The sequence below is a fragment of the Legionellales bacterium genome (assembly GCA_026125385.1).
GTDB lineage: Bacteria > Pseudomonadota > Gammaproteobacteria > JAHCLG01 > JAHCLG01 > JAHCLG01.
The window spans coordinates 1-44393 of the sequence record JAHCLG010000018.1 but is presented as its reverse complement, the minus strand read 5'-3'; the positions used below and the strand labels follow the sequence as shown (position 1 = coordinate 44393).

Below are 44393 nucleotides of genomic sequence, written 5' to 3'. Positions count from 1 at the left end.
ATTCAATTTAATAAATTCTTATTTAAATAAATTTTTTTTACTTATAGAGTTATTTTAATATTTTTTTTGGGGATCCTGGATCTCCGCTGCGCTACGTTCCAGGCTACACTCTGCGCTCGGTTCCAGGCTATAGCTACTTACTAGTGTCTAAGCAATAATACGCACATACCTACGACGGCAATTAAAAATAAAGCTAAGATGGCGAGTGTATAGGAGCTTTTCGAAAAATTTTCTTTGGTAAACCATTGGGGATTATTGCGAATAGTCATGAATAAAAAAATGGCTAATACCACCAAACCTAAAGCGTATAATATTTTTTCCCACAGTGGCATAGCACACTCCTAATGTATTATTCATAAAAATTCTAAGAGACTTTGAACAGGCTCAACGGCTATTTTAGCAAGTTAACTTAAACTTGCAACCGAGTGGATATGGCGGCAACTATTTTTCTAATAAGGAACTTGCTTTTGCTAAACGATGGGTGATAATGATGCAATTTCGAATGATTCAGGTTTTTTTATGTTAAATCGCGCGGTAATTATCGATAACAATTTTAAACGATTGGTTCAAGAAAAAAAATTTCCTTCAGCTCGTTCGCGTGTTCTGCCAAACGATGTTCACATGAGTCGAGAACTGGCGCTGCACATCGTTTCATCGCAAATCCTCTCAAGGCATTTAGATTTAAAAACCCGTGAACTCAAAGAACAAAATCTCACGTATTATACGATTGGTAGCTCTGGTCATGAAGGTAATGCCGCAATCGCGGCGGCTTTTCGGCGCGATGATATGGCATTTTTGCATTATCGCAGCGGAGCATTTTTCATTCAGCGCTTATCGCAATTTACCGAGATTGATGTTATCTACGATTTAATGCTGTCATTTTTAGCAGCAAAAACCGATCCTATTGCCGGCGGCCGCCATAAAGTATTAGGCAGTTTACCCGCTTTTATTCCTCCACAAACTTCAACCATCGCATCGCATTGCCCCAAAGCCGTAGGCGCTGCATTTTCATTAAGTTTAGCCAAAACACTGAAGTACACTGGAAAACTTGCACAAGACAGTGTGATACTCTGTAGCTTTGGCGATGCCAGTTTAAATCATTCCGTTACTCAAGGGGCGATAAATGCGGCGGAGTGGATTTGCCAAGCCAAAGCAGGATTGCCTTTAGTCTTTATATGTGAAGATAACGAGCGCGGAATTTCAGTACCCACGCCACACGATTGGGTGGAAAATAATCTGCGTGGGCGACGCTTTTGGCATTATCTTGCATGCGATGGCTTAAACTTTGTTGATACGTATTACAAGGCTAAAGAGGCCGCGCACATCGCGCGTAAATTGCGACGTCCGGTATTTTTGCATATGCGTTGCGTGCGTTTAATGGGACATGCGGGATCGGATGTCGAACAGCTTTATCGTCCACTCCATGCTATCGAAAAAACTGAAGCAGATGATCCTTTATTGCATTCAGCACGAATATTGCTTGAGCAAGGTTGGCTAACCGCCGACGACATCCTCAAACATTATGAAGACTTACGCCAGCGCGTGAATGAAGCCAGCCAACGCGCATTAAACGATAGTGAACCGTTAAGCTCAGCGGAAGAAATTATGGCTAGTATTATTCCGCCCCAGCACCACAGCAGTGTTGCTAAAACAATTCACTCGGATCAACGGCAAGCCATTTTTGCGGGAGAATTTGCAAAATTAAATCAACCGCGTAATTTAGCGCAATTAATTAATTATGCGATAACCGATGAAATGTTAAAGTACGATAATATCGTGTTATTTGGCGAAGATGTGGCGCACAAAGGCGGGGTGTATCACGTTACTGCCGATTTAGTTAAACGTTTTGGTAATGCTCGTGTATTCGATACCTTATTGGATGAAACCACGATTTTGGGTCAGGCAATCGGGTTAGCTCATAATGGATTTTTACCCATCCCCGAAATTCAATTTTTAGCCTATTATCACAATGCACAAGATCAAATTCGCGGTGAAGCCGCTACCTTATCTTTTTTTTTCTCAAGGGCAATTTACCAATCCGATGATCATTAGAATTGCAAGTCTTGCTTATCAAAAAGGATTCGGCGGACATTTTCATAATGATAATTCCATTGCCGCGTTGCGCGATGTGCCAGGCGTTATTATTGCGTGTCCTAGTCGCGGTGCGGATGCGGTAAAAATGTTTCGTCATTGTGTGCGTTTAGCCCAAGAGCAGCAACGTATCGTATTTTTTTTAGAGCCAATTGCTTTGTATATGACAAAAGATTTGCATGAAAAAAATGATAATTTATGGCTAGATATTTATCCCGATTTAACCGAAGAAATTGCATTAAATGAAATTAATATTCTTGGTAAAGATGAAGAGTTCGCTATTATTACTTATGGCAACGGTTGCTATTTATCGCTACAAGCACAAAAAATTTTACAGGAAAAATACGACATCAAAATTAAAATAATTGATTTACGTTGGCTTAATCCTTTACCACTACCAGCGCTTTTATCAGCCGTAAGTCAGTGTAAACATATTTTAATTGTGGATGAATGTCGGGCTACTGGTTCACTGAGCGAAGCGATTGTCACCGCTTTAGTGGAGAACCTAGTACAGCTACCCCGCATTAAACGGCTTTGCGCTAAAGATTGTTTTATTCCATTAGGCACGGCTTGGCAATATGTGCTACCTTCTTGTAATGATATCGTAGAAAATGTCAAAGCAATGTTGGGAGCAGATCCCGTTCTATAATTTTTTCGAGGAGAACCATCGTGGAAGACTTTTTATTATTAGACGAACAATATACCGATGAAGAAAAAATGATCCGCGACAATGTTCGCCGTTTTGTTGATAATGAAGTATTACCCGTCATTGAAAAATCCTACGAAAAAGCCTATTTCCCGCAAGAATTTATTGCTGGAGCTGCAGAGCTTGGCTTATTAGGCATGACGCTACCCGAAGAATTTGGCGGCGCTGGGGCAAGTTATGTGGCCTATGGTTTAGTGTGTCAAGAATTGGAGCGGGGCGATAGTGGATTACGTAGCTTTGTCTCGGTGCAAAGTTCATTATGCATGTATCCAATTTTTCGCTATGGCAGCGATGAGCAACGTCAAAAATATTTACCTAAAATGGCGGAAGGAAAATTAATCGGCTGTTTTGGTTTAACCGAACCCGATCACGGTTCTAACCCAGCCGGCATGCGCACTTATGCTAAAAAAGTTGACGGTGGTTGGTTGTTAAATGGTGCTAAAATGTGGATCACCAATGCCTCAGTTGCCGATTTAGCGATTGTATGGGCCAATACCGATGAAGGCATTCGCGGATTTATTGTCGAAAAATCGTTTAACGGTTTTAAGCAAAAAGAAATTCATCACAAATTATCGTTGCGTGCATCGGTCACGGGTGAATTAATTTTTGAAGATTGTTTTGTTCCCGATACTCAATTTTTACCTGGCTCTACCAAAGGCTTAGGTGCGCCTTTAAGTTGTTTAACACAAGCCCGTTTTGGCATTGCCTGGGGCGCAATGGGTGCGGCACAAGCCTGCTTTGAAATGGCAGCACAATATAGCAAAGAACGTCGTCAATTTGATAAACCGATTGGCGCCTTTCAATTAATCCAATACGATTTAGCGGAAATGTTTACGGAAATTTGCAAAGCACAAGCGTTAAATTTTCAAATTGGACGTTTAAAAGATAAGAATAAAGCCACACCCGAAATGGTGTGCATGGCAAAGATGAATGCATGCCAAGAAGCTTTAAAAATCGCCCGTAAGGCTCGCAATTTATTAGGTGCTAATGGCATTAGTTTGGAATATCACATCATTCGACACATGACGAATTTAGAATCGGTCTATACCTATGAAGGTACCAATAATGTTCATCATTTAGTGCTGGGTAAACATATTACTGGATTTAATGCATTCAATTAACGGAAATTAAATGACGATGCCCAGTTTTTTTAGTCCACCCAAAAAGCAACAACTCACGCTAGCAAGCGCGTGGGAGAATATTATTTTAGGGCATCTGCAAATACAGTCACCCCGCGAGTTATTTATCCATCGACTCGCGGCATTTAGTCATTTAGGGGATGAGAATAAAACTAATTCTGATAAAGCTAAACAGTTTATTCTAAGCACCATGCAGCAAACAGAAGCTGAGTATAATTTGCCTGAAAAAATTAAATTTATCCAATCCGTCCGGCACTGGAGTGAACCGAAAATTATTGCTGATGATGCGCTAAACAACACCGTTGAATATCAAATAGTCTGTCAGCTAATTAATAAATCGTCATGTATTTTGCACGAAAAATCATATTTTAAATTCACGCAAGATGGCGCGTGGAGATATGTATACAAAGAATCTTATCCTTCACCGCAATTGCGCGCTAAATTATAATTGGGAACGCTAGACCTAAGCCTTAAAAATTATTTTTTAATATTTTCGTTTTTTACCGGATCAAATTTCATTCGCGGCCTCGTTTTCTTGATTTATCTTCTAAAAGCTCATCAAGCGATGAGGGTAGCGCGTCTTTCCCTTGGCTAAAGAGGTGCTCGAATGTATCCATTTCACCCAGTACCAGGGCAATTTTAAGTAATGACTCCAATGATATTTGTCCTTTTTGTTCAAACTTTTTCAAGGTGCCATAACTGACCCCAGATTTCTCAGACAGCGTTTGCTGGCTTAAATTAAGCTGCAAACGCTTATGTTGAGCTTTTTTGGCAATTTCCCTAGCCATCTCAAAGGGTGATTTTATTGATATCATAGTATCTTTTATAGGCTATTAAATCATATAATAGATATTATAGTATCTATTATATAAAAAAACTACTTTTTATCGCTCTTTACTTTTATTTCAATTGATTTATACAGGTGTCTCTTTACACCTAGGCAATTCTTATGTCCTTTACCCACACAAACTGTGGATAAGGTTGTGAGAAAGAGTTGGGCAGATGGAAACATGCCTTGATGAGTCTAGGGGAGAGTATTAATGGTCAAAAAGTGACCAGTTATGATGGGTCGTTTAGAATAGGGTGGTTGAAACGTCAAAATTTTAATGAATGGATATTAAAACAATGCCAAAGTTCGCAACAAATGTCAATAAATTATTGTTTCGCAACTTTTTTTAGTTTACAATAGTTGCGATCCATGAGGAGAAAACAACATGCAATGGGCTTCATTAGGCTTTAGTGGAAATCCTTTTAATACCGATCCCATTACACAATCAACCTTGGCACTTTATGCCGGTCAAGATAAATCGATCCAACTCGGTAAAAATTTATTGCATGAAGAAAATTTACTGATTGTCATTGAAGGTGCTCGAGGCGTAGGTACTACTTCCTTTGCCAATTTCTTGCGATTTTCAGCTCAAGAGAAAAAGTTATATTTTACACCCAATAATGAAATTCGTGTGGGCCCATCATGGTCATTGGAAACACTATTAGGTTCCATCATAGCGAATATCATAAGAGAAATGGAATTAGCATTACCTAATAGTGTGTTAAACGAAAAAGCATTTCAAGATGCCAAGGCCTTAACAATCCGTATTGCCGAAACTTATCGATCTTTTGGAATTGATGCCTTGGGTTTTGGTATTAATTACGGTAAATCGGCGGGGATCACATCACAACCTGTATTAATCCCCTCAGCAGTATTAGGACATCATCTAGAAGATTTGGCGAAACTCATACAATCGGCTGGCTATAAGAATGGGGTATTGCTCCAACTGAATAATTTAGATCTTGGTGAAATTCAAGATGAAAAACATCTTAAATATCTCTTTAATGAGTTGAGAGATTATATTCAAACAAAATTAGTCAGTTGGTTTCTTGTCGGTGATATTGGCTTGAGAAAATTTATCGCCCAACAAGTTGATAGGCTAGATGATATTGTGAGTTTTGAATTTGATATTGAACCGCTTAATAAAAGTGAATATGAGAAACTTATTAAAAAACGAGTCGATTTTTATAAGATCAATGAAAAATCCATTTTACCTATAGATGACGAAGTATTTTTCTATTTATTTGATTTAACTAAAGGTAGATTGCGATATGTATTTGGCTTAATTAAACGACTGACCAGCAAGCTACTTTCAGGTGAATTAGTTGACAAGCTATCTCTCGATATTGTGAAACCTGCCGTCATTAAATTGGCAAAGGAACGGTTAGAAAAAAATGCCCTTACTAGCTCAGATCAAGAAATACTGTCTAGATTAGTGAAAGATGGCACAACCAATGCGACCACGTTGGCGAAAACAATGGGAAAAACCCGCCAGTATATTTCAAAAAAGTTGGTTCATTTACATGAAATGAGTTTATTAGAGGTCAAGCAGAAAGGAACTAAACGAATTTATTCCCCCGTGCTTGACGTCACGATCGCCTATACAGACTAAAAATGTGAGTCAAAATGTTAACTCGGAGGCACACTTCAATTTAACCATCATTCTCTACTGCAAAAAGTGTTTGTGCTTTTACAGCAGGCTTGGTTACACTATGCCCCTTTAGGAACACAATGATTGAGTACGGAATTCAATGCGTCTTAAACATATAAAACTGGTTGGATTTAAATCGTTTGTCGATCCGACGACGGTAAAATTGCCTAGTAATCTGGTGGGTATCGTTGGGCCGAATGGTTGCGGTAAATCGAATATCATCGATGCCGTGCGTTGGGTGATGGGTGAGGGATCGGCTAAAAACTTGCGTGGCGAATCGATGGCGGATGTCATTTTTAATGGTTCCACCGCACGCCAACCCGTGGGCCAAGCTTCAATCGAACTCTGTTTTGATAATCACGATGGTAGCTTGGGTGGCGAATATGCCAAATACAGTGAAATTGTGATTAAACGTTTAGTCGGACGTGATGGCTTATCCAGCTACTATTTAAATGGCGTGCGCTGTCGCCGTCGCGATATTTTAGACGTATTTATGGGCACAGGTCTTGGCCCACGCAGCTATGCCATCATCGAACAAGGTACGATTTCCCGGGTGATTGAAGCACGTCCGGAAGAAATGCGTATTCATCTCGAAGAAGTTGCTGGTATTTCTAAATATAAAGAACGTCGTCGCGAAACGGAAATGCGCATGCGTCACACTCGCGAAAACTTAGAACGTTTAACCGATATTCGCGAAGAGCTCGATAAACAATTAGCGCATTTACAACGCCAAGCCAGTAGTGCGGAAAAATTTAAATTATACAAAGAAGAACAGCGTTTATATACCGCGCAATATCAAACCTTGGAATGGCAACATTTAGAAAATTCTATTACGACGCAAGAACGCACGATTAAAGAACAAGAAAATGCTTTAGAAGCTGAGATTGCCAACATTCGTAGTCTCGATGCCAAAAATGAAACAGAGCGCGATCTATTACTCACCAAGACTGACGAATTTAATGAAATTCAAGCGCAATATTATCGCTTAGGTGCAGAAATTGCGCGCTTAGAGCAAACCATCAAAACTCATCAAGAGCGTGACGAACAACTCACTCGTGATTTACAAGAAAATCAGCAACAGGTCAGCGAAATCACTTTGCAATTGCAGCATGATGAGCACGATGTTCAAACCTATTCGCAACAACTAGATACTATCACACCAGAATTAACCTCAGCACAAACCGCACTCGATCAGGCTTTAGAAGCCTTAAGTTTTGCTGAAGAGCATCGTCAAGAATGGCAAGATCAATGGGATGAGTTTAATACGCAAGCGGCGCAACAAACACAACAAGCAGAAGTCGAACAAACGCGTATTCATCATTTAGAAGAACAATTACAACAAGCCAATAAACGTAGTCAACAATTGCAAAACGAAATTAATGCGATTCATTGCCAGCAAGTCGAAAACGAAATAACGGCTGCTGCTCAGACCTTGGCTCAACAGCAAGAAAAATATCAATGCGCGGAAGAAACGGTGAATGAAATTCAAGATAGCTTACAACACGCTCGTGAATTACAACAACACCTCAGCCAACAGCTCGACCAAGAGCGTCGCGAACTTCATCAATTACAAGGTGAAGAAACGTCGCTGCAAGCTCTGCAACAAGCCGCACTGGGTGCTAAAGATACTATCCGCAATCAATGGCTAGAACAACACGGACTCGCGCAACAACCTCGTTTAGCGCAATTAATTAAAGTAGAAAATGGTTGGGAAAAAGCCGTTGAAACTATTTTAGAAGAACACTTGCAAGCAATTTGTGTCGATGAGTTGCAATTACAAGAATCGCAGTTAGCTGCTTGTGGTATTTTATTATGGGAAAAAAATGCTGGCGAAGCACAAGCTTCGAATGTTAATCAGGATTCCTTATTAGCGAAAATCACGGCCGATTTTGTGTTGCCCCACGCGTTAAAACAGATTTATTTAAGCGATACCTTCAGCGAAGCCTGGCAACGTCGTTCGCAATTAACCTTGGAAGAATCCATCATTACTCGTGATGGAATTTGGGTTGGCAAACATTGGTTGCGTATGCCAAAAGCTCAAGGTGAAATGGGAGGAGTTTTAATTCGTGAACAAGAATTAAAACAGCTCGCCGAAAAAATTACCGCATTACAAACGCAAATTGATACTACTGAAAATAATATTCGTCACCAACGTCATCAAGTCGAACAATTTGAAGCACAGCGCGAAGCTGCGCAAAGAGAATTAACGGCGCTAAAACTGGCGATGGGCGAAACGTTAAATCATCAACGTAATTTAGAAAGACAATTAAATCAATATCAGCAACGCCTACAAAAATTAAAAGAAGATCACAATGAAATTCGTGCTAAATATCAAGACGACGAGCTTATGCTCAATCAAGCACGACAACGTTGGGAACAAGCGCTGAGTGCTATCGAGCACGATAGCGAACGGCGTGAACAATTATTGCAACAGCGCGATAATACCAAAGCCAAGTTAGATCAAGCGCGCGAAATCGTGCAGGATTATCGTGATCGCCAACATGAATTAGCCATGAAGCATCAACAATTGCAAACCCAAATAAGCTCACTTAAACAAAGTTGTGAACGTTTGCAAAAACAACTCATCACTCATCAGCAACGGCACACTCATTTGCAAGATCAGTTGCAGCATAATAATCAACCGCGTGAATCATTCACTCAGGAGCTGCAAGATTATTTAACTCAACGTGTCAGCGTCGAGCAGGCGTTGCATCAAGCGCGCGATAGTGTGGAAACCTTAGAACAATCCTTGCGAAGTATTTCTAAAGATCGCCATCTTTTCGAAGAAAAAACGCAAACGTTGCGCAATGATTTAGAAAAATATCGCATGAGTTGGCAAACAATGGTAGTGCAACGTGATTCCTTCCGCGGACAAATTGACCAAAGCGGATATTCTCTGGAAACTCTGATCCAAGAAATGCCCGCTGAGGCCGATCGTCAACAATGGCAAGAACATATTGAACAATTGGAACGTCGTATTCAACGTTTAGGTCCAATCAATTTAGCCGCCATCGAAGAATGTGAATTGCAAACAGAGCGCAAACGTTATCTCGATGCGCAAAATGCCGATTTAGTCTCGGCCTTAGAAACTTTAGAAAATGCTATTCGCAAAATTGATCGCGAAACACGTCATTTATTACGCGACACCTTTGAAACCGTGAATCGTAATTTTCAAACTTTATTTCCCAAAGTGTTTGGCGGCGGCAGTGCGACCCTAGAATTAACCGGCGAAGATTTATTAGATGCCGGCATCACGGTAATGGCAAGACCGCCCGGCAAACGTAACAGTACCATTCATTTATTATCGGGTGGAGAAAAAGCATTAACGGCAGTCGCCTTAGTGTTTGCCATGTTCCAATTAAATCCAGCACCTTTTTGTTTACTCGATGAAGTGGATGCACCCCTTGATGATGTGAACGTGGGACGTTTTTGTCAATTAGTGAAAGAAATGTCGCAGCAAGTCCAATTTTTAGTGATTACTCACAATAAAGTTACCATGGAAATGGCTGATCAACTCACCGGTGTAACTATGAGTGAACCTGGGGTTTCGCGAATTGTCGCGGTGGATTTACAAGAAGCAGTTTCATTAGCAAATGCATAAGGAATTTTATCCATGCTGACTCGTGGCGTGTTAATTATGGTGTGTATAATATTAATTATCGTTGTTGCGTATTTAATGATGACTTATCGGCGTAAAATGCGTCAGCGCGAAACCGAATTAAACGAAGCAATGTTTGCAGAAATGATGCGAATCAAACACACTACTCATGACAATCCTCCGAGTTCTGCCTCACAACAAACCTCGTTATTATCCGATCCTACCTTGGCAGAATTAGGCTTTGGCGATGTTAAACCCACCTTGAGTGCGGATGAATTTATCCAAGAAGAGGTGATTGACGTTAATCCTCCCAAAATACGCGATACTTCCCTCGATCACATTATTGTTTTAAATCTGTTGCCTCGCGATCAGCAAACGTTTAGCGGTTATGATTTATTGCAAACTCTGCTCGCGCAAAATCTACGATTTGGTGCCATGAATATTTTTCATTTGCACGAACAACCCAAAGGAAAAGGACGAGAAATTTTTAGTTTAGCTCAATCGCATGAACCAGGCAGTTTTGATTTAAATCGCATGGGTGATTTAGCATCGCGTGGATTGACCGCCTTTTTTGATTTACAGAAAAGCCCCGATCCATTAAATGATTTTGAAATTATGTTAGATAAAGTCATTAATTTAGCAGAAGAATTAGATGCAGAAATTACCACTTTTGATCATGAACTCTTATCAGACGATCAAATCATGTTATATCAACAGCGGATTATTAATTTTCAGCGCGAACAATTAGAATCGTAAATTAGAACATATTATACACTCAAAATGCTTGCAATTATTTCATAGGTTGAAAAATGCAAAATAAACACGAGATTGAGCGCATCCAAACATTACGCAATGAAATTAACGAGCACAATTATCGCTATTATGTTTTAGACGATCCCACAATCACAGATAGCGCCTACGATCGCTTAATGCAAGAATTAACTGCACTGGAAACGCAATATCCAGAATTTATTACCCCAGATTCACCGACTCAGCGCGTGGGGGCAACACCTGCTAAACAGTTTCGTGAAATCAGCCATCAAGAACCTATGTTATCGCTCGGCAATGTCTTTAACGATGAAGAATTGCAAGCATTTGCTAAACGTCTTGGCGATCGATTAAAAAATCAAGCTGCAATTAATTATGTCTGCGAACCTAAATTAGATGGTTTAGCTGTGAGTTTAATTTATGAAAATGGCAAATTAATTGCAGGAGCGACACGCGGAGATGGCTATACTGGCGAAGAAATTACTCAAAATTTAAAAACGATTCGCGCCATTCCCCTGCAATTACGTGGTTCACACATTCCTACTCGCGTTGAAATACGTGGTGAAGTTTTTATGACTAAAAGAGGTTTTTCAGAATTAAATCAACGCGCACGTTGGCGTGAAGAAAAAATATTTGCTAATCCTCGTAATGCGGCGGCAGGCAGTTTGCGTCAATTAGATCCTAACGTTACGGCGACTCGTCCTTTATCAATCTATTGTTATTCTTTAGGTGCTTGTGAAAATTTTCCCATGCCGGCGACGCAATTTTTATTATTACAACAATTAAAATCTTGGGGATTGCCAGTGTGCCCTGAAATTAATATGGCTCATTCATTAACAGACTGTTTTAAATACTATGATTATTTATTGAATAAACGTGATTCCTTGCCTTATGAAATCGATGGCATTGTGTATAAAGTGGATGATATTCATTTGCAAAAAATATTAGGCACAGTTTCGCGAGCACCGCGCTGGGCGATTGCCTATAAATTTCCAGCACATGAAGAAATTACATGCGTTGAAGATATTGAGTTTCAAGTGGGACGTACTGGCGTATTAACCCCCGTTGCGCGTTTAAAGCCGGTATTTGTGGGGGGCGCTACCATTAGTAATGCGACACTTCACAATATGGATGAATTACATCGAAAAGATGTGCGAATTGGCGATACCGTGATTGTGCGACGCGCTGGTGATGTGATCCCTGAAGTGGTGAGTGTGATATTAGAAAAACGTCCAGCAAATAGCACTATCTTAGTATTACCCTCACGCTGCCCAGTATGCGCTTCTACGATTGAACGAATTGAAGGTGAAGCACATGCTCGTTGCACAGGAGGATTATTGTGTCGCGCGCAAGTGGTCGAACGCATTAAACATTTTGCTTCGCGCAAGGCACTAAACATTGACGGTTTGGGCGATAAATTAATTGAGCAGTTATTCGATGAAAAATTAATTCACAGTGTAGTAGATTTATATCATTTAAATGTTTTTCAATTAGCCAATCTCGAACGGATGGGGGAAAAATCGGCTCATAATATTGTCCAAGCCATTGAAAAAAGTAAACACACCACCCTGCCAAAATTTATATACGCTCTTGGAATCCGCGAAGTGGGCGAGGCCACCGCCCTTGCACTTGCGAATCATTTTACTGAACTTGAGCCAATCATGAAGGCAAATTCTGAATTGTTGCAAGCAGTACCCGATATCGGTCCGATTGTTGCTCAGCACATTGTTTATTTTTTTCAAGAAAAAAATAACCAGCACTTAATTCAAGCTTTATTAACTGCAGGGATCACCTGGCCAAAAATAGAAAAATTAACTGCGTCTCAACCGCTTAAAAATAAAGTATTTGTATTAACGGGAACATTAAACACTCTCGATCGCAATCAAGCCAAAGAAGCGTTGCAACGTTTAGGGGCCAATGTTACGGGATCAGTTTCTAAAAAAACCGATTATGTGGTGGTGGGAGAAAATGCCGGCTCCAAATTTGTTAAAGCGGAAACCTTAGGGATTACGTTACTGTCAGAACAAGAACTGTTAACGATGCTTAAGACAAGTAGTTGATTTTATGATTTGAGTGTTTACTTTTGCTCTGCTTTACGTTAGGATGCGCAAAAAATGAACAATAACAATCTGTAAATTACTATGAAAACCATCATTATAGCAGCTTTGCACCAATCTAAAGCCATTCCGTTAACTCAAATAAAACGAAATTTATCTAAAAGTAATATTGATTTGGATGAGCAGTTAATTTCTCTGGAAAGTCTTGAGATGTGCGCAAAAGAAATATCAGAATCTTCGCTTAAAAAAAACAATAATTTGTTAAATGAATGCGATGATAGTGAAAGTTACTCAGAAATCCTCGGTAAAAAACGCGCTGAATTAAACGCAACGCGAAATTCTATAAGCCGCTCCATTTCTGAGCCGGTAAATTTATCAATAAATGCAGTTGCTGTGGAATTATTAACTTTAGATCCCGAAAAATTAAAAACAAGTGGAAAAGAAGCTATTGATTATTTAGTTGCTGTAATTACTCAAAAATACCGTGAATATGGAGCACTTAAAATATTATTGGTCATGGATTTTAATTTAGGTTATTCAGGATACAATGTAGAAAGTGCGTCTTTAATTTACCCCAAAGTATTAGGAAGCTTAGCGAAATTGGGTATTTGGCCGGCAAAAATTAATATCGGTTACATACTTGTGGGTGGTGGCGGATTACAACATCCAAATTACCCTCAGTGTAATTATGAGAAACAATTTAAAATACTTAGCGCTAATAACGTTAATACCTTTCGATTTTTTACTCCTGCTGCGGCTAAATTTGTTGGCGTGACATCATCCTTGGCACACACTGTTTCCGCCCCAAATACTCCTGCAAATTTAGTATTGAGTCCCTCAGGCGATAGCGCAGAAAAATCGTTACTCAAATTTAGCTTTACAAAACTACAAAAAAAATATTTTTTATAGAGTCAAAATTAGGTTTTATTATCAAACAGTTAATATTCACCGAGAATTGCTGCCAAGCAAGAGATAGGATTGCAAATTCAAGTGTCTAAATGATAACGCAATACAATATCTAAACTCTACATTGCGTAATTTTATAAATCTGTTATACTGACTTTCATGAAAAAATTAACCATTGCAAAAAATCAATTATACAAAACTTCAGCTTCTGAAAAAGTTTTCATTTCGTGTTTTTATTATTCCTTCTTTTCATTTAATTTTGCCCCGCAGGGGCAATAATACTTAATTTTTCTACAATTTATCGATACTTTTCACGCTTGAATGATAGGCTGTATTGCTAAGCTAAAGTAGCAGAGGTATGAGTTAACACTACATTCCTTTGCACTTTAACTCCGCGATTCGCTTAAAATTCAATTATTGTGAATAGGTATTAACTAAATTTTTAAATCTACAGAGACAATAAAAATGATTAAAACTTTATTTCGTGGAGAATAATATCATGAAAAAATTAACAGCTACTATAGTACTCGTGTTAACGATTAACGCGGCTCAAGCGGCATTTCCTCCCATTTATACTTATGAATGCGATATTCACAATCAAACACAGAAAACGCTTTCTTATCATTCTGCTGTAAAATCAGGCACGGTTCAGCCTAATTCAACAGCGGTATTGAAATGGGCAAGTGTTAATTCAAGTAAAGGGATGAGCATGAACGTTGAAGGTTGTAATATCAGGTATGAAATAAATGGAACTGCATCAGGTGATGGAGTCGTTTGTACTGTTCAAGGCGATAATATCATCGTTAATCCAACGTTATAATTAACCAGTGATCCTGGATTGAGCTTTGCTTAATCTAGGTAATTATTTTAAAATCTGCTTGATCCTGGATCTCCGCTGCGCGGCGTTCCAGGATACGCTTGGGATCTATTATAGGCGAGTTTCCTAATAATCATTAGAGCTGAGTAATAATACATGAAAAAATACGTTAGAATAAATTTCATAATAATTTTGCTATCATTAATGACTGGTTGTCAAACACTCGATCAGGTTGACCAAAGAATACAAGATTATAATGCTAAGGGCCAAGCAGAGTTATTAGACCGCTATGGCTTACCTGAAAATGCACAAAGCTATTCAGCTAATTATAATGCGCAAAAGGCAGCCGCAGAAGCAAAATCACATGAGAAGAACGGAAGAGCAGATTAAGCAATATTCAATTTTATTTTAACTTATATAGGTGACCTATGAAAATTGATAAAGAAGTATATGAACGTGGTTTGGCATTATTAAATGAGTTGCATGGTGGCCACTCAGGAAAAGCAATTGTAGATGCGTTAGCGGATATTTGTCCTGATTATGCAACAGCTACGATTCAATTTGGCTTTGGCGAAATATTCAGTCGCCCTGGATTGGACTTAAAAACCCGAGAGCTTGCTATTATTGCTTCTTGTGTCACGTTAGGTCATGCCATGCCTCAGTTAAAAGCTCATATTGAAGCCGCCCTAAATTGTGGTGCTACTCAGCAAGAAATTGTGGAAGTGATTTTTCAAATTGCATTATATGCGGGATTTGCTGCTGCAACGAATGCGATGTTTGCCGCTAAAGAAGTTTTCGCCGAGTATAAAAAGCAACACTCATAAGTTCTAAATTCTGTTCATGGGTAGACACACGCGCATAAGCAATTAACATCGTCGTCCTCTACTTCAATATCCATTGGCCATGATGTTTAATTTCATCATGCATGGTATCAGGTGCAAGATCAATTTCGCCTGGCCAGGTGACGGCACCATACTCAAGATAAACTTGATTGAAAATATCGATATCTCTCAGCCTGGCAAAAACGCCTGCATTCTGACTCATCACTTTCTGTTCCATTTCAACAATCCCTTTAGCGCCATCAATAAATTCAACGGCAAGTTTATAATGCTCAAGTGGCTTCACTTTAGCTAACCGCCAGGGAGCCGAACAAACTATTGCAGGGGTGATATTTTTTTGGGTGATTGATTCATTTCGCATAATTTCCAATCCTCTAGTAATTCTGTTCTGTGATCAGATGCCCATTCCAGTATCAACGCTAAGGCTCTCTTTGGCATAGATCCTTGCATCACTTCAAGCGGTTTAATATCAATAAGCACTTCATATTCAGCATATCAGGCATGAAAATGGGTGGCGCATGATCACCCCAAAACATTTGAATAAGTATTCCATAAAAAGCGCTGATTATTGGCATTTACAAAGTCTTCTTTTCTTCTCTTCTCGAAACTCATGTTAAGTTTAGTAGGCTGAGAAAACAATATCAAGAGAGGTTTTTGAGAAAGAGAAAGGTGGGTAAATCAGTTATTCTCGCGTGAGCCTATCTGGTTCTTGCAAACGATCGTTAATTATCCTGGTGGTATCCTGTATTTTAAGGTGGTTTTGTGGATTAATATTTTTGCAAGATGTTGGAACTCACGTTCAGCCAACATCCAACCGACAACATAACGGCTAAAAATATCGAGAATGACGTACAAATGATAGTATTACAGGAAGATTTTAAAATAATTGTTTAGATTAAACAGAGCTTCAGGCTTATAGCGTATCGAAATGCACAGCCTGGATCTTCGCTGCGCTGCGTTCCAGGCTGTGAGACGCTTACCTATTCATTTATGTATTGTTTCGTGCTTATTCATAGTATAAACCCTAGCATGAAATGCTTTTTTGCATTTATAAATAGTTTAAAGTATCATCCGCAATGCCTTAGCGTTATCTCAATTAAAAAGCGCACGAGAGCGTGAATGTTATAAGGACCAACCATGTTGCAAAAATCAAAATTTATTCTCATCGTCATTGTCGTTTTACTACTCATCCTAGTATTTCACTATTGGCATAAAAAAAATAACGCGCAAGATGTTCAAAAAGGCAGTGTTGTTTCCACCATGACGGTAAAAAATCAATCATGGCAAGCATCGTTAAAAGCGTTAGGAAATGTGAAAGCATCACAAAGCGTGCAATTAAGTACAGAGATCGGAGGCATTGTCAGTCAAGTGAATTTTGTCTCTGGGCAAGCGGTTAAAGCAGGAGAAGTATTAGTTAAATTGCGTGCGGATGATATCGAAGCGGCCGTTGAAAAAGATACGGTTATCGTTGCAGCCGATGAAAAAAATTACCAACGGTTAAAATCATTATACGCCTCAAAAGCATTGGCTTTTCAAGATATGGATAATTCGTTAGAAAAATTACAAGAAGCTAAAGCAGAGCTCAAACAACAACAAGCGATTTTGGCTCATCATACTATCACGGCGCCATTTTCGGGAATTGTTGGCATAAGACGAGTGGATAACGGGCAGTATTTAGCGCCAGGACAAGTGATTGTGAATATAGAATCGTACGATCCTGCTTATGTGGATTTCGCGATCCCTGAACGTTTGATTAATCAGATTAACATTGGCGGCATAATAAAAATCACTTCGCCTAATAGGCCACAAGATCAATTAACCGGCGAAATTATTGCCACCAGTCATGCTGTGGATATCAATAATCGTAGTTTATTAGTAAGAGGAAGAGTCGCCAATCCACAAGAACAATTATTAACAGGCATGTCCGTTGAGGTGCTGGTGCAAGGCGATGCGCAACAGCGTATTGTCATCCCACAAACGGCATTATGTTACACCCCTGACGGCGTGGGTGTTTATGTGGTGGGCAAAAACCAACACGTTCATTGGCGGGCGGTGACGTTAGGTGAACGTGAAGAAGATAGCGTAGTGATCCATTCAGGACTAAAAAATGGCGACGTGATTGTTACAGTGGGTCAAAATAAATTAGCAGAAAATACTTTGATTACAAGCAATAACGCCGATCCCTTAAATTAAAAAACTAACAAGTGAAAGCAGCATGAATAAATTAATTGAAGCTTTTGTTCGACGCCCAGTACTCACTAGCGCACTGAGTATTTTTATTTTATTGCTAGGAAGTTTTGGTTTAATAAAAATGCCATTGCGTTTTTTGCCGAAGATCGATCAAGCCTTAATTGAAATTTTAACGGTTTATCCTGGTGCGAATAGTACCGTCGTGAAAAATTTTGTTACCTCTAAAATTCAAAACAGTATTGTGGGCGTCGAAGGAATTGATTATGTCACCTCAAGCAGTACAACAGGATACAGTGATATTAAAGCCTATTTATCGCCAGGGATAAATGCCGATAAGGCGTTAATGGTGATTATGGGTAAAGTCTCGAGTGTGACGAACGAATTACCCAGTAGCGTGCAAACGCCAATGGTGATAAAAAATAATGTTGATAGTCGTCCGACCATTATTTTTGCGTTTGCAAGTACTGGCATTCCGCGCGCTGAAATTTCAGACTATTTAACCAGAGTAATAGCGCCGCAACTTGAAACGGTGGATGGTGTGGCACAGGCGAATGTATGGAGTTCTCCATATAGCATGCAAATTTGGTTAAATCCGGATGCGCTTGCTGCGTATCATTTATCGCCGCAAGATGTGGTGGCGGCATTAAAAACACAAAACGTATTAGCTGCACCTGGAAAAACACAAGGCAAATATGTTGATTACACATTAAATACCACAACGGCCTTGCACACGCCTGAACAGTTTAATCATCTGGTGATTAAAGTCGTTAATCATGTTCCTATTTATTTACAAGATATCGGCGTTGCCAAAATGGGTGCCGAACAAGATACCTATATGGTTTATTACCAAGGTATTCCTTGCACCATGATTGGCGTGAGTTTATTGCCAACAGCAAATCCGTTAGTGGTGGTTGATGCCTTAAAGAAAAAAATGGATGTGATTAAACACCATTTACCCTCGGGATTAACGGCAAATTTAGTCTATGATCAAACTACGTTTATTCGTGCCTCACTCCATGAAGTGATTAAAACATTAATTGAATCCATCGTTATTGTTATTCTGGTGATCTTATTATTTTTGGGTAATGTGCGTGCTGCCCTCATCCCAGCAATTACTATTCCTGTTTCATTGTTAGGTGTTTGCTTTTTTATGCAAATGCTCGGCTATTCAATTAATACGATTACCTTATTAGCGATGGTATTAGCGGTGGGTTTAGTGGTAGATGATGCCATCGTGGTGGTTGAAAATAGTGTTCGTCATTTAAGTGATAAACTTTCTACATTAACGACGACAATTCATGCGGCGCAAGAATTAGCATTACCCGTGATTGCCATGACGATTACTCTTGCTGCTGTCTATGTGCCAATTGGTTTTAGTGGTGGCTTGGTCGGTGAATTATTTACAGAATTTGCATTTACGTTAGCAGGCAGTGTGATTATTTCTGGGGTTATCGCTTTGACACTTTCTCCAATGATGAGTGCACGGTTTTTAACCTTACAACAACAGCATCAACCGCTGGCCATTTTTGCTGAAAAAATAATGCAGCGTTTACAACAAAAGTATAAAACCATTTTAGTGTTTTTAATGAATTATAAAATGTGGTTAGTGATAGCGTGGTTATCCATTATGATTTTGTCTGTTTTATTATATAAAATGATACCCAGCGAATTAGCACCCACAGAAAATCATGGTTATATTATGGTCGCGGGCGACGCGCCTGCGAATGTTAATCGCAATTATTTAATGCACTATGCTTTAGCAACTCATAAAATTTATTCTCATTTACAGAATGTTGATCATTTCGCGACAGTCGTTTCGCCGGACGATGGGTATTTCGCTTATTTAATCGGAGATCAAAAACCCGGAGAGAAAACATCCTTGCTGGGATCGATCCAAACCATTCAACAACAACTCAATCAGGTGCCAGGAATTGATTTCCATGTTCTAGCCCCATCCACACTGCCAGGCAGCGGTGCTGGCGTACAATTTGTTTTGCAAAGCAGTAAAGATTACAAAACTCTTTATCATGCGGCAAAAATGTTAGAACAAAAGGCGATGCAATCGGGTCTGTTTTTATTTTTATACGATGATTTAAATTATAATAATCCACAAGCAACAATTGATATTAATCCCCTTGCTGCAGCCAGTGCCAATGTTTCAATGAGCAATATTGCAGAGGCTTTATCATCTTTATTAAGCAATCAAGAAGTTCAGCCCGTGAGTGTTCATGATCAAAGTTATAATGTTGTTATTAAAACCTTACCAAGCTATCAATTAAATCCAGAAGATTTACAAAACATTGCGATTCCCACGGGAAATAACACAACCGTACCCTTATCGACAGTCGCTACTTTACATTATAGCGTGGTGCCACAGGCATTAAATCAATTTCAGAAAATGAATAGTGTCACTATTATGGGTGGAATAAAACCTGGCTACACTTTATCGCAAGGTTTAAACGTGTTAAACAATGTGGCCGCAGCGAAATTATCCAATGATGTTACCGTGGATTATTCCGGCACGTCACGAGAATTTAAACAAGAAGGTAATCGCATGATATTTATTTTTGTTTTAGCGATTGTGGTTATTTTCTTAGTGCTCAGCATGCAATTTGAAAGTTATCGTGACTCGTTAATTATTTTATTAGGCAGTGTGCCAATGGGATTATTTGCGGCGTTACTTTCTTTAAAAATAGGTCAGGGCACCATTAATATTTATACGCAAATTGGTTTGCTAACTTTAGTGGGATTAATTAGCAAACATGGCATTTTAATCACGCGTTTTGCCAATGAATTAAAACTTGAAAAAAATTTAACAAAACAAGAAGCTGTGATTGAAGCCGCATTATTACGTTTTCGTCCTATCTTAATGACCACTGCCGCGATTTTATTTGGTGCTCTGCCTTTAATTCATGCGGTGGGGAGTGGCGCAGAAAGTCGCCATGCCATTGGCTTAGTCGTTGCGGTTGGCATCGGTTTAGGAACATTATTAACATTATTACTACTACCTATTGTTTATTGGGTATTTTCAAAAGAGATGAAATCGAACACAAATGCTGAAGAAATCAATTAGAGTATTTCTCGTACTTTTTTTGCTATGACCTTGCCTATTTTTTCGCATGCCATTTCATCAAGATGCACTCCATCAATTCGACTGGATTGAATAGAGGATCCCGCATCGATGAATTCACAACTTTCCTCAATCGCCAATGTTTGATAAAGCGGGGCCAATTGTTGGGATTTTTCAATAGAACTATCATCAAGTTGTGGATGTAAGTTAGTTATTTTGATAATAGGTTGTGGGGCAATAAGTAAAATTTTTGGAGCCTTGGCATTTGATCCTTTGTTGGATGCTTTCACCAGTTGAATTAGCTGACGCATATTTTCTTTAATGGCTTCTGCCGCACAGTTAAATTGAATTTTAGTATCGTTCGTGCCAACCCAAAAAATAATGAGATCAATTGGGTAATGTATTTCTAAAGATATGGGTAGCTGTTTTAAGGCATTTTTATAAGGTCTTCCTGGGATAATTTCATCAAATGTAGTTGTTCGTGCATTTATACCTTCGACAACCACATCGTAATTATCTCCGAGTTCATTCTGCAATACCCCAGTCCAACGCTTATGTTTCGGATATCTGCCAGCTAATCCTGTTTCTGGATTAAAGATACCGGGGATACCGCCCCAAACGTTAGAATCTCCAAAACAAAAAATTGTTTGCACTTTACGATCCATTATTAAAATGTATTTTTGTTAAATTAGCTTAGGTAATTCCTCCGGTTTTGTAAACCCCCATTTATAACACTCGTTGAAACGAGTATTTTCTAATTTATCTCCGAAAGTTTTCAGGCGGTAATCTTCAAATCGACTTGGCGAAAGAAATATATCAGCTTAGCAAAAAGTGCTGTTTTAAGCAGTTTTAGTAATTTCTACATGAAAAACATACTCCATTTAATAAAAAAAGATTGCGAGATTGTTTATTCATTTATCTTGCAAAGTGGCATTACAAATGCCAAAATGAGTCTCAAATTGGCATTTGTGATGCCATATTGCAGATGCTATGTCATTAATAATCAAACGTTTACTGAATGAATCTGATCAAAGTTTTTTTCTGTTCGGTCCTCGTGGTACAGGCAAATCCACGCTATTAAAAGCACAATACCAAGATGCTTTATGGATAGACTTATTAATGCCAGATGTTTTTCGGCAATATTTTTCTTATCCTGAGCGTCTTTTAGCGGTGATAGAAGCAACACCAAATCTATCAACAGTCGTCATCGATGAAATTCAAAAAGTACCGGCTTTATTAACAGTCGTTCATAGCTTAATTGAAGAAAAGCGTGGTATTAAATTTATTTTAACAGGTTCAAGTGCACGGAAACTCAAACAGACGGGAGCTGATCTTCTTGGTGGTCGTGCAGCGTGGCGGACATTGCATCCATTTATGGCAAGTGAACTAGGCACACATTTTTCTTTGTCGGCAGCATTAAAAAATGGATTGTTGCCATTAGGGCGTGTTGACAATTCGCTATGCTGAGACGTAGCTTGTTGATTTTTGAGCACTAGCGCGCAGTTTACACGAAGTAAATGAGCAGCGGAGCACAAAAAATCAACGAGATACGGCCAGCAGAGTAGAATTGTCAACACGCCCTAGTATTTCAAGCGAAAAATCCTATTGATACCTTGCAAGGCTATATCCATCTTTATTTACGCGAGGAAATTCAAGCCGAAGGATTGGTGCGTAATTTAGAAAGCTTTTCACGATTTTTAGAAGCAATAAGTTTCTCTCATGGCTCACTATTAAATGTGACCAATATTGCGCGTGAGTGCGAAGTAAAACGCAAAACAGTAGAAAATTATATTAATATTTTAGAAGAACTTTTACTGGCATTTCAAATATCTGTTTTTTCCAAACGTGCGCAGCGTGCGTTAAGTGCTCATCCCAAATTCTATTTATTCGATAGTGGAGTTTTTCAAACGTTAAGGCCGAGAGGGCCATTTGATAAAGTCGATGAAGTTGAGGGTATGGCGCTAGAAGGACTGGTTGCGCAACATTTACGTGCATGGAATGACTATAGCAGCGAAAAACACACTATTTATTTTTGGCGAACACGCTCTGGTGTTGAAGTTGACTTTGTGGTTTATGGCCCAAAAGGGTTATGGGCAATTGAAGTAAAGAATTCACAACGAGTTCACCCGGCAGATACTAATTCTTTAGAAATATTTTTGACTGATTACCCAGAAGCCAAAGCAGTATTATTGTATCGAGGTAATGAATATATTCAGCAAAAAAATGTGCTTTGCATGCCTTGTGAAAAGTTTCTTAATCAGCTTCGACCGAATGAAGTATTAATTAATACTTAAATGGTTTGCGTGGAACTGCTAGATCGTCTCAGCAGACACCGATGTCTAATTCGTTTTTTGCCTTGAATTTACGGCAATACGTGTTGTATAAAACATTAAACCCAAAAAGTACTAGTGATAATCAATCAATTGATTGTGGCAAGGCAGTGAGCGATTATAGAAAATATCGTCATGGATTTCCGCCATTATTTTTTTCTCAATCACAGGATTATGGTGTTAGTTTGCCAGGTCAAAAATTATTTGATATCGCAACAGTTACATCTTCCAAGATCAATTTTCCCTTTCATCAAATTTTCTCTAAACAAAATCGCTTAAAACGATAATGTCCGAAAATGGCTATCACGCCGAGTCTTTTCTGTTACACTAGCGCTCATGAACGCACAGCAATTTGATAGTTATTACCAGGCTTTTTTGACGCGCGATCCCAAATTTGATGGGAAATTTTTCATGGGTGTCAAAACCACTGGCATTTATTGTCGCCCGATATGCCCGGCCAAACCTAAGCGTGAAAATATTGTATTTTTTGCTTCAGCCTTGCAGGCCGAAAAAGCAGGCTTTCGCCCTTGTCTGCGTTGTCGACCTGAATGTGCGCCAGATTCGCCGCTATGGCATGGTACTTCTTCCGTGGTTAAACGAGCGATCCGTGCCCTTAATGACGGGTCAATGATGAATTTCAATGAAGATCAATTTGCCGAAAAGTTTGGTTTGACCGCGCGTCATTTAAGACGCTTATTTCAGCAAGAAACGGGTAAAACATTCAAACAAATTGCGCAAACACAACGTTTGAATTTGGCGCGGAAATTAATTGTTGAAACTCATCTTCCTATTACTGATATTGCTTTGAGTAGTGGTTTTAATTCCATTCGCCGTTTTAATGATGCTTTCAAACAACGTTTCTCGCGTACGCCCAGTGAATTACGTAAACACAGAAGCTCCCCATCTCATCAGGAAGACATTGAATTGAGGATAGCGTATCGTCCACCGTTGGATTGGGAAGGTTGCCTTCATTACTATGAAAAACATCGCATCGGTGAGTTAGAGCAATTTGACCACGACACCTATACCCGAATTTTTTTCTTGAATGAAAAATTTGGCAGAGTATCCGTCACTAATAAAGCTCAATCTCATCAATTAATTCTTCGAATAAAAACGGAGGATATGAATGCAATTGATGTCGTTTTAAGTCGTATCAAAGAAATGTTTGATGTATCGTTAGATCCAGTTCATGTCAGCAATGCTTTTCAAACCCATGGGGATGTGAAGAAAATTTATCGTAATGGGCATGGCACACGCTTGGTGCGCTGTTGGGATCGGTTTGAACTCGCTATCACCGCTATTTTGGGACAATTGATTTCTATCAAACAAGCCACACGACTCACGCAAACCTTAATTGAATCATACGGTGACCGTAAGTTGAATCCATTGACTCAAACTGAAATTCATTTGTTTCCCACAGCGGAAATTCTTGCCAAAGCATCACTAACGGCATTGAAAATTCCAGCGATTAAGAAAGAAGCGATAAGAGAATTATCCCAGCAAGTGCTATCAGGTGACATTCATTTTTCTAATTATCAAGATCCTCAACTATTCAAAGAAAAATTAATGAAGATTCGCGGCATCGGTAAATGGACCGCCGAATACGTAGCACTGCGCGCAATCGGTGATACCGATGCCTTTCCTGAAGGCGATGTTTACTTAAATAAGATTATTCAAACGAGTGCGACAAAAATAATTTCTCCTTGGCGAGGTTATCTTGCCAGTTACCTTTATAAATACGGAGTGAAATCATGACGACAACCCATACCAACAAAATCATTATAGATTCACCCTTAGGAAAACTAGAAATAAAAGAAGCAGCAGGAAAATTAATTTATTGCGACTGGACTACGCAACAAGTGGATCATGACAATGCTTCACCGATATTACAAAAAGCTAAGAAACAATTAATAGAATATTTTCAAGGAAAACGAATGATTTTTCAATTACCACTTGCCCCAATAGGCACAGCCTTTCAAGAAAAAGTCTGGCAAGCGTTGCTGACAATTCCTTATGGTGAAACACGCAGCTATCAACAACTTGCTCAATTCATTAAGCAACCACAAGCGTGTCGCGCTGTCGGTTCAGCCAATGGTAAAAATCCTATTAGCATTATTATTCCTTGCCATCGTGTGATCCGAGCTTCGGGAGACTTAGGCGGTTATGCGGGTACGCCTCAGCGTAAGAAGAAATTATTGGAATTAGAAATGAGGGAGGGTTAATTGCGACAAGCTATTTAAATGCCCACTATAAAATGCGCCTTAGCGCTGAAAAATTCCCATCTTCAAAACAAGCAGAAGCAACGATTGCGGCTATTGAATTGTGGCACAGGTTGAAAAAAGGACAGCATGTTAATGCAAAAAACTCTGCTTTTTTGAACTGTTTTACGTTTTGGTAGCAGAGCTTTGTCCAGGGTAAATCCGTTCGCAGGATTTTTTAGCAAAATTTAATGTTTGCGACAGAACCATAATTTGAATGTTTCGTTTGTGTTATACTTAAAATCGATTTATTAGGTTCTCATAATTACACTATTTGTAATTTTATAATCATGATAATCATATCAATCTATAATCTTACATCAAACAGCTCAGAAAATACGGGACGAGACTTCACTTACTGTAGAGATTTAGTAGATTTATATAACGATCGGCATATCAAAGAAACTTTGGTTTTTCGTGGCTGTGTAGCACTTAATAAATTAATTTATGATCCAGCTTGTATTCTATGCCAGCAAAAAATAAACTACGAACACTTAGCTCATCACCATTTAACTATCTGCGGAGAAACCATGATTCAAGAAATCGATGTTAACGAATTAAAATGCATGATGGAAAATAACGATAAATTTACGTTACTAGACGTGCGCCAACCCGAAGAAAATGTAGCGGGGAATATTGGTGGTTTGTTAATTCCATTAGGTGAATTGGAATCGCGTTTAGATGAATTGAACAAAGACGATAAAATTGTGGTGTATTGTAAAGTAGGTGGTCGTAGCATGATGGCAGCGCGGATCTTGCAACAGCATGGGTTTGAGCATGTGATTAATTTGCAGGGTGGGTATTTATCTTGGGTAAATTAACCATAAAAAAAGTGTGAACGCTTGTATATGGTAGGCCAATGGCCTACAATAAGTGATGAGAATCCTATATATCAAAACTACGCCTGCTTTTGATAAATTAGCTCAAAAATCAATAACTCATGATGCAAGAGAAAAGTTATTTGATTTTCTGTTGGCTAACCCGAAAGCAGGAGATTTAATCCCAGGAACTGGTGGAGTTCGGAAGCTACGGTGGAAAACTGGCTGTTCTGGTAAAGGTAAACGTGGTGGATCAAGGATCCTTTATCTCTATGAAAGAGAAATTATTATTATTTTAATAACCTTATATCTCAAAGGTGATCAAGAAAACATTTCTGCTGCTGAAAAAAATAAATTGAAAAAATTAATACCGCAATTAGTAGAAAAATATTTAGAGGAGTTAGACGATGAGTAAAGCTAGTTTAGGAATACAAATTATTGATGCTATTGAAGATGCTTTAGCCAGTAAAGAAAATGGCACGCTAGTACGTGGCGCTATTGATATCTCTAAACTTCGAAAAAATCTAAATCTTACTCAAAAACAATTTTCCGAACAATTCCACATTAATTTAGAAACACTACGTAACTGGGAAAGAAAAAAACGATTACCTGATACAACAAGTCTTGCCTATTTAACGTGTATTGCGAAGAAACCGAATATGATCAAAAAATTATTAAATGCAGAATAATAATAGGTTACGTCAGGGTTTTAATAGCATGATGGCGCGCAGATCTTGCAACAGCATGGGTTTGGGAATGTAATTAATCTGCTGGACGGATAATTGGCTCGATCAGATCTTTAATTTAAGTTTGGGGGAGATTATGACGGAATTATATATGAAAGAGTTATTAGAAATAACTAATAAACATTTGCCGGATCACATTAAACCTCCAATTACCCTTTATCAATATACTGATTATAGTGCTTTAAAAGGAATTATTGAAAGCAAAAAAATTTGGATGACTGAATTTTGCCAAATGAATGATCCGGCTGAATATAAATACGCAATTGATAAGTTTTTTTCATTTGTAAAAGAAACGGATAATGATTGCAATTTTTTAAAATATACTAACAAGGTTCAAGAAATTATAGAAGAAAATGCCTTAAAAAGCGAAATTAAAGATAAATTTAATGTGTTTTTAGCATGCTTTATGGCGGATGGTGAATTTCTACCAGCTTGGAGAGAGTATGGTCGACAAGGAAAGGGGTTTTCCATAGGGTTTAAATTTTCGCTACCAACAAATTCACGAGAAATTTCAGATAAACTTAGCTTCCAGCTAAAAGAAGTTATATATGATGATAAAAAGGTTGAGAAATATCACCGCAAACTTTATCACAAGGTCAAATCATTTTTTGATACAATGCATATTGAAGAGGAATTACAAATTCTAGCCAACTCTCTGATAACTCAATTAGTGATTTCATCTCAATTTATTAAATATCGATTCTATTCATTTGAAAAAGAATGGAGATTTTCTGTATTGACAATGGATAAATCGCCATTAAATAAAAATATCTCTGTGCTGACCAGGTGCAAAGATCCACAAAATCCTTACTGTGACATAATCCGTTACATTGAAACCTCTAAATTTGAAACTTCAAATTTTATTAGTGAAATAATTGTGGGTTGTAAAAATGACTTTAATGTTGCAAAAAGTGAAATAGTTAAGCTATTAAAAGACAATGATTACGATACAGATAAAATAAAAATAAAAAAATCTGAGGTTTTAATAAGATGATAATTATTTATATAATTGATTATTTAATTTGCTTTAGGTTGCGCCTGAATTTTCACGATTAACTGATCCTGAATATCCATAATCTCTTGATAGAACATCAACGGGCGTTTTTGATAGTGTATCGAAATACTTTGCTCCCTTGTTGAAATGAACGTTGGCGAATTTTAACCGTGCGATCGCCTAATTGCTCACTCATAAACACCGCGTCATTTTTATCACTTTAAATGACCCCATTGTCTAGACCACGATCAAAAAATATTTAGAAATATAACCTTCTCATCAATAAAAAGATATACCGCTCGCCATCTTTTTATCCCGTATCTTTATTGGCGAGCGGTATATAACCATGCTTAGGATAACTTCTCCTCTATTTTGAATACTCGACCAAGCTCGACTAAATATTATCATTACACTAAATATTGTCACTCGACTAATTTTGGTGTAGTGTAGTCGAGCGTTATTAAACGAGGAAAATAGCATGAAATGGGAGTCATTAGGCTTTAAGGAAAATCCCTTTAGCACCGAGCCTATCCATCAGAAGAACCTGGACCTTTATGTCGGGCATGCCGAGGAATTGGCATTATGCTCGGACGCGCTTCAAGAAAAAAATGTGTTGATCGTGATTGAAGGTGCTCGAGGTGTAGGCACAACTTCATTCGCTAACTATTTACGCTTTACCTCGCAAAGTAACAAAGAATATTTTACGCCCCAAGAAGAGATCCGCGTGGATGCCGCCTGGTCACTGGAAACGTTATTGGCGGTGATCATCGCGAACATCGTTAGAGAAATTGAATTATTCCATCCCGAAAAAATTACCCAAGATCCACGTTTTAAGAAAGCGAAAGCGCTATCGTCACGGATCTCCGAAGCAAATCGTTCATTCGGTATTTCGGCTTTTGGGGTTGGTGGCAGTTATGGCAAATCACAAGGAACGACACAACCGACGCTGGTGCCTTCCGGGGTGCTTGGTCATCATTTGCAAGATTTGGCCTCTTTGGTTTTAACATTAGGCTATCGTTATGGCATTCTCATTCAATTAAACAATCTTGATGTGGGTACTATTCACGACGAAGATCATCTGCGTTATTTGTTTAATGCGTTGCGTGATTATATTCAAACAGATTGTGTGAGTTGGCTGTTAGTCGGCGATGTTGGATTGCGTCGTTTTATTGCGCAAGCAGTCGATCGTTTAGATGATATCGTGAGTCATGAAGCGGAAATCGCGCCGCTCACTAAAAAGGAATTTGGTGCGCTGATTAACAAACGCGTTGAACATTTTCGAGAGAACGAAAATATCCCAACACCAATCGACATGGCCGTTTTTAATTATTTATACGATATTACTGAGGGGCGATTACGTTATATCTTTGGATTATTAAGACGATTGATATCGAGATTACATTTAGGTGATTTGACTGATAGACTAACGCTTGATATTGCGAAACCGATGGTAAAAAAGCTAGCGCAAGCAAGGCTTTCTAAATATCAATTAACCGCCGCAGAAGAGCAAGTGCTGATTACGTTAGTTAATGAAAAAAATGCGACGGTTACACAACTCGCGCAAGCCATGAATAAAACGGCTAATTATATTTCGAAAGTATTAGTCAAACTCAGTCAAGATAAGTTAGTTACCTCGCAAAAAGCTGGTAAAAATAAACACTATCAACCTGAGCTTGATGCGATGATTGCTTATAGTGAATATTAATGATGGTTAATTCATTACAAAGGTGGTGTTCCAGGCTTTGGATTAACAACTCTTGCTGTAACTTCATGCGTTAAATAATGACCATAGTAAATTTCGATTTCAGGAATATATTCTTGGAGCGCTTGTAAATAATATTTTTGTCTTAGCCGCGAATCGTTATTATTTTCTCGACTAGAAATAGTCGCTGTATAATATTTTATTTTGGTGATGGTGTTGAGTGCGGGATCTAACAGTTTCTCAAAAAGACCTTTCAAATCTAACCATTTAAATGATGTTTTTCTTAAGCAGCCATAATACAAATTGAAGCCATCGACGTAAATAATGGTAAGTTTTAATATGTTTTCCAAACCCCCAAAAAGCAAGGGCCTCCGAAGATGCCCTGCGTCCTACGGGAATAGTCGTAGGGGAAGTAGTAAATTAAGTATATGCTAATCAAATTAACAAGTTTAACCTGTATCAGCATTGGCCGTTAATGCAGCTTTTTTACACCTGAAATGAAGGTAACGCAAGTAACGTTATAAAAAATTAATATTATACGCTGAATAAAGCATTGTATTTATAAAAATAAATTAACTTTTTGATTATATGGCATTTTCTTGGTGCCGAAGAGAGGAATCGAACCTCCGACCTACTGATTACGAATCAGTTGCTCTACCGACTGAGCTACTTCGGCGTTGGTCGTAAAAGACCGAAAGTCTATCTTATTTTCCCCTAAAACTGCAAGATAATGATTGAAAATATCAGGAGGGTCTTATTAAAATGCTGGCAACGCTTAGCAGACAGGAAGTCATTAATGTTCAAATCAATCGTGGGGTGTATAGTCGTCTTACTCTTATCACCTTTAGCTTTTTCTCAATCAACTCAACTTCTAATTCTGACCCGGCAAATCCAAGACATCGTTAATAAAAATCAACAGTTGTATTCACTCCCTGCGTTATCAATCAGTTTAAGCGTGCCGCGAGAAAAATTAAATATTAATTGCGTGAGTGGTTATTATACGTTGAGTCAACAGAAAAAAATTTCTACTCGCACTTTATTTCAAATTGGTAGTATCACCAAAACTTTTACCGCAACTATTGTTTTTCAATTAATCGAAAAACATCAACTGCAGTTAAATGACACTTTAGAAAAATGGTTGCCACACTATCCACGGTGGAAAAAAATTACGGTTCTCGATTTATTGCGTCACACCAGTGGCATCGCAAATTATACTCATGGAACAGCATTTGATGCAGAGTTAAGAAAGTATCCTCATCAAATTTGGACATTGCAAAAAATTGCGGATCTTGCCTATTCTTTACCGTCTATTTCAGCACCTGGAAAAAGTTATCACTATACCAATACCGATTATATTTTATTAGGATTAATTATTGAAAAAATCACAGGAAACTCGCTTCAAACTATTTTTGATGAATATTTAAAACAGTATTCTCTCACCCAAATTATTTATACCCCTATCACTTACCCACCCGCGGTTAAAAAGTTTATTGCGCACGGATATAATCGCGATGGTACTTTTCCGTATAATACGGATGTGACAGCGGTGAGTATGTCTTATAATCAATCCGCAGGTGCTCTGATTGCAACGCCACGAGCATTGAATCAGTGGTTACAATTACTCTTTAATAAAAAAATCATTAATTCACAGTCATTATCGATGATGACACAAGTGATTTCCGAGGTTACTGCAAAACCCATTGATCCTAAAATATTAACGACAACCCCTGCATTAGCGAACACACAAGTTTTTGTTGAATTAGGCGCCGGTGCTGGCATGGGATTAGTTTACTTTAAACAGGTAGGTTACACCTGGGTGCATGCTGGTGGCACACCGGGATATGAATCATTTTTTGCCTATAACCCTAGTCATAATATTTATCTTACCTTGGCGTATAGTGTAAAACCTAAACAACAATTGATATTTACGAAAATTGCCGCAGATATCTTTCGCGTTCTGGACAATCCTGTAAATAAATAAAAATCTCCTAGAACTTTGTTGTTTTTTTTCTTATACTTGGTGCCTGCCATAAGGCGGGGTGTTTAGCATTATTTTATGGGGGAAATCATGCTACAAGAATTTTGGCCAATATTACTCTTTATTGGCGTAGCAACAGCAATTGGCATTGTGCCAATCATTGCGGGCAGCATTTTAGGCCCGAAAAAACCCTACGCAGAAAAACTAGCCCCCTACGAATGCGGGTTTAGTGCCTTCAACGATGCACGTATTCCTTTTGATGTGCGTTTTTATTTGGTTGCTATCTTATTTATTTTGTTCGATTTAGAAACTGCTTTTTTTGTTCCCTGGGCGGTGGTTATGCGTAAAATTGGCTGGCCAGGACTTATTGCCATGGGATTTTTTCTTTTTTTATTATTACTCGGCTTTATCTATGAATGGAAAAAAGGGGCGTTGGAATGGGAGTAGCAGAGCAAACCACATCGCAAGGCTTTGTCACCACATCGCTGAATAAACTCATTAATTGGGCACGCACGGGTTCGATGTGGCCAATGACTTTTGGTTTAGCTTGTTGTGCGGTGGAAATGATGCATGCTGGCGCTTCGCGCTATGATTTGGATCGTTTTGGCATTATGTTTCGTCCCAGTCCCAGACAGTCCGATGTCATGATCGTTGCGGGAACATTATGTAATAAAATGGCACCCGCGTTACGCCAAGTTTACGATCAAATGCCAGAACCGCGTTGGGTCATTTCCATGGGATCATGTGCTAACGGTGGTGGCTATTATCATTATTCGTATTCGGTAGTGCGTGGTTGCGATCGCATTGTGCCGGTCGATATTTATGTTCCAGGTTGCCCGCCGACGGCAGAAGCATTGCTATACGGCATTATCCAATTACAAAATAAAATTCGGCGTACTAATAATTTTATTCGTGAAGGGAAAAAATAGCATGGCCGATATTCACAGATTATTATCTGCACTGCAAAATCAGTTTGCCCATAAATTGCAATCATTAGAATACCAGCATCAAGAAATTACTATTGAAGTCGCGAAAGAAAATAGTCATAGCCTTTTTCTACAATTGCGCGATCAGCCAGAATTTGATTTTGCACAATTAATCGATGTGTGCGGCGTGGATTATGCTCATTACGGCTTAGCACATTGGCAAACCGATAGAGCCACGGCCACAGGATTTGATCGCGGGGTAGAACAAATACCTGCAGAGCGCATTCATGAATGGAGCAAACCCCGATTTGCCGTGGTATATCATCTGTTATCACTCACTCATAATTGGCGATTACGCGTACGCGTATTTATCGATGAGTCGGAAATGAGTGTGCCATCGGTGGTGGATATCTGGGCGGCGGCTAATTGGTTCGAACGCGAAGCATTCGATTTGTACGGTATTTATTTTATCGATCACCCCGATTTGCGACGCATTTTGACGGATTACGGGTTTATTGGTCATCCATTTCGCAAAGATTTTCCCTTAAGCGGTCACGTGGAAGTGCGCTATGATGCCCACGAAGGTCGAGTGATTTATGAAAAAGTCGATATTGAACCGCGAGTCTTAGTACCCAAAGTGATTCGCGATGATAACCGCTATTTAAAAACTGAAGCAGAGCGTAAACAGGAAAAAGCGCATGGCTGACATACGAAATTACACCTTAAATTTTGGGCCTCAACATCCCTCCGCGCACGGTGTTTTGCGCTTAGTGTTAGAACTGGATGGCGAAACGGTGCAACGTGCCGATCCACACATTGGTCTTTTGCATCGTGCTACAGAAAAATTAGCGGAAAGTAAACCCTTTAATCAAAGTATTGGTTACATGGATAGACTCGATTACGTCTCCATGATGTGCAATGAACACGCTTATGTATTAGCCATCGAAAAATTATTAGGCATTGAAGTGCCCATCCGTGCACAATACATCAGAGTGATGTTCGATGAAATCACCCGTATTTTAAATCACTTATTATGGCTCGGAGCGCATGGTTTAGATATTGGCGCAATGACCGTATTCTTATATGCGTTTCGTGAACGCGAAGATTTACTCGACTGTTACGAAGCCGTAAGTGGCGCACGCATGCATGCCACCTATTATCGTCCTGGTGGTGTTTATCGCGATTTACCTGATAGCATGCCCCAATATCAAGCATCACCCTGGCGCAATGAAAAAGATGTAAAAAAATTAAATGAAAATCGTGGAGGCTCATTACTGGATTTTATTTGGGACTTCACTGAACGTTTTCCCAACTGTGTCGATGAATATGAAACGTTGCTAACCGATAATCGTATTTGGAAACAACGCACCGTGGGTATTGGTGTGGTTTCCCCTGAACGTGCCATAGCACTGGGATTCACAGGTCCTATGTTGCGGGGTAGTGGAGTAGAGTGGGATTTACGCAAAAAACAGCCCTATGAAATTTATGATCGTTTGGATTTTGCCATCCCGGTTGGCGTAAATGGCGATTGCTACGATCGTTACTTAGTTCGCATTGAAGAGTTGCGTCAATCTAATCAGATTATTCGTCAATGTGTCGAATGGCTACGCGCTAATCCTGGCCCTGTGATTTTAAGCGAACATAAAATTATTCCTCCCCATCGCGTCGACATGAAAAACGATATGGAATCGCAAATTCATCATTTTAAATTATTTACAGAAGGTTATTGTGTGCCTTTGGGCGAAGCCTATGCCGCGGTCGAACATCCTAAAGGTGAATTCGGTATTTATTTAATTTCCGATGGCGCGAATAAACCGTATCGTCTCAAAATTCGTGCGCCAGGATTTCCGCATTTAAGTGGTCTTGATGAAATGTCGCGCGGTCACATGCTCGCCGATGTGGTAGCAATTTTATCTAGCCAAGATATCGTCTTTGGCGAAATTGATCGGTAATTTAGGAGATACCATGTCAGAAAAACAATTAACCCAGTTGATTAGTGCCGAGCGTATTGCGGAAATTGATCATTGGATTGCAAAATTTCCTCCCGATCAAAAACAATCAGCTTCTTTGCAAGCCTTGCGAATTGTCCAAGATGAAAAACAATGGCTTTCCGAAGAATTAATTTGTGCGGTAGCCGATTATTTAGACATGCCAAAAATTGCAGCATTTGAAGTGGCCACTTTTTATAGTATGTATGATTTAAAACCGGTTGGAAAATATAAAATTAATATTTGTAATAGTATTTCTTGTCAGTTAAATGGCAGTGAAAAATTAATCGAACACGTCGAACAAACCTTAAATATTAAAGTCGGTGAAACCACGCAAGATGGCAAATTCACTTTAAAAAAAGTGGAATGTTTAGGTGCGTGTGTTAATGCGCCAGCTTGTTATATTGGGCGTGATTATTACGAACATTTAAGCAATGAAAAACTCGATCAAATTCTCAAAGAATTGGGGTAAAGAATGGCTAACGAAGTTTGCTTTCGCACAATACATTTAGAACGTCCGTGGGACATCGCCACCTATGAAAGTGCTGGTGGATATAAAATGATCCGCAAAATTTTAAGCGAGCAAACATCGCGCGATGATATAATTCAAGAATTAAAAACCGCCAATTTGCGGGGTCGAGGTGGCGCTGGATTTCCCACCGGATTAAAATGGAGCTTCATGTCACCAAAAACGCCAGGACAAAAATATTTAGTGGTTAACTCCGATGAAGGTGAACCAGGCACTTGCAAAGATCGTGATATTTTACGCTATAATCCTCATCAATTGCTCGAAGGCATTATGATCGCGTGTTATTGTATTGGTGCAGATGTCTGTTTTAATTATATTCGTGGAGAATACTGGGAACCTTTTACGCGAGTAGAGCAAGCTTTGCAACAAGCCCGTGATGCCGGATTAATTGGAAAAAATATTTTAAATTCTGGGTTTAATTTAGAAATTCATAATTTATTAGGTGCTGGTGCGTATATTTGTGGTGAAGAAACTTCTTTGATGAATTCCATCGAAGGGCGCAAAGGATATCCGCGATTTAAACCGCCGTTCCCCGCTAATTATGGGGTTTATGGCAAACCCACCACCATCAACAACACCGAAAGTATTGCCTCTGTTCCAGTGATTTTAGAAAAAGGCGCGAAATGGTTTTTAGAACTGGGTCGTCCAGATGGCGGCGGCAGTCGTTTATTCAGTGTCACGGGACATGTTAATCGTCCAGGAAATTATGAAGTGCCATTGGGCACACCTTTTCGTGAACTCTTAGAAATGGCTGGTGGCGTGCGTAATGGTAATCAATTAAAAGCGGTCATTCCAGGTGGAACCTCTATGCCAGTATTGCCCGGTAATGTCATGCTCAATCTTAATATGGACTACGATAGCGTCAGCAAAGCCGGATCAAACCTAGGATCGGGCGCTGTTATTATTATGGATGAAACCACATGTATGGTAAAAGCTCTTTGCTCAATTTCTGAATTTTATTCTAATGAATCGTGTGGGCAATGCACCCCTTGTCGCGAAGGGACTGGCTGGATTGAGCGCATGGTTCATCGTATCGAACATGGCTTAGGTCAACCCGACGATTTAGAGCGCTTACGCACTGTTGCCAAAAATATTGAAGGTCGCACGATTTGTGCGTTAGGCGAAGCGGCAGCATGGCCTGTCGGTGGTATGTTAAAACATTTTTACGACGAATTTGAATATCACATCACCCATAAAAAATGCATGGTAGGCAATCATGCACATTAATGGGGTTTATATAGGGTAAAAGGATTCAACAATGATCAATATCGAAATTGATGGCAAAAAAATTGAAGTCGAAGAAGGTTCGATGATCATCGAAGCCGCTGATGATGCGGGAATTCATATTCCGCGTTTTTGTTATCATAAAAAATTATCGATTGCGGCTAATTGTCGCATGTGTTTAGTCGAAGTGGAAAAAGCGCCGAAAGCCTTGCCCGCATGCGCGACACCTGTTACGCCCGATATGAAAGTTTATACGCACTCCGATCGCGCACTAGAAGCACAAAAAGCGGTGATGGAATTTTTACTGATTAATCATCCTCTCGATTGCCCGATTTGCGATCAAGGCGGACAATGCGAATTGCAAGACGTTGCTCTCGGCTATGGAAAATCCGTATCTCGTTATAATGAAGGTAAACGTTCTTTCGACGATGAAGATTTAGGATCATTAATCGCTACCGAAATGACTCGTTGCATTCATTGCACCCGTTGCGTGCGTTTTGGCGAAGAAGTGGCAGGTATTCGCGAATTAGGGGCCACTGGTCGCGGTGAATATACTCAAATTGGCACGTATATTAAACACAGTTTAACGTCAGAAATTTCTGGCAATATTATCGATGTGTGTCCAGTGGGTGCCTTAACCTCAAAACCTTTTCGCTTTCGTGCACGCGCCTGGGAATTACAACAATTCGATGGAATTGCACCTCACGATTGTTTAGGCTCACACCTCCATATTCACGCCAGACGCGGTGAAGTGATGCGAGTGGTGCCCAAAGAACATGAAGCGATTAACGAAGTATGGTTATCCGATCGCGATCGATTTAGTTATGAAGGTTTAAATAGCGATGAACGCTTATTAAAACCGATGATCAAACGCGATGGGCAATGGCAAGAAGTAGAGTGGGTAGAAGCCTTAAAATTTACAGCAGAGCGTTTAGGGAAAATTTCTGCGCATCATAGTGCTTCTCAAATCGGTGGCATTATTTCTCCGAGTGCAACTACCGAAGAATTATTTTTATTTCAAAAATTATTACGCGGTTTAGGAAGTTATCACATCGATCATCGTTTACGTCAAAGTGATTTTCGCGATCAAGATCGCACGCCATTATTTCCAGGCTTAACATTTGCGATCGCTGATCTAGAAAACATTGAAAGCGCGTTATTAATTGGCTCAGACATTCAGCGCGAACAACCTGTGGCTAATATTAAATTGCGTAAAGCAGCGCTAAACGACGCGAAAATTGCGAGTATTAATCCACTCGATTTTAGCTTTAATTTCCCTCAAACGCAGCGCTTAATTGTTCATCCAGATTTAATGGTAGCAAATTTAGCGGCGATATTGCGTGTTTTGTTAGAAAAGGCCGGTGTCAATAGTGATTCGCATTTTAGCGATCAATTACGCGGGATTGATATCACCGACGCACATCGAGAGATAGCGGAAGCATTACGCGATCACTCTCAAAGTGTAATTGTCTTAGGCGCCTTAGCTTACATGCATCCACAGATGGCGGATATTTATGCATTAGCACAACACATTGCGGCTTTAACCGACAGTAAAATAGGTTGGTTAACCCAAGGTGCAAACACAGCAGGTGCATGGATCGCCGGATGTGTGCCTCATCGTGGAGCGGTAGCAACACCGTTAGCCAAACAAGGTTTAACCCTACGCGATATGTTTTTACAACAATTAAAAGCCTATATTTTATTTAATGTCGAACCAGAATTAGATTGTGTGAATCCGCAAGCCGCTACCAGCGCATTAAAAGCGGCAGATTTAGTGATTGCTTTAACACCTTTTAAAGGTGGTGTGGTGAATGCGCATGCTGATGTGCTATTACCTATTGCCTCATTTACAGAAACTTCTGGCACATTTATTAATGCTGAAGGAATATGGCAAAGCTTTAATGGTGCGGTTTCTCCGAAAGGTGATGCGCGACCTGGCTGGAAAGTATTACGTGTCTTAGGAAATTTATGCGAAATTGCCGGATTTGATTATAACGATTCCACGGAAATTCGCGATGAATTGCAAAAACTTTATCAACACTATCAACCTCAGCATCACGATATTTTTCCGGTAGAAAAAATTACGCATACCGTTAAAAATAATGAACTCACTCGTATTACTCAATGGCCAATGTATCGCGTGGACAGTTTAGTTCGTCGTGCCAGCGCGCTGCAAGATTGCGCTGCCAATGAAATGGTGGGAGTGTATATGAACCAAGCTAGCATCAATCAATATCACTTAACGCCAGGTCAAAAGGTACAAGTGAAACAACAGCAACACAGTGTGGAACTTTTATTATATCTCGATGAACGTGTGCCGAATCATTGCGCGTATATTGCAGGCGGTTTTAATCAAACTGCGAAGTTGGGCGATGCATTTGCAACCGTGGAAATTAAAACAGTAGGCGAATAATCATATGTGGGAACCAATATTAGGATTTATTTGGATTATTTTAAAAATTTTAGCGATTATTTTGCCATTACTCGGCGTGGTGGCGTATTATACGTTATTAGAACGTAAAGTTATTGGTTATATCCAAATTCGTTTGGGGCCAAACCGTGTGGGTTTTCGTGGTTTATTACAACCCATTGCCGATGCCGTAAAACTTATTTTTAAAGAAGTTGTTATTCCAGCTAAATCCAATCGCTATCTATTTATTATTGCGCCAGTTCTCAGTATTGTGCCAGCGTTGGCTGCTTGGGCAGTGATTCCATTTTCAGAGTGCTTAGTCTTATCCAATATTAATGCTGGTGTTTTGTATGTGTTTGCCATTGCATCGATTGGAGTTTACGGTATTTTAATTGCGGGCTGGGCATCGAATTCTCGCTATGCTTTATTAGGTTCATTGCGTGCAGCCGCACAAACGGTTTCTTATGAAATTGCAATGGGTTTTGCGTTAGTCGGGGTGTTAATGGCAGCTGGCAGTACTAACTTAAGCGATATCGTGCGTGCGCAAAGCGGTGGAATTGCGCATTGGTATTTTATTCCACTGTTTCCCTTATTTTTAGTCTATTGGATTTCTGGGGTTGCCGAAACGAATCGCGCACCCTTCGATGTGGCTGAAGGGGAGTCAGAAATTGTGGCGGGATTTCATGTGGAATATTCCGGCATGACCTTCGCTATTTTCTTTTTAGCGGAATACGCTAATATGATTTTGATTTCTACTTTAATCAGTTTATTTTTCTTAGGTGGTTGGTTATCACCTTTGCAAGGTATTGCTAGTTTAAAGTTGATTGATCACTATATTCCAGGAATAATCTGGCTCTTTATTAAAACCGGATTTTTTATGTATGCGCTTTTATGGTTTCGTGCGACGTTTCCGCGCTATCGTTACGATCAAATCATGCGTTTAGGTTGGAAAGTATTAATCCCCGTTACCATCGTGTGGATTATTGTCTTAGCCTTATTTATTCAATTTAAATTACCGCCTTGGTTTGGCTGAGGGATGGCATCATGAAATTCATTAGACGTTTTTTTAATACATTTTTATTATGGGAATTAGTGAAAGGATTGCGTTTAACTGGACGTTACTTTTGGGCGCGCAAAATTACTATTCAATTTCCCGAAGAAAAAACACCAGCGTCTCCGCGTTTTCGTGGACTGCATGCGTTGCGTCGCTATCCTAATGGTGAAGAGCGCTGTATCGCTTGTAAATTATGCGAAGCCGTGTGTCCTGCATTAGCAATTACCATTGAATCTGAGCCACGTGCCGATGGTTCGCGTCGTACCACGCGTTACGATATCGATTTATTTAAATGTATTTTTTGTGGATTTTGTGAAGAATCGTGCCCGGTAGATTCAATTGTTGAAACCAGTCTTTCGCATTATCACATCGAACATCGCGGGCAAAATATTATGACTAAAACCCAATTGCTAGCAATGGGCGATCGTTATGAAAAATTAATTGCTAAAGATAGAACCGAAGACAGCAGGTATCGTTAACATGGACATGAATTTTCTCATTCAACACATCGTATTTTTTGTATTTGCTACTATTGCCATTATTTCGAGTTTATTGGTGGTCACCTCACGAAATCCCGTGCGTGGTGTATTGTGTTTAGTATTAACGTTTGTGGCATCTGCCGTCCTATGGATTTTATTACATGCTGCCTTTTTAGGCTTAATTTTAGTCTTGGTTTACGTCGGCGCAGTCATGACCTTATTTTTATTTGTGGTTATGATGTTGGATATTGATATTGTTCCTCAACAGCAAGGTTTTGTCCGATACTTACCCTTAGGAATTTTAATCATGTCAATTTTAGTTGGCGTGATGATTTGGGCATTATCCCCCCAACATTTTCATTTCATTCAAACTTCGCAAATCGCTACAGTGGACGACAATAACGTTGCCGCCGTGGGTAATTTATTATTCACCGATTATCTTTATGCATTTGAATTAGCCGGTGTATTATTGTTGGTCGCTATGATTTCTGCGATTAGTTTGGCGTTTCGCGGACGTCGTCCCAATAGCAAAGGTCAACGGGTGCATGAGCAAGTTAAAATTCGCCGCGCTGATCGCGTGCGTTTAGTGAATATCGTAAGCGAACCCAAATCACCAAAATCAGACAATGAATAACAGGAGCCATTGGATATGATACCGCTAACGTATTATTTAATTGTTGCTGCGATTATCTTTGGCATTAGCATGGCAGGGATTGCGATTAATCGTAAAAATGTCATCACGTTACTGATGTGTATTGAATTAAATTTATTAGCCGTGAATTTAAATTTTGTCGCCTTTTCGCATTTTTTGCATAACACGGCGGGTGAAGTATTTGTATTTTTTATTTTAACTGTTGCCGCAGCGGAAGCAGCCATTGGTCTTGCGATTTTAATGCTGATTTTCCGTAATCGTGGTTCAATTGATGTTGAAATGCTGGATCAATTAAAAGGATAAACCGTGGACCAACTACACACTATTATAGTATTAATCGTTTTGCTGCCCATGGCAGGCAGTTTAATTGCAGGAATTTTAGGCCATAAAATTGGTCGCGAAGGTGCGCATCGCATCACCATTTTAGGAGTAGGTGTGGCGTTTGCGTTGGCGCTCTATGTCGCGAAATTAATTTTTATCGATAATCAGGCAGCCCAATCCTGGACATTATACACCTGGGTGAATAGTGGTAGTTTTGATTTTAGTATAGGATTTTTAGTGGATCGTTTATCCACATTGATGCTACTCGTTGTCTTATTTGTTTCATTCTTAGTTCATATTTATAGTATTGGTTACATGCAAGACGATCCGGGCTACCAACGTTTTTTTAGTTATATTTCAGCTTTTACGTTTGCCATGTTATGTCTAGTGCTCGGAAATAATTTCTTAGTATTATTTTTTGGCTGGGAAGGTGTTGGTTTAGTTTCCTATTTATTAATTGGATTTTGGTTTAAAAAAGAATCGGCCGTGCAGGGCAGCTTAAAAGCGTTTTTAGTCAATCGTGTAGGCGATTTTGGATTTATTTTAGGACTGGGTGCAGTATTAACGCATTTTGGTACATTAGATTATGCGACTGTTTTTGCAGATGCACCAGCACTAACGCAAACTCACGAATTAATTACGGTATTCCCCTTCATGCACTGGCAAGTGATGAGTGCGATTTGTTTACTATTATTTATTGGTGCAATGGGTAAATCGGCACAAATACCTTTACACATTTGGTTGCCGGAATCCATGGAAGGCCCCACACCCATTTCAGCATTAATTCACGCGGCTACCATGGTAACAGCGGGTATTTATATGGTTGCACGTTTATCCCCGTTATTCGAATTATCACCCGTGGCCTTAAGTACCATCATGATCATTGGTGCAACCGGCGCATTATTTTTGGGAATTTTAGGTCTTGTACAAAATGATATTAAACGAGTAGTTGCCTACTCCACCCTGTCGCAATTAGGCTACATGGTGGCAGGATTAGGCGCATCAGCATTTGCTGCCAGTATTTTTCATTTAGCAACTCATGCTTGTTTTAAAGCATTATTATTTTTAGGTGCCGGCTCGGTTATTATCGGCATGCACCATGATCAAGATATGCGTAATATGGGCGGTCTTTATAAATATATGCCGATCACCTATCTCACGTTTTTAATTGGCAGTTTATCGCTAGCAGCAATTCCACCTTTTTCAGGATTTTATTCCAAAGATGCGATTATTGAAGCGGTGGGACATGCGGAACTTTATGGAAGTCATTACGCTTATATTTGTGTTGTCATCGGATCGTTTGTTACTGCACTTTACACCTTCCGTGCTTTTTTCATGACTTTTCACGGCGAAGAAAGAATAGATCATCACACGCGTGATCACTTGCACGAATCACCATGGACGGTATGGTTACCTCTAGTCATTTTAGCCATTCCTTCGATTTTTTTAGGCGCACTATTAAATTATCATATTCTTTACGATCCCAATTCGCTATTAGGCTCATCCATTTTAGTTGCCAAACAATACGATGTCTTAGGCGCGATGTCAGCGGATTATCCGGGAATTGTCGGCATGATAACTCATGCTGTAATGACCTTGCCTTTTTGGTTTGCAATGGCGGGTATCTTGGTTGCCTGGATTTTTTATCATCAATATCCGCAATTGCCAACGAAAGTTGCGCGTAAAATGGAAATAATTTATTTAATATTAATCAATAAATACGGTTTTGATTATTTTAACGACGTTATTTTTGTACGAGGTTCTCGCCGGTTGGGGAGCTTTTTTTATAAAGTTTCCGATTTAATTTTTATCGATGGTTTTTTTGTGAATGGATCAGGACGTTTAGTCAATCGTTTATCGTCAATGATTCGACGTTTGCAATCCGGTTATTTATATCATTATGCTTTTGTCATGGTGATTGGATTATTATTTTTCTTGTGTTGGTTAGTATTAGGCGCGTAAAGGAAACAGAATGTTATACAATTTTCCCGTTTTAAGTGTATTAATTTGGTTACCGATCATTGGTGCAGCAATTATTTTAATGACCGGTGACGATCGCAATGCCGATGCCGCGCGGATTATTGCTATCGTGATTTCCACGGCAAGTTTAGTGTTATGTGTGCCATTATTTTTTAATTTTGATTATCACACACCACAAATGCAATTTGTTGAACATATGGAGTGGATCAAACAATTTGGGATCAACTACGATTTAGGTGTGGATGGTATTTCTATGCCTTTTGTGATTCTCGCCACTTACACCACACTCGTCGTAGTGCTAGCAAGCTTAAGCACCATTAAACACAAAGTCGCGCAGTATTTAGCCGCTTTTTTATTAATGCAAGGCATGATGGTGGGAATTTTCGCCTCAACCGATGCCATGTTATTTTATGTCTTTTGGGAAGGTATTTTAATCCCAATGTATATTTGTATCGGGGTGTGGGGCGGTAGTAATCGTACTTATGCTTCGATTAAATTTTTCTTATATACTTTTTTAGGCTCGGCATTAATGCTGGTCGCACTCCTTTATTTACACGTCAAAGCCGACAGTTTCAAAATTGCGGATTTTTATCCACTCCCATTATCCTTGCCGGCACAGATGTGGATATTTATTGCCTTTTTCTTAGCATTCGCCGTGAAAGTGCCAATGTGGCCAGTTCACACCTGGTTGCCCGATGCTCACACCGAAGCGCCCGCCGGAGGTTCAGTGATTTTAGCGGCATTAATGTTAAAAATGGGTGTCTACGGATTTTTACGTTTTAGTTTGCCCATTGTGCCAGATGCTTGCGGTCATTTAGCGTGGTTTATGATTGCGTTATCGCTGGTGGCAATTGTTTATATTGGTTTTGTTGCCATCGTCCAAACCGACATGAAACGTTTAATTGCTTATTCCTCCATTTCGCACATGGGAATTGCCACTTTAGGTTGTTTTATGGTGTATGAAATTGTTCGCATTACCCATAATTACCACGATGCTTTTTTAAGTTTAGAAGGCGGTATGGTGCAAATGCTATCGCATGCCTTTAGTTCTGGCGCGATGTTCTTAGGTGTGGGCGTGCTTTACGATCGTTTACACACACGCTTAATTAAAGACTATGGCGGGGTGGCGTTAAAAATGCCGGTATTTGCCGCACTTTACATGGTATTTGTCATGTCTAATGTGGGGCTTCCTGGTACGGCCGGATTTGTCGGCGAATTTATGGTGATCATCAGCTCATTCCGTACTCATTTTTGGATTGCATTTGCCTCCGGTATGAGTTTAATTTTAGGCGCGGCTTATACTCAGTGGATGTAAAAACGCGTATTTTATGGCGAAGTAGCCA

41 protein-coding genes, 1 tRNA gene and 2 pseudogenes are annotated in these 44393 nt (G+C 39.3%); 37 read left to right on the top strand and 7 right to left on the bottom strand.

Annotation, left to right across the window (positions count from 1 at the left end; genetic code table 11):
- Positions 1 to 140 precede the first annotated feature (140 nt).
- Entirely contained in the window at positions 141 to 332 is a 192-nt protein-coding gene (locus tag KIT27_08080; protein MCW5589602.1) for a hypothetical protein, read from the bottom strand.
- 187 nt (positions 333 to 519) lie between these two features.
- On the opposite strand from KIT27_08080, the pseudogene KIT27_08075 reads away from it, so the two are divergent.
- The 3 genes and pseudogenes from KIT27_08075 to KIT27_08065 all read left to right on the top strand — a co-directional run bounded on the left by KIT27_08075 (position 520) and on the right by KIT27_08065 (position 4384).
- Positions 520 to 2740 (top strand): annotated as a pseudogene (locus KIT27_08075) (MFS transporter).
- A gap of 20 nt (positions 2741 to 2760) precedes the next feature.
- A complete protein-coding gene (locus KIT27_08070; GenBank protein ID MCW5589601.1) occupies positions 2761 to 3918 on the top strand; it encodes an acyl-CoA dehydrogenase family protein in 1158 nt (385 codons plus the stop codon).
- 10 nt (positions 3919 to 3928) lie between these two features.
- Positions 3929 to 4384 carry a hypothetical protein gene (locus KIT27_08065; protein MCW5589600.1) on the top strand — a complete coding sequence of 152 codons (456 nt, stop codon included), beginning with the start codon at positions 3929 to 3931 and terminating at the stop codon, positions 4382 to 4384.
- 67 nt (positions 4385 to 4451) lie between these two features.
- On the opposite strand, the gene KIT27_08060 is transcribed toward KIT27_08065, so the two are convergent.
- Positions 4452 to 4751, bottom strand: a complete 300-nt coding sequence (locus KIT27_08060) for a helix-turn-helix transcriptional regulator (GenBank protein ID MCW5589599.1) — start codon at positions 4749 to 4751, stop codon at positions 4452 to 4454.
- Between the two features lie 399 nt (positions 4752 to 5150).
- Here KIT27_08060 and KIT27_08055 point away from each other — a divergent pair, with 399 nt between their 5' ends.
- From KIT27_08055 to KIT27_08020, 8 genes are all read left to right on the top strand, one after another.
- Positions 5151 to 6377 carry a hypothetical protein gene (locus KIT27_08055; GenBank protein ID MCW5589598.1) on the top strand — a complete coding sequence of 409 codons (1227 nt, stop codon included), beginning with the start codon at positions 5151 to 5153 and terminating at the stop codon, positions 6375 to 6377.
- A 139-nt stretch (positions 6378 to 6516) separates the two neighbouring features.
- Positions 6517 to 10017 carry a chromosome segregation protein SMC gene (smc, locus tag KIT27_08050; GenBank protein MCW5589597.1) on the top strand — a complete coding sequence of 1167 codons (3501 nt, stop codon included), beginning with the start codon at positions 6517 to 6519 and terminating at the stop codon, positions 10015 to 10017.
- A 12-nt stretch (positions 10018 to 10029) separates the two neighbouring features.
- Positions 10030 to 10770, top strand: coding sequence for a cell division protein ZipA C-terminal FtsZ-binding domain-containing protein (locus tag KIT27_08045; protein MCW5589596.1), 741 nt, complete (start codon positions 10030 to 10032; stop codon positions 10768 to 10770).
- 53 nt (positions 10771 to 10823) lie between these two features.
- On the top strand, positions 10824 to 12842 hold the full coding sequence (ligA, locus tag KIT27_08040) for an NAD-dependent DNA ligase LigA (GenBank protein MCW5589595.1): 2019 nt from the start codon (positions 10824 to 10826) through the stop codon (positions 12840 to 12842).
- Positions 12843 to 12923: 81 nt separating this feature from the next.
- Positions 12924 to 13748 carry a hypothetical protein gene (locus KIT27_08035; GenBank protein ID MCW5589594.1) on the top strand — a complete coding sequence of 275 codons (825 nt, stop codon included), beginning with the start codon at positions 12924 to 12926 and terminating at the stop codon, positions 13746 to 13748.
- Between the two features lie 496 nt (positions 13749 to 14244).
- Positions 14245 to 14565, top strand: a complete 321-nt coding sequence (locus KIT27_08030; GenBank protein MCW5589593.1) for a hypothetical protein — start codon at positions 14245 to 14247, stop codon at positions 14563 to 14565.
- A 153-nt stretch (positions 14566 to 14718) separates the two neighbouring features.
- The gene (locus KIT27_08025) at positions 14719 to 14952 is read left to right on the top strand and encodes a hypothetical protein (protein MCW5589592.1); all 234 of its coding nucleotides are present in this window, start codon (positions 14719 to 14721) and stop codon (positions 14950 to 14952) included.
- 38 nt (positions 14953 to 14990) lie between these two features.
- The gene (locus KIT27_08020) at positions 14991 to 15386 is read left to right on the top strand and encodes a carboxymuconolactone decarboxylase family protein (GenBank protein ID MCW5589591.1); all 396 of its coding nucleotides are present in this window, start codon (positions 14991 to 14993) and stop codon (positions 15384 to 15386) included.
- A gap of 58 nt (positions 15387 to 15444) precedes the next feature.
- Here the strand turns inward: KIT27_08020 and KIT27_08015 are convergent, their stop codons facing one another.
- Positions 15445 to 15762: a DUF2442 domain-containing protein gene (locus KIT27_08015; GenBank protein MCW5589590.1), complete on the bottom strand. Its 318-nt coding sequence runs from the start codon at positions 15760 to 15762 to the stop codon at positions 15445 to 15447.
- A complete protein-coding gene (locus KIT27_08010) occupies positions 15717 to 15881 on the bottom strand; it encodes a DUF4160 domain-containing protein (GenBank protein ID MCW5589589.1) in 165 nt (54 codons plus the stop codon). Before KIT27_08010 ends, KIT27_08015 begins: the two co-directional genes overlap by 46 nt.
- 657 nt (positions 15882 to 16538) lie before the next feature.
- On the opposite strand from KIT27_08010, the gene KIT27_08005 reads away from it, so the two are divergent.
- Positions 16539 to 17594: an efflux RND transporter periplasmic adaptor subunit gene (locus KIT27_08005; GenBank protein ID MCW5589588.1), complete on the top strand. Its 1056-nt coding sequence runs from the start codon at positions 16539 to 16541 to the stop codon at positions 17592 to 17594.
- A gap of 22 nt (positions 17595 to 17616) precedes the next feature.
- Positions 17617 to 20664 (top strand): efflux RND transporter permease subunit, encoded by a 3048-nt coding sequence (locus tag KIT27_08000; protein ID MCW5589587.1) that lies wholly within the window; start codon positions 17617 to 17619, stop codon positions 20662 to 20664.
- On the opposite strand, the gene KIT27_07995 is transcribed toward KIT27_08000, so the two are convergent.
- Positions 20661 to 21314: a hypothetical protein gene (locus KIT27_07995; GenBank protein ID MCW5589586.1), complete on the bottom strand. Its 654-nt coding sequence runs from the start codon at positions 21312 to 21314 to the stop codon at positions 20661 to 20663. The two genes, KIT27_08000 and KIT27_07995, sit on opposite strands and share 4 nt — an antisense overlap.
- Before the next feature lie 337 nt (positions 21315 to 21651).
- Here KIT27_07995 and KIT27_07990 point away from each other — a divergent pair, with 337 nt between their 5' ends.
- The 10 genes from KIT27_07990 (at position 21652) to KIT27_07945 (ending at position 29512) form a co-directional block, all read left to right on the top strand.
- Complete coding sequence (locus KIT27_07990; GenBank protein MCW5589585.1) at positions 21652 to 22128, top strand: AAA family ATPase; 477 nt, start codon at positions 21652 to 21654, stop codon at positions 22126 to 22128.
- Positions 22129 to 22274: 146 nt separating this feature from the next.
- Positions 22275 to 22955, top strand: a complete 681-nt coding sequence (locus KIT27_07985; protein MCW5589584.1) for a DUF4143 domain-containing protein — start codon at positions 22275 to 22277, stop codon at positions 22953 to 22955.
- A gap of 41 nt (positions 22956 to 22996) precedes the next feature.
- A complete protein-coding gene (locus tag KIT27_07980) occupies positions 22997 to 23278 on the top strand; it encodes a hypothetical protein (protein ID MCW5589583.1) in 282 nt (93 codons plus the stop codon).
- Positions 23279 to 23327: 49 nt separating this feature from the next.
- Positions 23328 to 24746 carry a DNA-3-methyladenine glycosylase 2 family protein gene (locus tag KIT27_07975; GenBank protein MCW5589582.1) on the top strand — a complete coding sequence of 473 codons (1419 nt, stop codon included), beginning with the start codon at positions 23328 to 23330 and terminating at the stop codon, positions 24744 to 24746.
- Positions 24743 to 25213: a methylated-DNA--[protein]-cysteine S-methyltransferase gene (locus KIT27_07970; protein MCW5589581.1), complete on the top strand. Its 471-nt coding sequence runs from the start codon at positions 24743 to 24745 to the stop codon at positions 25211 to 25213. Before KIT27_07975 ends, KIT27_07970 begins: the two co-directional genes overlap by 4 nt.
- A 326-nt stretch (positions 25214 to 25539) precedes the next feature.
- Positions 25540 to 26070 (top strand): rhodanese-like domain-containing protein, encoded by a 531-nt coding sequence (locus tag KIT27_07965; protein ID MCW5589580.1) that lies wholly within the window; start codon positions 25540 to 25542, stop codon positions 26068 to 26070.
- Between the two features lie 52 nt (positions 26071 to 26122).
- Positions 26123 to 26482, top strand: coding sequence for a type II toxin-antitoxin system RelE/ParE family toxin (locus KIT27_07960; protein MCW5589579.1), 360 nt, complete (start codon positions 26123 to 26125; stop codon positions 26480 to 26482).
- Positions 26475 to 26756: a helix-turn-helix domain-containing protein gene (locus KIT27_07955; GenBank protein ID MCW5589578.1), complete on the top strand. Its 282-nt coding sequence runs from the start codon at positions 26475 to 26477 to the stop codon at positions 26754 to 26756. Before KIT27_07960 ends, KIT27_07955 begins: the two co-directional genes overlap by 8 nt.
- A gap of 148 nt (positions 26757 to 26904) precedes the next feature.
- The gene (locus KIT27_07950; protein ID MCW5589577.1) at positions 26905 to 27807 is read left to right on the top strand and encodes a DUF2971 domain-containing protein; all 903 of its coding nucleotides are present in this window, start codon (positions 26905 to 26907) and stop codon (positions 27805 to 27807) included.
- A 478-nt stretch (positions 27808 to 28285) separates the two neighbouring features.
- Positions 28286 to 29512, top strand: coding sequence for a hypothetical protein (locus KIT27_07945; protein ID MCW5589576.1), 1227 nt, complete (start codon positions 28286 to 28288; stop codon positions 29510 to 29512).
- A 32-nt stretch (positions 29513 to 29544) separates the two neighbouring features.
- Here KIT27_07945 and KIT27_07940 read toward each other — a convergent pair.
- Both KIT27_07940 and KIT27_07935 read right to left on the bottom strand, forming a co-directional pair.
- Positions 29545 to 29850: pseudogene (locus tag KIT27_07940) on the bottom strand (NYN domain-containing protein).
- 259 nt (positions 29851 to 30109) lie between these two features.
- Positions 30110 to 30185: transfer RNA gene (locus tag KIT27_07935), tRNA-Thr, on the bottom strand.
- 120 nt (positions 30186 to 30305) lie between these two features.
- Between KIT27_07935 and KIT27_07930 the strand changes: the two genes are divergently transcribed.
- From KIT27_07930 to KIT27_07865, 14 genes are all read left to right on the top strand, one after another.
- Complete coding sequence (locus tag KIT27_07930; protein ID MCW5589575.1) at positions 30306 to 31490, top strand: beta-lactamase family protein; 1185 nt, start codon at positions 30306 to 30308, stop codon at positions 31488 to 31490.
- Between the two features lie 87 nt (positions 31491 to 31577).
- Positions 31578 to 31934: an NADH-quinone oxidoreductase subunit A gene (ndhC, locus tag KIT27_07925; GenBank protein ID MCW5589574.1), complete on the top strand. Its 357-nt coding sequence runs from the start codon at positions 31578 to 31580 to the stop codon at positions 31932 to 31934.
- Positions 31925 to 32416 carry an NADH-quinone oxidoreductase subunit B gene (locus KIT27_07920; GenBank protein ID MCW5589573.1) on the top strand — a complete coding sequence of 164 codons (492 nt, stop codon included), beginning with the start codon at positions 31925 to 31927 and terminating at the stop codon, positions 32414 to 32416. The genes ndhC and KIT27_07920 overlap by 10 nt, the downstream gene beginning before the upstream one ends.
- 1 nt (position 32417) lies before the next feature.
- Positions 32418 to 33119, top strand: coding sequence for an NADH-quinone oxidoreductase subunit C (locus KIT27_07915; GenBank protein ID MCW5589572.1), 702 nt, complete (start codon positions 32418 to 32420; stop codon positions 33117 to 33119).
- Entirely contained in the window at positions 33112 to 34365 is a 1254-nt protein-coding gene (locus tag KIT27_07910; GenBank protein MCW5589571.1) for an NADH-quinone oxidoreductase subunit D, read from the top strand. The genes KIT27_07915 and KIT27_07910 overlap by 8 nt, the downstream gene beginning before the upstream one ends.
- Positions 34366 to 34378: 13 nt before the next feature.
- Entirely contained in the window at positions 34379 to 34873 is a 495-nt protein-coding gene (gene nuoE / locus KIT27_07905; GenBank protein ID MCW5589570.1) for an NADH-quinone oxidoreductase subunit NuoE, read from the top strand.
- Positions 34874 to 34876: 3 nt separating this feature from the next.
- Positions 34877 to 36157, top strand: a complete 1281-nt coding sequence (gene nuoF / locus KIT27_07900) for an NADH-quinone oxidoreductase subunit NuoF (protein ID MCW5589569.1) — start codon at positions 34877 to 34879, stop codon at positions 36155 to 36157.
- Positions 36158 to 36188: 31 nt separating this feature from the next.
- Positions 36189 to 38567 carry an NADH-quinone oxidoreductase subunit NuoG gene (gene nuoG / locus KIT27_07895; GenBank protein MCW5589568.1) on the top strand — a complete coding sequence of 793 codons (2379 nt, stop codon included), beginning with the start codon at positions 36189 to 36191 and terminating at the stop codon, positions 38565 to 38567.
- A 4-nt stretch (positions 38568 to 38571) separates the two neighbouring features.
- Entirely contained in the window at positions 38572 to 39597 is a 1026-nt protein-coding gene (gene nuoH / locus KIT27_07890) for an NADH-quinone oxidoreductase subunit NuoH (protein ID MCW5589567.1), read from the top strand.
- An 11-nt stretch (positions 39598 to 39608) separates the two neighbouring features.
- A complete protein-coding gene (gene nuoI / locus KIT27_07885; GenBank protein MCW5589566.1) occupies positions 39609 to 40097 on the top strand; it encodes an NADH-quinone oxidoreductase subunit NuoI in 489 nt (162 codons plus the stop codon).
- A 7-nt stretch (positions 40098 to 40104) separates the two neighbouring features.
- A complete protein-coding gene (locus KIT27_07880) occupies positions 40105 to 40731 on the top strand; it encodes an NADH-quinone oxidoreductase subunit J (GenBank protein ID MCW5589565.1) in 627 nt (208 codons plus the stop codon).
- Positions 40732 to 40749: 18 nt separating this feature from the next.
- The gene (nuoK, locus tag KIT27_07875; GenBank protein MCW5589564.1) at positions 40750 to 41052 is read left to right on the top strand and encodes an NADH-quinone oxidoreductase subunit NuoK; all 303 of its coding nucleotides are present in this window, start codon (positions 40750 to 40752) and stop codon (positions 41050 to 41052) included.
- A 21-nt stretch (positions 41053 to 41073) separates the two neighbouring features.
- Positions 41074 to 43032 carry an NADH-quinone oxidoreductase subunit L gene (gene nuoL / locus KIT27_07870; protein MCW5589563.1) on the top strand — a complete coding sequence of 653 codons (1959 nt, stop codon included), beginning with the start codon at positions 41074 to 41076 and terminating at the stop codon, positions 43030 to 43032.
- 10 nt (positions 43033 to 43042) lie between these two features.
- A complete protein-coding gene (locus tag KIT27_07865) occupies positions 43043 to 44365 on the top strand; it encodes an NADH-quinone oxidoreductase subunit M (GenBank protein MCW5589562.1) in 1323 nt (440 codons plus the stop codon).
- The last annotated feature ends 28 nt before the right edge of the window (positions 44366 to 44393 follow it).

Excerpts from the sequence above, each read along its gene's own strand:
- KIT27_08080 (MCW5589602.1), bottom strand. The coding sequence starts at position 332 with ATGCCACTGTGGGAAAAAATATTATACGCTTTAGGTTTGGTGGTATTA.
- KIT27_08065 (MCW5589600.1), top strand. The coding sequence starts at position 3,929 with ATGACGATGCCCAGTTTTTTTAGTCCACCCAAAAAGCAACAACTCACG.
- KIT27_08060 (MCW5589599.1), bottom strand. The coding sequence starts at position 4,751 with ATGATATCAATAAAATCACCCTTTGAGATGGCTAGGGAAATTGCCAAA.
- KIT27_08055 (MCW5589598.1), top strand. The coding sequence starts at position 5,151 with ATGCAATGGGCTTCATTAGGCTTTAGTGGAAATCCTTTTAATACCGAT.
- smc (MCW5589597.1), top strand. The coding sequence starts at position 6,517 with ATGCGTCTTAAACATATAAAACTGGTTGGATTTAAATCGTTTGTCGAT.
- KIT27_08045 (MCW5589596.1), top strand. The coding sequence starts at position 10,030 with ATGCTGACTCGTGGCGTGTTAATTATGGTGTGTATAATATTAATTATC.
- ligA (MCW5589595.1), top strand. The coding sequence starts at position 10,824 with ATGCAAAATAAACACGAGATTGAGCGCATCCAAACATTACGCAATGAA.
- KIT27_08035 (MCW5589594.1), top strand. The coding sequence starts at position 12,924 with ATGAAAACCATCATTATAGCAGCTTTGCACCAATCTAAAGCCATTCCG.
- KIT27_08030 (MCW5589593.1), top strand. The coding sequence starts at position 14,245 with ATGAAAAAATTAACAGCTACTATAGTACTCGTGTTAACGATTAACGCG.
- KIT27_08025 (MCW5589592.1), top strand. The coding sequence starts at position 14,719 with ATGAAAAAATACGTTAGAATAAATTTCATAATAATTTTGCTATCATTA.
- KIT27_08020 (MCW5589591.1), top strand. The coding sequence starts at position 14,991 with ATGAAAATTGATAAAGAAGTATATGAACGTGGTTTGGCATTATTAAAT.
- KIT27_08015 (MCW5589590.1), bottom strand. The coding sequence starts at position 15,762 with ATGCGAAATGAATCAATCACCCAAAAAAATATCACCCCTGCAATAGTT.
- KIT27_08005 (MCW5589588.1), top strand. The coding sequence starts at position 16,539 with ATGTTGCAAAAATCAAAATTTATTCTCATCGTCATTGTCGTTTTACTA.
- KIT27_08000 (MCW5589587.1), top strand. The coding sequence starts at position 17,617 with ATGAATAAATTAATTGAAGCTTTTGTTCGACGCCCAGTACTCACTAGC.
- KIT27_07990 (MCW5589585.1), top strand. The coding sequence starts at position 21,652 with ATGTCATTAATAATCAAACGTTTACTGAATGAATCTGATCAAAGTTTT.
- KIT27_07980 (MCW5589583.1), top strand. The coding sequence starts at position 22,997 with ATGTCTAATTCGTTTTTTGCCTTGAATTTACGGCAATACGTGTTGTAT.
- KIT27_07975 (MCW5589582.1), top strand. The coding sequence starts at position 23,328 with ATGAACGCACAGCAATTTGATAGTTATTACCAGGCTTTTTTGACGCGC.
- KIT27_07970 (MCW5589581.1), top strand. The coding sequence starts at position 24,743 with ATGACGACAACCCATACCAACAAAATCATTATAGATTCACCCTTAGGA.
- KIT27_07965 (MCW5589580.1), top strand. The coding sequence starts at position 25,540 with ATGATAATCATATCAATCTATAATCTTACATCAAACAGCTCAGAAAAT.
- KIT27_07955 (MCW5589578.1), top strand. The coding sequence starts at position 26,475 with ATGAGTAAAGCTAGTTTAGGAATACAAATTATTGATGCTATTGAAGAT.
- KIT27_07950 (MCW5589577.1), top strand. The coding sequence starts at position 26,905 with ATGAAAGAGTTATTAGAAATAACTAATAAACATTTGCCGGATCACATT.
- KIT27_07945 (MCW5589576.1), top strand. The coding sequence starts at position 28,286 with ATGAAATGGGAGTCATTAGGCTTTAAGGAAAATCCCTTTAGCACCGAG.
- KIT27_07930 (MCW5589575.1), top strand. The coding sequence starts at position 30,306 with ATGTTCAAATCAATCGTGGGGTGTATAGTCGTCTTACTCTTATCACCT.
- ndhC (MCW5589574.1), top strand. The coding sequence starts at position 31,578 with ATGCTACAAGAATTTTGGCCAATATTACTCTTTATTGGCGTAGCAACA.
- KIT27_07920 (MCW5589573.1), top strand. The coding sequence starts at position 31,925 with ATGGGAGTAGCAGAGCAAACCACATCGCAAGGCTTTGTCACCACATCG.
- KIT27_07915 (MCW5589572.1), top strand. The coding sequence starts at position 32,418 with ATGGCCGATATTCACAGATTATTATCTGCACTGCAAAATCAGTTTGCC.
- KIT27_07910 (MCW5589571.1), top strand. The coding sequence starts at position 33,112 with ATGGCTGACATACGAAATTACACCTTAAATTTTGGGCCTCAACATCCC.
- nuoE (MCW5589570.1), top strand. The coding sequence starts at position 34,379 with ATGTCAGAAAAACAATTAACCCAGTTGATTAGTGCCGAGCGTATTGCG.
- nuoF (MCW5589569.1), top strand. The coding sequence starts at position 34,877 with ATGGCTAACGAAGTTTGCTTTCGCACAATACATTTAGAACGTCCGTGG.
- nuoG (MCW5589568.1), top strand. The coding sequence starts at position 36,189 with ATGATCAATATCGAAATTGATGGCAAAAAAATTGAAGTCGAAGAAGGT.
- nuoH (MCW5589567.1), top strand. The coding sequence starts at position 38,572 with ATGTGGGAACCAATATTAGGATTTATTTGGATTATTTTAAAAATTTTA.
- nuoI (MCW5589566.1), top strand. The coding sequence starts at position 39,609 with ATGAAATTCATTAGACGTTTTTTTAATACATTTTTATTATGGGAATTA.
- KIT27_07880 (MCW5589565.1), top strand. The coding sequence starts at position 40,105 with ATGAATTTTCTCATTCAACACATCGTATTTTTTGTATTTGCTACTATT.
- KIT27_07865 (MCW5589562.1), top strand. The coding sequence starts at position 43,043 with ATGTTATACAATTTTCCCGTTTTAAGTGTATTAATTTGGTTACCGATC.